Source organism: Methylophaga sp. UBA2496 (assembly GCF_002341635.1).
In the GTDB taxonomy this organism is placed as follows: Bacteria; Pseudomonadota; Gammaproteobacteria; order Nitrosococcales; family Methylophagaceae; genus Methylophaga.
Genome location: NZ_DDOK01000005.1, coordinates 288,358 through 346,028 on the forward strand (window position 1 = coordinate 288,358; position 57,671 = coordinate 346,028).

The window sequence follows — 57,671 nt, forward strand, 5'->3', positions numbered from 1 at the left end:
TTACTTAATACCTCTGTAGCAATGTCCAATACTATCCTGCAGGATGTATCCGATACGTCAGCGAACATTGAACAGTTGAATAAAGAATCTAAAAACATTGAAAATATCGTTTCTACAATTAACGATATTGCCGAACAGACGAATCTGTTGGCATTAAATGCTGCCATAGAAGCGGCACGTGCAGGGGAGCAGGGCAAGGGGTTTGCGGTAGTAGCTGATGAGGTCAGAAAGTTGGCCTCCAGAACCAGCGAGTCCACTGATGAAATAAAAGAAGTGGTCAAGCAAAATCGTATGCTGACACATGATGTGACACAAAGAATGGATAGTGTGAAGCAAAAAGCTATGGACAGTAATGAACAGCTGACTGCCGTTTCATCAGTTATGACGGAAATATTGCAGGGTGCTGAGGATGTTTCGCGGACAGTTTCTTCACTTTTGTAGGGTGAAAATCTTTGTAGGTCTATTTTGCAAATGTGCGTGAAAAGATTAAAGTTAGCCATTAAACGGGCGTAATAAAGACTATAAATGCACCAACGCAATTATGGAAGACAGCATGAGATTGAAAATATTATTAAGCTTACTTGTCTTCTTCCTTGTCGCCTGTCGCTCTGAAGAGCCTGCAGAACCGACATTACAATTGGCTGGAGTGAATTATCTGGGTGATTTGCCGACGTTGGTGGCCAGTAAAAACAATCTGTTTCAAAAACATCATTTAAATCTTGAAGTGTCTCTTTCCGAGTCTGGAAAGCAAAACCTGGATGACTTGCTCGCAGGCAAAGTTGATTTTGCTCTAATGGCACCAACCCCCTTTACGCTGGACAAATTAGCCAATGCGGATACCCCGCGTCAGGGTAATGAGCCGGTCATTTTAGGGAATCTCCTGCACTCCACCCGGATGAACCAGATATTAACGCTGAAGGGAAGGAATATACAGACAGTCAATGCGCTGAAGGGAGGCAAGGTAGGGCTTAGTAAGGGCACCAATGCCGAATATTTATGGTGGTTATATACCGTTTTTTATCAATTAGATGCCGACAGTGTGGAGCTTATTAATTTGCCGGTTACGGAACTGGGTTCGGCATTAGTTGAGGGAAAAGTTGATGCCATTGTGACCTGGCAACCATGGACAAACCGATATATTGATGAATATGCCGATCAAATTGAGCAAGTAGATGGCAGCCATGTATACAGTGCTAAATGGTTATTGGTGACGACCCGGCAGATGGCTGAGGAAAATCCGGAATACTGTCAGCATTTGCTTGAGGCCTATGTTGAAGCAATCAGGTTGATTCAGTCGGACACTGACAACGTGATGCAGATGTATAGCGAGCAAGCCAATACAGATGAAATGCCTCTCATCAAATACCAGCCCGCGTTGCATCAATTGAATCTGAATTGGTCATTAATTGCTGAACTTCATCAAAGTATTCAATGGGCCAAACTTAGAGGGCTTGCTGAAACAGACATACAGACGGATGTAATTTCCTGGTTTGCTCCGGAACCGTTGCGTACTATTCAGCCGTTTTCAGTCAAGATTCCCACCATGCAGATTGATGAGAGTCAGCCATGAAGCTGGTTCAAATCGCCATTATTTTTATATGTACAAGCCTGCTGGGATTATTGTTTTTAATCGTGTTAGGTGCCTGGAGTTATCATCAGGTTGAATTAAAACGGGATGAACTGAGCTACCTGGGCTCAATAAAACACAGAATCGATGCGTTATCTGTTGGCAGCGATAATGTGTTGATATTTCGTCCCGATGACAGACTTTGGCAGATTTTTTTAGGTGATGCCCGAGCGATTCAGGCAGATCTTACCGCTCTGGAAAATGGTGGATTCAATGCTCAGCTTGCAGTGCGGCATATAGATCAACTGATTAAATCAGTTGAAGATGCCTATAAAACACTGCCGGAAAATATCGATCTGATAAGCAATGATTACCGGATTAATCCATTGACCCTGCCATTAAGATCGAGACTGCTTATCAATCAGGTAGCGGATCATGGCATTGCCATAGAGAGCGCGATAGATCAGTTAATGCTGGAGAATCAGCAGAGCATTCAAAGCTATATAAACCGTATTTTATTGCTGTTTATACTGTCTACGCTATTGTTTGGCGTGTTGTGTGTGATCGCCTTCAGTATGATGTATCAGCGTATTGCTGTACCTACCCGAAATCTTATCAGCACCATACAACAAGTGTCTCAAAACGATGACAAAGCACGTGCAAAAGTTATCGGCAAAGATGAAATGGCTGAGTTATCAATTGCCTTTAATGCACTTCTGGATCAAAAAGATCATTCGAATCAACAGATCCTCCAGCAACAAAGCGAGTTAAGCAAACAGGCTCATTTACTGGAGATAGCGGGTCGAGTTACCCGTTTTGGTGGCTGGTCGATAGATATGATGACTAAACAAGTGAAATGGTCCAATATGGTGGCTAACATTCATGGCAAACCGAATGGCTATTCTCCTACTCTTGATGAAGGGTTTTCATTTTATATTCCAGAGCATCAATCGCGGGTTAAAGAACTGTTTCATGCTTGCTCAGAGCACGGAACACCTTTCGATGTGGAATTGCAGATCATCAATTCTGCCGGGGAGCTGATTTGGGTTCGTTCATCTGGTGAGGCTGTACGTAATAGCGAAGGCGAAATCACTGCCTTGCAAGGTGCTTTTCAGGATATTACCGAACGTATTGAACTGGAAAACCGTCTGCGTCAATCTCAACGCCTGGAAGCTGTCGGGCAGCTGACTGGCGGTGTGGCACACGACTTTAATAACCTGTTAACGGTCGTTATTGGTAATTCACAAATTATTACCGAGTCACTGGATGAATCCAGCCGTCTCAAACCGTTAGCGGATATGATTCTGCAAGCGGGGTATCGAGGGGCAGAGTTAACCCGTAGTTTATTAGCCTTTGCCCGAAAACAACCGCTTGAACCAAAACCGGTAAAAATCAAGCAATTAATCCAGCAACTATGGCCATTGCTGGAACGGGCCGTAGGGGCTGAAATTTCAATTCAGTTAATGGCCGATGATCAGCTTCATCAGGTCATGATTGACTCCGGTCAATTTGAAAATGCTCTGCTGAATCTTGCCCTGAACGCCAAAGATGCCATGCCGAAGGGAGGACGCATTGTCATAGAAGCACAAAATACGCATTTACCCGATCGGTATGCACAGGAGCATGAGATTAATACGGGGGATTATGTCGTTATTGCTATTTCAGATTCAGGTTTCGGTATACCTGCAGAGATACTTGATAAAGTATTTGAACCGTTTTACACCACAAAAACAAAAGACAAGGGTACGGGTCTGGGACTCGCCATGGTGTATGGTTTTATCAAACAAAGTAATGGTCACGTTAATATCTACTCGGAACCAGGACAAGGCACTACAGTCAGGCTTTATTTGCCAGTTGCGACCAATAAAAATGTTCCTTCGGATAACGTGTCGTCTGTTACCACCGATTTAAAGAAGGGAAATGAACAGATACTGGTCGTTGAAGATGATCCATTGGTTCGTGAGTATGTCATCTCGCAATTGACAAGCCTGGGATATGAAGTGCTTTCCGCTGCAGACGGCAAGCAGGCAATGCAAATTCTTGAATCCGAACAGACTATTGATTTGCTGTTAACCGACGTTGTTTTGCCTGAAGGTATGAATGGACGGAAAATTGCCGAACAGGCACTTAAGTTACGGCCCGGGCTGCGAGTGTTATATACATCTGGTTATACTGAAAACTCTATTGTGCACCATGGCCGACTGGATCCTGGTGTGTTGTTATTATCTAAACCCTACAGTCGTGAAGAACTGGCGAATAAAGTTAGAATGGCGCTAGATGTGTCACCTGCATAACCTGTGGATTATCGTTTATAGCCTGCTGGTGGCAATCCAACCCGCTGAGCCTGAAAGTTTTCCGGTTATCTTGTAAAAATTACATGATTAATTCACTGTGCTCGCATGAAAATTTCATAATAAACACGCCAGTTTTATAGTGAACAATAACATTATATTTAAGCTTTAAGTTTATGATATTAAATAGTATATTTGGCTGTACTGTTTGTTCCTGAACCGCTCCTGATAAATCTGGCACAAGGTTTGCGATGGAGCTTGTTACAAGGAAAGCTTCATCGGCACTTTCTTTGATAGATTTTTTTAGTCATCAAGTTCACTAAAAAGTATGCCGATAATTAAAATAGGAGAATGAAATGTTTAAACAACTATTTCTTTCAACGGCCTTGGCGACAGCTTTTATCGCGACACCTGTACTCGCTGGCGATCATGATAAACATGATGCTAAAGGTGAGTCACAGACATATGACAATGTCGATAGAGATGATAAAAAAGTGACGCCAGATAAAAAAGCGTATGACAAAAACAAATCGGATGATGAAAATGCTAAACATCCTGCCCATGAAATGGGTGAAGGTGACCCTGCCAGGGAACAAGGCCAATAGTATCCTCTAGATTTATCAGTTTAATGAGAATGTAGTGTATTTAGTGGAAGAAAGATTTTCTGGCCGATTTCTCAGTGTCGGCTGGAAAATTCATTCAAGGATGTGACGCTACGTTTTCATTACCTTTCAATATATTTGATAATCTTAATGACTGATTTGTAATTTCTGCGCTAATCTAACGCTTGTTCCTCAATTATCCCCCCGTGATGCCAATCCTAATAATATGTTGGATGTCAAAACTCATACCTAAGACGTGGAATAGCAATCCCAACGTTTTCTATTAGAAAAACACTGACCTTTTTATAACTGTTTAAGTATCTGGCAAGCATGGCGTCCTTCGCTTAACAGGATGATGTTTTTATGAATACACGCATCATTCCAGCCAAATACATTATCGGGTGCGGCATGTTTGGAGAAAAATTCCAGGTCAACAGCTGTCGTATCGGCAAACTGGTAAACTTCGATACGTTCACTGTACCATTCACCCACCCAGCCAACTTCAGCATTTTGAATTAATGTTTGACGTTGATACTGTTTTTCAAATCCGGCAGCTTCGACATCCTTAATTCTAATCAACTGGTCATTGAAAGTGATTTTGTAGCTCAGCATGATGCCCGCAATAATAATGACGATAAACATGCAGTAAATCAGATAATCGGTCGCCGTTAATCCCGGGTTTCGGGCATGACATTGAACACATGTTCTGGCCTTACGAGCGACTTGGTATTCACAAACCTTGCATTTAACCAGTCTTGCCATAAATATTCCCTTTTTTGATTACCTGGATAATTAGCTGGGGAGTTTCCGATAATTGTTGATAATCCGGTGTACCCTCTCACATGCCTGAATATATTCCAGGATCATGACTGTGGGCGGTGACTGGATGCTTTCAATACTTAAGCGGGTATATTCGAGACGATGTATTAGATTTCCCAGTCGTGGATCCAGAACCGTCAGATTTCCGATTTCAATTTTGCCTAGCAAAACCGACTCGTTCTTATTCTTCCTATCAGCGTTCGGCATTCCATAGATTTCCTTTTCCAACACATGCCAGGCTTTACGCATTGAATAGATCGGAAATACCGATGCTTCCTTTTTCAGGGAGGCCCACTCCATGGATGCTTTTTTTGCGTGGTTGTTAGCCATAAATCACCAATAACGGCTATTGAAATTAGACTTTATGCTCAGAGCTTAGCTGTTGTTTGCGCTGAGCAAGCTTCTCGCCAAGTGATAGCAGATCCACGTCGCTTTTTTTCAATAACGGAAATATTTCTTTTTCTTCTTCCCTGACGTGATGTTCAATGTATTCCGAAAGCACTTTGACTTTGGCATCAAACAGTTCTTCGTCAGCCTGCATTTGTTGAATTTCTCTAATCAGAAGTTTGGCACTGTCATGCTCAACCAGCGCCTCATCGACCAGATCGGTCGAGTCAGCCAGCTTTTTACGAAAAGCCGGATAAATAATTTCTTCTTCCAACTGTGTATGCAGTATAAGTTCAGCACAGATTTCATCCGCCAGATTTTTCTTTCCAATATAAGCGTATGGCCCTAATTCCTCATATTGAGCGAAGGCCTTTTCAACCTTACGGTGATCGTTTTTTAACAAGGTTATGGCATCTGTATGCTGCACTTGCACTTGCGAGTCAGTCATATTTTTGTCCTGTTGGATTCAATAAAAGATAGAACGGTATTGCAATATGTATACCCGTGATAATGAATCCTATGCGAAGGCTTGTCATTGCTGATATTGATCTATGTTGTAAAAGTGATGACGTTATAAAACAAAATGTAATATGGGTAAAAATTACTGAGATACAGAGAAAAAATTATAGGTTTTGGGTTTGCCGAGTTGCATGACTCTGCCGGAGCTCATGAAATATGTTAAAAACCAGGCTGTTTGTCATCTGGCATAGGGCTTGCTGAATACCATGGACTATTCATTTATCGCTGAATGTTTAATCGGGAGATTTGGGATGAACGAAAAACAGATTATGAATTCATCAGTAATGACGGTGCCTGGTTTTGTCAGTTTGAGAGAGGCAGCAGAAATAATGGATCAGGAGCATGTCGGGTATCTTGTCGTCGCCAGTGATGATGAGTTGATTGGAACCATTAGCGCTAAAGATATTATTTTACACGCTGTATCTGATGGCAAAAACATATACAAGACAACGGTTGCAGAAGTGATTACGGCGAATATTCCTGAAAGTTATGAAGACGACCCCGCAAATGATGTCACACAGCCAATGAATGAAAAGCAGGCTCACCAGTGCCTGTGGTAAACCTGTTTAATTTCACTGGTATCAACTTTAGTAAGTCATAACCAAAGGTCGCCGGAGTAAAAAGTTTATATGACCATTATTTATCAATTAATCAGTAAGGAGTGACTATGTTAAAAACCATCATGTTTACCATAACATTTGCTTTCGCTTCGATTATGTTATCTGGCTGCTCAGATGAGCAGGAAGATCGCATAGGCCAGGATAATGAACTCAATGCAGATCCTGAGTGGAGTGAAAACCCTTATGGTGATGAGGAAGGTCAAGATGCCGATAACCCTCAATCAACCGATGAAATGAACCGTAACAAAGATGATGATGATCTGAACGAACCTTACCCTGATGAGGACCCGGCTGGTTTGGAAGAGGCTGCAGAGCAGGGCATAAGCCAGCAATATTGATTGGACTAGCCAACCAGTAGACAAAATAGCCGGTAATGAAGCGGAACATTAAAAGCCCGGTAACCGCATTCGGTTTACCGGGCTTTTGTGGCTGTTAATGAATTTTTTTGTCCGCCTGCCCCCCCTGTGGCTCCTGTCTCCACGGTTTCCCTTCACAAAAAGCGTAATTCTTACAATCCGCCGTGCAGCCTCTGCAAGGCAGTCGTCGACTTTCCGGAATGTTTTTTATTTTATCTTCAGCTTTACTATCGCACATTGCTTTTACTCTTAAGATTACCTGTAGAACAAAGTACTGCCAGTAAAGTGAATACGGTGTGAAATAGCATGGGGTAAATGCCTGTCAGGCCCTGAAATATCGTTTGCTGAAGAAAATATTTCCTTCAGCTTCTAACGTATAAATTATGATTATGTTATTCACATAGCGGAACAGACTCTGGCATTCAGAAAATAGTCACCCCATCAAAAATTCAATCTGCTTTTAAAGGAATCAATTATGCGTTGGAAGGGTAGACCTAAGAGCAGTAATATTGAGGATAGGCGCTCAATGCGTGTTTCTCGTGCAGGTGGTATGGGCGGTGGTGGCTTAAGATTATTGCCACTGATGTTTCGTTTTCTTGGTTTTAAAGGCACCTTGCTGTTAATTGTCGGTGTAGTGGCTTATGGCTTATTTACCGGTAACCTTGGCAATATATTGAATGTTGTTGGTCTTGGTGAAAGTCCAACCAGTACAGCATCCTCAACAACATTAAATGAATCTCCGGAAGAAAAGGAACTGGTTGAGTTCGTCTCCGTAGTTTTAGCGGATACAGAACAAACCTGGAGCAATATTTTTGAAGATAACGGCCAGCGCTATCAGGAACCGCGGTTAGTATTATTTCGTGGGGTGGTGCGTTCAGCCTGCGGTACAGCCCAATCAGCCATCGGGCCTTTTTACTGTCCCGGCGATCAGCAGATTTATCTGGATTTGAATTTTTTTGATGAACTGGCAAACCGTTTTGGTGCCCCGGGAGATTTCGCGCAGGCCTATGTGATTGCCCATGAGGTGGGACATCATATTCAAACATTGATGGGCATATCGTCCAGGGTTCACGCCGCGCGCAGTAAATTAAGTGAAGTAGATGCCAATAAACTTTCAGTGAAACAGGAACTGCAGGCGGATTGTTTTGCTGGCATCTGGGCCAATCATGCCAACGAAAAGAGACAGTTGCTGGAAACCGGAGATATCGCAGAAGGCTTACGTGCAGCCAGCGCAATCGGTGATGACACCCTGCAAAAACAATCCAAAGGCTATGTCAGCCCGGACTCGTTTACCCATGGCAGTGCATCTCAACGGATGCATTGGTTTAAAGCCGGTTTTGAATCGGGTGATATTGCAAGTTGTAATACCTTTGCAAATGGTTAGGATCCTATTGGGTTTGAACTCCCAGTGTTCGCATATTGGCTAACAGGGGGAATTACGCCTTAAGGATTATTGCTTGCGGGCCTGGATAGCATCAACATAGAATGGCGCGTTTTTTCTTAATAATTATTTGGAGTGTAACAATGTCAGAACCCGTATGGTTTAGAACCGGAGAAGCCACCGTCTTTGCCAGTGAAGATCAAGGCACGGATGCAATGCCGGAAATTTTGATTGGCAGTACCAAAGGACCTGCAGGTCAGGCTTTTGCTAATTTGATGGGACAGACTGAAGGGCACACACGTATGTTTGCCATTCGCGCGACCAACCAGCAAGTTAAACCAGCCACCATGATTGTGCCTAAAGTCACAATTAAATCAGGAAGTTATGTCGCCTTGTTTGGTGGTCCGGTACAGTCGGCAATTGCTGATGCCGTATTGGATAGTGTTATCGAAGGTGTGATACCAAAAGAACATGCCGATGACTTATGTATTGTAGCGATGATCTGGATTGCCCCGGATGCGGCAGCAAACCCGGATGTGGATCGTAAGGATCTGTATCGTACTAACTACGAAGCCATGAAGCTGGCAATTAAACGTGCTATGTCGGGGTCACCGACGATTGATGAGCTGATCGCCAACCGTAACAAGATCCACCATGAAATGTATGATCCTGAAACGGGTGAATCTGCCTGGTAAGCTAACGCTTTATGCAATAAAAAACCCTCTTTGTGTTCGCAAAGAGGGTTTTTTTATAACTAGGGTCTGAAAGAACAACAGACCCTAATATCTGAGAGTTGCTCTCCAAGATGAATTTTAATTATCGTTATATAACTTTTCATAGAAACCGCGTTCAAAATCTCTTAATGGCTTGCGGGCAACATTACGGTTATCACTATCCGAATGATAATTGGAAAGCAACTGAACAAAATATAACGACTTACCAGATTTAGTGTTGATTTTACCGGCCAGATTGTACACACCATAGATGGAACCGGTTTTTGCCGTCACTTTTCCGGTCAACGGTGCATTAACCAAACTGCTGCGATACTGCAGGGTGCCTGATTGGCCTGCCACTGGCAGGGTTTCGATTAATCCCAGTTCTTTGTTACTGAAGATAAATTGTACGACCTGCATCAATTGTTTTGCGGTGACGCGGTTATTTCTCGATAAACCCGAACCATCCAGAATGATAGCGCGTGACAAATCAATATTGGCTTTGTCTTTGAGTACTGCCTTGGCAGCGGCTGCACCATTTTCATAACTGCCGGGTTGTTTGTAATAAATACGGCCAACCGTTTTCAACAGGTTGTCAGCAATCAGATTGTCAGACCGTTTCATCATGACATCAATCAGTTTCAGTAATGGTTCCGATTGATGCAGAGCAATGACCGTACCTGTAGCCTTATCGTTGCGAATGATTTTCCCTTTCAGACGGATACCGGCGCGATCGAGTTCTTCCTGCAAAACCTTGCTCAGGTACATGGTGGTGTTTTGTACGGCCAGATGGAAATTGACTGGCAAGCGATGCGATCCTACACAGCCATTGAGTGAATATTGATTCCAGTTATCTGCGGTAAGTTTGAGGTCACAATCTATGTTCTGGTTCTCCAAACCTTCCCGGATGATGATATCGTCAGCACTGATATTGATATAGGGAGAGCCACTGGCTCTTAATGCTTTTACCGGAGCCGGTGTGGTGCCTTCAATTTTCCCGTAAACACAGTTGCCATTCATGGTAATACTGCTTGAAGGAGCACTGTAACAGACTCCCATAATATCCCACGGCACGCCAATAGCGCGTTCTGACGTGTCAAAAGCACCGCCGTTTAAATACAGATTCCCTTCAATTGTCGTTTGTTTTAGTTTGAGTTTTTCTACCAGAACACGCAGATGCGTCCGAGTGAATGTCGGGTCACCACTGAAATTAATAATGATATCTTTATCTGATGTTTCTACCGTTGTTTCAAAACGGAAATCTTTATCAAGTGTTAACCGAGCAGCAAGGCCGGTAATGATTTTTTGCAGACTGGCTGGTTGCTGGAATTGCTCGGCGCGTTCCGAGTAAAGCGCTTTACCATTGGCAGAATCTACGACATATACGGCGATATCGGCCCCTTCGGGTGTCGGTTTACCATTCAGGCCAGGGTCAGTGAAAACTTGTGTCGCTTGACTAGGAGTAGCAGTAAAAAGCAGCAATGCGAGAGTGAGATATTTGGTCATACAATCCAGTTATACGAGAGGTTAGCGTTGAAAGACTGCAAAGCCTAACATGAAAAATGGCATTTGATTTAAATTCAAAATGCCATTGTCAAAGTGACTCCCTCACTTTAACGGCATTTTCATATCAGCTTTCAGAGTACATCGGTTTGTTGTCGGCTACATTTATCCAGCCTTTGGCGATACGGTAAATTACCCAGACGGCATTTGCCAGCAGAATAAAAACACCAATAACGACAGCACTCAATAAAGCACCGATCAGACCCCATAGCAAACAAAACCAGAATGTACGGATCTGCCAGCGGAAATGTGACTCGAGCCAGGTGCCTCTTACATCATCGCGTTTGATGTAATTGATGATAACTGCAACTAAAAACGTCAAACCGACAATAAATGATGCGGCCTGCAGAGCATAAATCACGATTGTCAGTGTTTTGGCTTGATTGGGAACAGGATTAATTGGTTTTTCGGAATTTGGAATAACGCTTGGTTCAGACATGTTGAGTTCCTTGATAATCTGCCCGCAAAGGATAAATCTTTTTGCGGGCAGATATCAAAAGTTTAAATTTAACAGCAATGGAAAAAAACTAAAGTGGGGAAGGGGGGATCCTAGAACCAGGTCAATTAAGTATGGATTAATGAGGAATAGCGTTTGAGCATTGCTCACAGGCATTAATATACTGGGCCCGGTTATAGTACTTTCTTCTTGCTACGTAAATTGCCGTTTTACAATCGGGTAGGTCTCCCAGTGCAATACAGTCTGCAGAACGGGGGAGGTTTGGACAGGTTTCAGGACAAACACGATGAATTTCACATGTGTTGCTGGTCAGGTTGGGATTTGAATCCAGATAATAACTCGCCATAATGCTATCTCCCTGAATATAACGATATTAAATTTACTTTTAGAGTGTGTCTAAGCAGTAATTTATGTGCTTATTATTACCAAGTTTTTGTACGTCACAGTAAATGAATAATTCCCTTTATGTTGGGAAACTTTGCCTGTATAAACTAAGGAAAATGGAAATCATTCGTGTTTACAGCATATTAGCCGCTCAATTCATTAAAACTTTTTTTTGTTGGAAATAATATACAGAGATCCCATCACTGAATGGTAGCTTGAGAAAATTCACATGTCCCGGATCGGACCTTTATGACTTGTCTGAAATGGTTCTGCTGTGCTAACAAGGTAACAGGCATTGAAAGGAGCTGAGCTCTATGAGCAAAGAGATCGAACAAAGCATGATCATTCTGGCCCGACATCGGTTGAAATGGTTGAGGGTGGCGTTAGCAGGACGCGATGCTGACCTTAATCTGGTACAAAATACCTTTCATCAGCTGACCGGCTTAACCAGTTTACGGTTTGTACAGGATAATGGGCTGAGTCCTGCAACAGCAAAAGAGCTTGCTATCATTGATAATCTGGCGATTTTGAATGTTCAGCAGCAACATCCGGAAGTGTTGGAGAAGTTTTCCAATGAATCCCAAAAGCTGTCTAAATATCTTGATATGCCAGCAAGGGATTTACTCGACCTGCTATTTAAAGATGGCGAGCGATTTCAGAATCAGGAAGCCATTTCTGTCGCCATGCATCGTGGATTGATCAGCGATATCCATCATGAAAAAGAAGCGTATGCCCGACTGGATGCACGAGAACAGAAAAGAGATGGCTGAAGCGTACATATCACCATTTAATCGACTTGCCTTGCCAGTCAACAAAGGACAATTCACCGTCAGCAGGCAGGTTTTTTAATATCTCAAACAGTCTGTCGGCTACAAAGTCAGGGCTGAATAATTTGTCTTCGGGCACGTTGGCACTGTACGGGCGGGAAAGCGGGGTGTCAGTGGTAACTGGATGAAAGGCAATTAATTTTACCTGTTTGGCCCGACGTGCATATTCAATAGCCGTCGTTTTTAACAGCATATTCAACGCTGCTTTGCTGGCCCGGTAGCTGTACCAGCCACCTGCATGATTATCTTTGATGCTACCGACCCTTGCACTGAAGATGATTAATTGACAGTTCATTGACTGTTTAAGTACCGGTAAAAGATGTTTCAGCCAGAGCACTGGCGTTATGGTGTTGATATTCAGGATGTGGCTGATCGAATCTGCAGAGAGTTCTTCCAGCCGTTTTTCAGGTTTTATGTCACCATCATGCAATACACCGTGACAGATAAAGACTTTTTCAAAATTACGCTGTTCATCATAAAACTGCATGGCCAGTTTGTTCATACTGGCCTCGTCATATTTCGATTGATGCCAGATAACTTCGGAAAACTTATCAGGTGGAAGTCCACGGCTGATAACAACAATGTTTTCTGCCCTTAAGTAAGTTAAAAGTTTATCAATAATGGCCTGAGCAATTTGCCCACTGCCACCAATCACCAAAGCGGATGTTTTCATTTATCAAGTATCCGCTAAATAGTGTGAAATTTGTGTGTGAAAAGTGAATTTTATTTTCTGCAGGATTCAATAAAACAGTTCTCTAGCTTATTGTTCAGCCACACTGCAGAGTACTGACATTATTTTTTCCGACTTTGGCATTGGAGATGACTGATTGAAAACATCGACACCACAACAGCATTGTCGTCTTGTTGGGTAAAAATTAGCCTCGAGCAATGATGGCTATGAAAGATAACAGCTGGAACTAGCGAATCTAACGCAGTTTCTCATTCAGAAAACTTAACAGGCGGTGCCAGGATTTTTCATCTGCATGTACATCGTAATGCGGGTTTCCTGCTTTGGTAAATGAATGCTGAGCCCCACCATAAACAATCATTTCATTAGGGGCACCATCTTTTTCCATGGCCATACTCAACATGCTGAATTCTTCCATAGAAATATTGGCATCCGCTGCACCATGCTGCACCAGAATTTCAGCCTGAACATGCTTATAATCCTGATCTTCTGGCGTCCCCAGACCACCATGAATGGCAACAAAACCCTTCATTGGTGAACCAGAGCGAGCCATTTCCAGAACTGCGGTACCGCCCAGGCAATAACCGATCATCACCGCATTATCGGTGGCTGCGCCGAGCTGTTTTGCCTGGTTGATGCCCCCATTGATTAAATCCCGCATACGTTGCCGATCCCGATACAATTCTCCGGTATGATGGCGCCTGTCTGCTATTTCAGCTGGCCGAATACCGGCTCCGTAGATATCAACTGCAATAACGGCATAACCAGCCTGATACAGCATATTGGCACGTTTAATTTCATAATCGGTAATGCCATCCCAGTCATGAATCAGAATGACTAATGGTGCAGCATCAGCGGGACTGACATAGTAGCTTTCAAATTGTTCTCCATTGACTTCGTATTGAACCGGTTGTGCCAATACCTGATAACTGAAAAGCCAAATAACGACAAACACTGCCCATTTCATTTTTGAACACCCTGCCATAAAAATGATGCTACTTTAGCAGACAGAATAGCGGGTTACGTTGGGAGCAATTCCTGAGATCAATATGCAAGGTTTTATAAACGGATTCACTGGCCAGCCTATTCAGTCGGCATTCATATATAGTGCTTTATTGTTATTATGAAAAAAGCCAGGGACAGCTTAGAAATACCATGATAAGTCGCCTCAAAATGTAGGCTGTAAAAAGCAGTGAAAACTTATCCCTGTCATCTGCTGACAAATGCATATAAAAGCCATATTGACTCTGCTGTTCTATTTTTTCTAAAACACTATTAACGGACTCGTGCCTGTTCCTATGAAAAAACTTTCAAAGTGTTATCTGGATTTTTTGAGTTTATTCGCATGGAATAAACTGTTGAGCTTGCTCCTGTCACTATTGGTGCCCGGATTTATCACGGTTCATGCGGAAGAGGTGGCAACTCCAGCTGTTGATTGTGGTGAAGCGGATATTCGTTACATTGATAGTCCGGAGCTTACCAGGGCAGAACGGATAGCATTAATGGAAAAAGCTTTTTTTGATTCACTTAACCGCTTCGAATTATGCAAATTAACCGACCCCAATAATACATCTGCTGACAGTAGCAATGGTGCCGATCAGGGAGGCGGTGGACTTGAAGGCAGCAATGGCAATAATAACTCAGTTGCCAGTCAGGATATGCAGGGAACCGAGCCGGAAACTCAGGAATCAATGCCACCTGAAATGAGTGGAACAGATTATGAAGAAGACACTGTTAATGGCCAATCTGGTGTTCCGGTAACTGCCGCGAATAATGGTGCTATTCCAGAAGATATTCCATCAGCCAATAATGATGATGCCATCGCTTCACAAATCAGAGTGGCGGCAGAAGCAGAACAGGATCCGGAAATCAAAAAGAAACTCTGGAATGAGTATCGCAAATATAAGGGGATGAGCGTTGTTGAAGATTGAAAATTTCAGATCACCGTCTAAATTTCTGATTTACATGATCATTATGATGCATGTACTTACGGGCTGCGCGACGACCTCCGGTAGTGCCGGTGATGTGAAAACCGGACCACAGCTTGCCTCAGCTCAGGATGAACCCAAAGAGATCCCCTATCAGGGAATTAAACTGGATGTCATCATTCCGGTCTTTTCACCGGGGCTTTCAGATAAAGCCGCCGATTATGAAGAAGAAGGTATCTGGCCGGAATTAAGACGAGCTGAAGCCAATCGTTTTGCCTATAAGTTAAAAACTGCCCTGGATGAAACCGGTAAGTTTGGTGCCGTACGTGTTGCACCGAATAGCACGGCTTCAGGTGATTTATATACGGTGGGCGAAATTATCGAATCTACTGGGCAGGAAGTTGAGTTTCGACTTAATGTAGTGGATGCCAGTGGTAAACAGTGGCTCAACAAAACGATAGATCACGAGGTAAATGAAGGTTTCTACAAAAATCCTCGTAATGATGGCAAAGATCCTTATGATCCGGCTTTTGCCGAAGCCGCTCAAGCGATTGTAGACGCCTTACTCAAGCAACAGCAACGCGAGCTTGCTCAACTGCAGAATATTGCCGATTTACGTTTTGCTGCCAGTTTTAACGAACAGGCGTTTATGGAGCATCTGGATACCAGCGGTCGGCAAATCAAACTGGTGAGTATGCCGAGTGATGCTGATCCGATGTTTGAACGGGTGAAATCGGTCCAGGTCAGAGAACAGCTGTTTATCGATAATCTGCAACAGAACTACAGCGCGTTTTCACAGCAAATGGATGACAGTTATCTGGCGTGGCAGGAAGCCAGTGCGGCTGAAATGCAGCTGCGTAAAGAAGCCAAAACAAAAAGCATCTGGAAAATGATAGGCGGGGCAGTTTTAATCGGTGCCGCGGTGGCTGCCGCTACATCAGGCAATTCCAATGACCCTCGCTTTGCCCGAGATATTGCTACTGTTGCAGGGGGGATTGGTGGTGCCGTGCTGCTGACCAGTGGCTTTAAATCACGTGAAGAAGCCAAGTTTCATCAGGATGCATTAAATGAATTGGGAGAGTCTATTAATCTGGAAATGGCTCCCCAGGTGATGACTTATGAAGAAGAATCAGTTGAGTTAACCGGTGATATCGATGAGCAGTTCCGTCAATGGCGTGCATTTTTGAATCGTATGTATCAGTTGGAAGCCACGCCAGATGTTCAACTGTAAGAGATAAGCATGATCACGCAGAAAATCGCTGAAGCTAAACTTGCCAAACGAAAGCTATTTTTCCAAACACTGATTATCATTTTGCTGCTCAGTGTGTTGTGTGTGCTGTTAATTGTCTGGGCTTCGATGCCAAAAACCATACATGACAGCAGCGAAGCCGAATCGTCGCAGACATTGGATATTGTGGATATCCCAGTGGTAACGGAGAGTGCGCAGGATAATGAAACGCTGCGGCAGGCTTATCTTGAGTCCTATGCTCATTATGAAAACACACTGAAGCCCGAGCTGAACAAGATTGAACTGCAACAATGGGATAAAGCCTTGGCTGAGCGTTTGAACACCACAGAAAGGTCGGCAATCAAACAGTTTGGTGAAGCGAAATATGCTCAGGCGAAAGCCACCCTGGATACACTTATCAAGCATGCAGAAACGGCGATTACTGACAGCCAGGATCAATTTAAAACTGCCATCCAGGATGCCCGGCAGGCTTTTGATAACAACCAATACCAACCGGCAAAACTGGCTATTTCCAAAGCGTTAATGCTGGATAATTCTTCACAGCAAGCAATTGATCTGGCGGAAAGAATCGAGCAGTTACCTGAAATTGCTTCACTGGTTGATCAAATCAATGTGGCGAAAGTGGAAAATGATCTGCAAACTGAACTGACATTAATCAATCAATTATTAACGTTAACACCGGAAAGGGAAGCCCTGAAACAGCGCGCTCAAACGTTACAGTCCACCCTTGATAATCAAAAATTTCAGTCTTTTATCGCTCAATCCTATACTGCAATTGAAAATGGTCGTATTGATGCGGCTAAAACAGCACTCAATCAGGCAAGAAATATTCATCCTAATCGCGCCGAGATCAGTGATGTCAATTCGGCGATACTGCAATACGAAAAAAATCAGCGGGTTCAGAACGCGTTGAGCAACGCCAGACAGGCCGAGACAAAAGACGACTGGCAGACTGTCAAAACCAACCTTGAACAGGTTATCAAAGAAACCCCCAACAACCAGACAGCAACCGACAAGCTGGCGATGGCAAATGCTATTTTGTCACTTAATAATAAGATTGATGACTACCTTAAAACACCTTATCGCCTGTCAAATGGTCAACTCAGTGAACAGGCGCGTTCGACAATTAACCAGGCCACCAACTATCGTAATCAAAGCCCGTCGCTCACCACTAAACGTCGCGAACTTGAGAATGTGTTAACGGCTGTGAACAGAACCATCCCGGTAGAAGTGCGTTCGGATAATAAAACCCATATTCAGGTGCGCGGGGTGGGTAATGTTGGCGTCATTGATGCAAAAGAGATTCAGCTCAAGCCCGGTCAATATACCTTTGAAGGCAAACGTCCGGGGTTTAAGTCCAAGCTGGTTGAAGTCACCATTCCTTATGATGTCAGTCGTTATAGTCTGACGCTGGTGTGTGATGAGCCCATTTAACCAGCAGCTGGAGCTTGCCAGAAAACGTCAGCACAGAATGTATCTTTGGTTGCTGACAACCTTTGTTGTGGTTTTCCTGATTATATTGACGATTATCTTTGCCTCCCGTGGTACACGTATAGAAATTAAGCCGGATGATGCAACTGACGTATCGATTAATGCCGATTCCTGGCTGGCAATGGTGCTGTTCGGTTCGGTTTACTCACTTGCCGACACGACTGAAATTGAAGTCACTGCAGATGGTTTTTATCCCTATCAGCAAATTATTGAGCAGACTGATTCCGGTAAAGTCCTGCGCATCACGCTCACGCCCTTACCCGCAAAGATTGTGCTCGCAACCTTGCTTAAAGACAATCAAACCGCCTGGTTAATGGAGGAGCAGGTTCTTGCGGTGGCTGATATTCTCGAATACGAACTGCCTGCCGGAGAGCATCAGCTCATTGTTCAGCATCCTCACTATCAAACCATGACTATCGACTTATCACTCAATCGCGGTGAAACAGTGGCTCAGGATGTTGAATTGCAACCATTGCAGGGCGAATTGACGGTGAATTCCGATCCCAGTGGTGCCTTAGTGACTATTTATGATGTGGAAGCGGGTAAAACACCTTTGACCTTGCCACTGCAAGGTGGCTGGCATCACGTCAAAGTATCACTGGCAAAATATGAAACCACCGAAGAAACCATTGAAATTAAAAACAGTAAACCGACGTTAGAACGAAATTATCGTTTATCACCGGAAACGGCTGGTGTGCGTTTAAACCTGAAACCTTCTGGAGGGCAACTGACATTAAATGGGTTACGCATAGAAAACGCGCAACTTATCTCGGTTGAAGCCGGTAAATCACATCAACTCACCTATTCCAAGCCGGGCTATTTTAGTCAAAGCGAAACCTTCACCTTGTCGACTAATGAAAAGCGCAGCTTCGATATGTCGCTGCAACCTGAGAAGGGCAAGGTAGAAGTGCTTTCTACACCACCGGCGACAGTCACGGTTGATGGTAAACCCATGGGTAATACGCCTATTGAATTGGATTTACAGGCAGTTTCTCACGATATTCAGCTCAGTCTGAAGGGTTACCGAACGGTCGAGAAATCCATCACACCAACTGCTGCAGAAGCCCAGAAACTGTCTTTTACATTGATTCCGGAAGCACAAGCCAAACGGGCTGAAGCCCCCAGACTCTATAAAAACAAAGCCGGTGGTGGAATGGCTTTATTTTCTCCCAATGACATTATCAAAATGGGAGCAGGGCGAGATGAGCCGGGGCAGCGTGCCAACGAGTTTCTAAAACAGGTCAGGCTCAATCGACCATTTTATGCCGGCACAAATGAAGTCACCCATGCCGAATATCAGCAGTTTGATAGCACTAAATCCGGCGATGCTCAATTACCCGTCACCAATGTGACCTGGCTGGAAGCGGTTAATTTCTGTAACTGGCTAAGTCAGCAGGAAGGTTTAACCCCGGTTTATGATGTGCAGGGAAATCAGTTAAATCGTATTAATATCAATGCCGATGGGTACCGTTTATTGATGGAAGCCGAGTGGGAATGGCTGGCCCGTAAAGCAGGCAAACCAGAACAGACTTTGTTTGTCTGGGGCAATGAACGGGTAATTCCAATCAAAGCCGTAAATATCGCCGATGAAGCTGCCAAAGGCAGTGTCAGCCTGTATGTTCCCAGATATTATGATGGTTTTGCCGGAATCGCTCCGGTGAAAAGTTTTAGCCGCGAAAAGTCCGGGCTTTACGACTTAGGCGGCAATGTCAGTGAATGGACACATGACAGTTATTCACTCACGGCACCCAAACTGGATACTATTTATCCACATATACTGGATAGTACGACAATCAGCATGCGCGTGGTAAAAGGTGCAAACTGGCGCTCAGGTTCGTTAAGTGAATTAAGAGCATCTTACCGAGACGGTGCCGAGCAGGCCCGCGATACGCTTGGTTTCAGAGTCGGACGTTTTCTGAATGGAGGAAATGAATAATGATGAGTTTAAAAAAAGCCGTGTTTATAGGCGTCTCGACCGCGCTGGTTGTGATCCTTTCATTGATGATTCATAACGCCTGGGCGGGTGGTAAATCGGTTATCAGCCTGAATTCTCCCGTTTCCTTCCCGGTGGATATTTAACAATGAGTGACTTGATGAAAAGCTTTGCCGCATTGATCGTATCGATCATTGTGGTGCATATGATGTATATCGGTTATATCCGGCCTGAAGCCGCTCAATTAATTGATTTAGCCTTGCAACAGCAACAGTCTTCGCCTCGCAATATTGTGGTTATCATCAAAGATTACGAGCAGGAAATCTGTTTTATATTAATGATGTGGGGCTGTTTTCTCATTGCCAGCGCTTATCGTGAGATTCTGAAAACCAAATATCTGTACAGCGTCGATTTGATTGAAGATCCGCAAAGCAGTGATGAAGAGAAAATTGAAAACACGGGGCATAAAGAACTTGATGTGAACCATATTATCCATCGTTTGGATACCGAGATTCCTCAGGATTGCATGTCTTCACCTCTGGTGCAGACGCTACGTTCATCTTTATGGCGATACAGTTCAACCAACAACGTTCAAAACTTGTCGGATGCGATTGAAAGTAACCTGGAAGCCCTGGCCGTCAGGCAGGATTCCGAAAACACCATGATCCGTTATCTGATCTGGGCCATACCCTCAATCGGCTTTATCGGCACAGTACGTGGTATCGGTCAGGCGCTTTCGCAAGCTGATCAGGCGCTTGCCGGTGATATTTCGGGTATGACCGATAGTCTGGGGCTGGCATTTAATTCGACATTAGTGGCCTTGCTTATCAGTATCTTTCTGATGTTTCTGTTTCATCAGTTGCAGCGTTTGCAGGACAGTCAGATTGTCGATACGCAAAGCTATTGCGACAAATTCCTGCTGAGACGTATTCGCTAACAGCAAATGGCTTACCGACGCAAAAAAGCCGAAGGTTCCAGTCTGGCATTTCTGGATATCATGTCCTGTGGCCTTGGTGCCGTTATTCTGGTGTTTATGCTGGTCAAACAGAAAATTGATGAAACACCGGTTGAAATAGACAATCTTAAACAGGATATCAGTCAGCTGGAACAGGCCAGAGATGATGCTGGATCGACTCTGGAACAGATCCGCCAACAACTCAGCAGCGAAAATGCCCGTTATCAGGCATTAAAAAAACAACTGGATGAAAAGCAATCCACACTCGCCAGCCAGAGCGAAGAGGTGCAACGCTCAGAGAGTGCGTTAGAAGAACTTAAATCAAGCATTACCTCGATTGAAATACCCAAACAGCAGGCTGATCTGGTAGAAGCACCGCGAATAAATGAAGAAAACTATTTGTTAGGCCTCAAGGTTGAGGGGCCTAAAATTGCCATACTGGTGGATACCAGCGCTTCGATGACCAATGAAAAACTGATTGATATTATCCGCACCAAAAGCAGTTCACAGCAGAATAAACAGAACGCTGCAAAATGGTTGAGAACCAAAAATGTAGTGCAATGGTTATTAGCTCGCTTACCGGAAAACAGTGACGTGTTGGTGGTCGCTTTTAGCGAAGACGCCAGGGTTTTAGGTGATCAGCAAGGCTGGCAAAAAGCCAGTTCACCACAAACGGCAACATCTATATTACGTGACTTGAATACTGTTATTCCTGAAGGCGCGACCAATCTTCAAAAAGGCTTGAATAGCGTTAATCAGTTTTCCCCCTCCAACTTATATGTCATTACCGATGGATTGCCGACCAAAGGCGAATCGCAATATCGCAGCCTGAATCCGTTTTCCAGTTGCAGCTCGCTGACCGGAAATGCCCAGACGATTTCAGGTGAATGTCGGGTAAAGCTGTTTCAGCAAACCATTAATGAAAGTGGCAAACGGGGAATGCAGGTAGATGTGATTATGCTGCCATTGGAAGGTGATCCTGATGCGGTCAATCAATACTGGGTCTGGGCTGCCACTACCGGCGGATTACTGATCAGCCCGGCGAGTAACTGGCCATGAAATATCGGAAAAAAGGTCTGGATATTTTCAGTCTGTCTTTTCTGGACGTGATTTCATGTGGGTTTGGTGCGGTGGTGATGCTGATCCTGATCGCCAAAACCGATGTGGATGTATCCATTGCCGGTGCCGATGATGTGAGCAGTTTACTGGCATCATTGATTGGCCTTGAAAACTCGGTAGCCGAAATCAGCGAGCAAATTCAGCAGGAACTTTCCACGCTGGATACCTTATCCAGCGAACAGCAATCTATTGCTCAGGCCGAATCCTCGCTGGAAAGCCGACTTAAAGCTCTACAGCAACAGAATGCAGCGCTGGAAGAAAGTATTAGTGGAATGAGTCTGGTGGAATCGCGGTTAAAACAAGCTGCCTTGCCGACACCACGAAAGCCGACCGATCAGCGTTCTGAAGAAGTCGGTGGCATACCGGTTGATAGTGATTATGTCGTGTTTATTATCGACACTTCCGGCAGTATGAAACAGATCTGGTCACGGGTTTCCCAGGAAGTGGTAAATGTATTGAATATACATCCAGAAGTAAAAGGTTTTCAGATACTTAATGATATGGGGACGTCCATGATCTCGGGTTATGATGGTCGCTGGATGCCTGATACTCCTTCCACCAGAAACAGTGCTATCCGAATGTTTCAAAACTGGTCAGTGGTATCCAATAGCAGTCCCGTCGAAGGTGTCGAAACGGCACTGCGTAAATATGCCAAACCCAATATCACCACGTCCATTTATGTATTTGGTGATGATTACACTGGTTCATCCTATGATCCGGTAATCGATAGAATTACCAGACAGAACAGACAACTCAGTGATGGAAGACGACTGGCCAGAATTCATGGTGTCGGCTTTTTATCAATGAACAGCACCGACAGATACAGCATACTGATGCGGGAATTGACTAAACGTAATGATGGTACCTATATTGCGTTACCGCCGTAGACTTTGGTAATGCATGACCTCATGGTGGATTTTGAGCGCCAGTATAAGTCAGAAAGTCAGCAAATTCGTCCCATGCTCCTGCGTGGGAACGCAAATGGCCTAATCAATAAACTCATACTTCCAGCGAATCTCATCCGGCTTCATCATCTGCCCGACACTAAAGCGAATCATGTTTGTCGGATCTGACGGTTTACCAAGCATCACATAACGACTGCCATCTTTATCGAAGCCAACCCCGGTTTTATCATTAAACTCAGTGATGGAACTGCTGTTTTGCAAAATAAACGGCAGTAAATCATCTGCTGCATCAGGTGGTGCAAATGGCGGTACTGTCTCCGGCCGACTGCATAATCCAACAAAGATTTCTTCATCGGTTGGCAGGATCAGAATGTTCCAGTTGAACAGGGTATATACCGATTTAGTGGTGTTTTGCATTAGATAAACAGTTCGGTTGGGTGATATATGAGAGACCGTGAGAATTACTTAAAGAGGCTCCCACGCAGAGCATGGCAGCCAGCTGTATCCATTTAATTTTGTTAACCTCGTTCCCATGCTCTGCGTGGGAACGCTGCGTCTAGCGCAACGTTCTGCTAAACAAATTCAACGCCAGTTGATAACCGATTTGTGCTGTTTGAGCATCATAACGCCCGCCATCACCTTCATCACGCATAAAGGCGTGTTCCGCATTAAATTCGTGCCAGGTAAACGGAATGTCGGTTTCATTCAATTTGCTGTAAATCAACGTTCGACCTTCTGATGGCACATGATTATCCTGCTTACCCCAAATCATCAGTAATTCACCTTTGATATCAGCAAGACGTTCCATACTGTGTTGACCCGGTTTATTCGGGATTTTCTGAATATGTAAATCGGTAGCATAAAAACAGGCGGTACCCTTGATTTCAGGTTGCAAAGCTGCACGGAAGGCCAGATGGCCGCCGATGCAATAACCCATCGCTCCAAACTGGCCATTGCACCAGGATTGTTGCTTGGCATACTTGATTAACGCTTCATTGTCAGTGTCATAGCTCTGCACATCTTTGTATTCTTTATCGGCATTGCCTTTATCACGACCGGCATCGTCATAACCCAATACCGTACCGATAGGATTCAGTTCATGGAACACTTCAGGGACTAATACGGCATAGCCATGACTGGCCATTAATCTGGCAGCGCGCTCAATCGGACCAGTCTGCTGGAAAATTTCAGAATAAAACAAAATGACAGGGTAGCTGCCTTCGCCGATAGGACGATGAATATAGGTACGCATCACACCGGTGGGTGTATCAAGATCGGCAAAATGGCTTTGGATTTTCATGAAAGCTCCCTTGAAAAGTTATTTGGAAAATAAAACCGCTATTGTACAACGACTCAATGACTAAATGATTTCCTGGCTAACGGGAAGCATCAGGCGACATTTTGGAAATTCAGAACAGCCCCAAAACTGCTTGCCGGCATTAACCCCTTTTTTTGTTTTTCTTAAGATCATTTCACTGCCACATTTCGGGCAAAGATGCTGGTGTTTTTTTTCAGCAATAATGCTTTGAACATGACGCACATGTTCACGATTTATTTTAAAGGATCGTTCTAAACGACCTGCTTCGATGGCCTGAGTAATATCCAGCACTTGCCTTGGATTTAGTACTTTATCGGTTTTGGACAAAATATAGCGGATATACCCCATACCGTATGTGATGTTTTCAGGCATATCGGTTTTAAACGTACTGTCACCGATAAAGACCACAAGCGAATGTATCTGGTTTTCTTCAAGGTTTAAAAGCGATTGTAAGGTTTTAGTATGCTTATAATTCTGGTGTAAAGGATTTTGAAATTTGTTTTTATGTTTAAAGATTTGCTGTGTCCACATTTTCTGATTGGCAGAACCAAATATCCAACCTCGAAGGTTTTTGGTTTCTACCACAAATACGCCATACACCGACACTATGATATGGTCGATTTGAGTTGTGCCATCTTGTGTCGGCAGCGTCACATTTTTAATTAAATGATATGTGTCTTTATCCAGTTTCCATTGAGCAAAAACATTGACAATAAATTCGCCGAATAGGCCTTTGAACCAGGCTGATTTTAAAACAGCAAGCAGGATAAAAAGCGGAATGAAATACCAGAAGTTGAAGAGTGATTGAAAAACTGGTGAAAAATCCATTTTGTGTCACTCCCAGATAACGGTGTCAGCCAATCATACCTTATAGTTAAGCTCAAATTGCTTGGCAGCGATATCAAACTGCATTTTGAAGTAATTGATACAATCCGCTTCGGCTATTGGTGGGCTATGGTAATACCCCTGAAAAAGGTCACAGCCCATTTCAGCCAACGCCTCGCGCTGCTCTTCGGTTTCAACATATTCGGCAACCACATGAACTTTCTGGGCCTGCCCCAGCGAGCATATCGTCCTGACAATATCGGCATTGGTATCGTTGATCAGCACATCGCGTGTGATGGAACCATCAATCTTGATCGCATTCACCTGAAAACGGCGCATGTAGAGTAACGATGAATAGCCCATACCGAAATCATCCATTGCCAGCTGCACACCGGTATCGACAAGTTGTTGCAAAATGATATCGGTCAGATTGGTATCGGGGATCTCGGATGATTCGGTGATTTCAAGCTCTATTTCCTCAGCGGTGATGCCATATTCCTGAATATATTTCATCAGATAAAACGGTAAATCTTTGTCGGTTAACTGATTGGGTGAAATATTGACGGCGATAGTCAATGCCTGATAACCGGCTTTATTCCAGCGGGCTTTACAGGCACAGGCCTGTTGAATAACCCATCTGCCAAGTTGATTTATCTGATCACCGTCTTCGGCCACCGTGACAATGGCAATCGGTGAGATCATGCCGTATCGGGGATGTGTCCAGCGGAGCAGTGCCTCAACACCGACGACGTTACCCTGACGATCATGTTTGGGTTGATAGGCCAGTGTCAGTGAGTTTTGCTTTATCGCTGTTTGCAGATCCACAATCAGATCGCGGGCGATCATGCCAACCTTATCTTGCCTGGACACAATTCTTTGTCTGTTATGGCCCACCTTAATAATCGTATCTGATGCCAGTTGAAATGCTTCCATGGTTTTTTGGTGGCGGTTTTTTTCTGCTTTTCTGACAAATGGCAAATAGCACACCGTGCTGAGAGCAATTAACATAAATTGCAGAACAGCGCCTCGCCAGGACTCCGTTAACAACCAGCCTGACATCAAAGGCGGAGTGGTCCAGGTTACCGTTGCAGAGTCATAGATATGAATAAAACCAATCTGCACTGACAGTAGCGTAATCACCATAAGCAGGAGCGGTACTAAAATAAACGGGATGAGGTAAAACGGGTTTAAGACAATTGGCAGTCCATAGATCAGAATGTCATTAATATTGAATACAGAAGGGATAACAGACACTTTGGCAATTTTATTCTGAGTGCCATGCCTTGTGACGATAAAAATGGCGATGATTAAACCCAGCGTAGCACCTGATCCCCCTAACAAAATAAAATTACTGAACAGCACTTTTATTAAAGCAAGGTTGGAATTGAGTTCTCCATTAGCCGTGCCATTTAAAGCGCCTTGTGCCAGAGCGGTTCCTTCCAGAAAAACACTGCCATGAACACCAAAAAACCAGAACAACTGATTGACCAACACAGAAAACGTACTGATTATCCAGGTGCCATTGCCACTAGCGTTTGCCCAGTCGATAATCAGCTGTGAAATACTGGGAAAGGCAGGTGTTGCCGCCAGGGCCAAACCCAACATAAAAAAGGTGATGCCAATGAAAATGATGGAAGGGCTCATACGCATAGCGTGATAAAAGGTGGTGTCAGAATCCACAGGCAAGTTGAGCAGGTCGAGATAAGGGCGTTTAACAGCAAAAATAATGAATTCTGCTGAGAGTATTCCAATGACAATACCTAAAACCATGATATCCGCACTGAACTCAATTGGAGAGGTATTGGGCAGTAAAACGGTTATGATCAGATAGTTAATGACCGCACTAATTGCGACCATCAGGGGAGGGGCAATTTCTCTTTGCCGGGTCGAGCTGGGAAGACGATAAACCAGTTGTACCGAGACAATAACGGCTAACAACAATCCAAATAATGCAAAAGAACTGTCGATCATTTGTCTTAACAGAACACGCCATTCTGTGCCGAACCAGATATCCATTGATTGTTGATAGTCTGGCCAGGGTAAATTCAGGATTAATTCACCGATAACACGCAGGAAAGTCAAAGGTAAAAGTGCTACAAAGCTGTTTCTTGTCGCTATCATCCATAAAAACAATCTTTCCTTCAACCCTGGCTCCTTTGTTCAGCTTATCAGGTTTTCCAGGCTGATAATCTGAAAGATAATATCCATTATTTCGCCTTGTACCTGTTTTCCCAAGTATATTTACACAGAATTTAAATCACAGGCAATTTAGTTTCCTAACTATCTGGATGGTTAGGATAATTCATATTCAAAGATGTGACTCAATCGACATCTGCAAGGCGATAATATCGTTGGTCATGCTGAATATATCGACTCAAAAGCAGGGATTTTAAGTGTTGTTTTATTTGTTGCCTTTGCTTTATTTTTCAACAGGAAATGAAACTGCTCAGAGCTGATCATCTATCGCCTGATAACCATCGCGAATCGTGATTTCAGTGCCTTTAGGCTGTTTTTCAAGCACCATACTGTTTTCACCGATTGATATTTTGAAACTATCCTGTGTCACGTCTGAAACGGTGTATTGAGTTTGATCAAGAAACAGTTTATTGCCATCGAGGCGGGTAATACTGTCATCAGTCTGTGACAAATACATCATATTTTCATCATAATAAGACACTAGCTCAGAAACGGTTTCCAAGCCCTGTTCAGTCATGGTGAAGGTTAACGCAAATGTGTATTGGCCCTGGCTGCCTATCCAGGTAGTGTCAGTCAACATCGCATAATCAACACCGCGAGTCAGGATGAGATCACCACTTTGCAGATGATTTTCATCTTCAACAGCGAGTGTATCAGTAGGTAACTCCTGAGCACCGAGCAATTTAATGGTTTGCTCACGGCTTTTATATTGATAATCAGCCGTCGTGATATCTTCTCCCTGAATGATTTCCAGCGTCCCATCCGGCTGGAACTCATAACTCACATTACCATCCGCACTGATAAATCTGCCCTCAAATTCATCATAGCCACAGCCGGTGAGCAGAAGAGGCAGGCTCATAGTGAGCAATAACAAAAGTTTTTCCATCGATTCAGATTTCCTTAACGGTATTAATATTAAATGTTAGGTGGGCTGAAATTATGAAGCCCAACATGTGAAACATCAGAATTGTTGGGCTTCGTACCTCAGCCCAACCTACAATCATCCAACGGCTTGTTAATATTATGTCATTTATAAATCGTTGGGTTTCATTCTTCAATTCAACATAGAACGCTACGGATTCCCACTAATCGGCGGGTTTATAACCAAATAACTGCTGCGTTTTGATTTTTTCTGCCACCACGTCAGGCACTAATTTCTCCCAGCCCATCTGATTGCTGGTGATCATTTTCAGTACATCCGGTGAAAAAATGTGCAGATAATCTTCATTAAACGCTTCAATCTGCTTGATGTTATCACCTTGTTTCAGATAGTCGTATAGATAGGTTTGTTTTTCATCCACGTTGAGATTGTCGACTTTGAACAGGGTATTGGTTGCCGCATCTTTGTAAGGATAGATATAGAGTTTGACGTTATTCTTAAACAGCCGGCCAAAGCCTTCCAAAATACCGCCGTGTAATGTTGCGTAATACCGATCGTCAAACAGGTCAATCAAGCTATGCGCGCCCATTGCCATACCAATTCGACGGTTGGTGTAACGGGATAAATAGGTGGCCAGACGGTAGTATTCAGGATAGTCCGAAATCATCACGGTATGACCGGTGGCCTCTAACACTTCGGCACGACTGATAAAATCTTCGAGATCGACACTATCATTATCATCCCGCAGGTGATGCATAGTGATTTCCATGATAGAAATAGTATCTTCCGGGCCGGAATCATCCTCGGCTTCAAATTGTTTTCTGGCCGCATTCAACATGTCAATGTTGACGTGAGTAACAGGCCGGAAACGGCCCCGTTCGACTAGTACATTCTTCTTACGCAAATGTTCTGAAGGTTGCAGCACTTTGCCATCTGCCGAAAACATCGCTGCACCGCTCAAGCCAAGCTGAACAAGTCGTAGACTGATGACGCGGTTATCAACATGCAGGAAAGCATCACCATGAAAGTCGACCATATCAACTTCAATACGATCAGTAGTCAAATTATCCAGCAGTGATTTCACCAGCATGTCCGGGTTTTGGCTGAGATGAAATGCGCCATGAACCAGATTGACACCTAAAATACCCAGGGCTTCCTGTTGTAGCGCGTTTTCATGATCGAGCATTCTGACATGAATAATGATTTCACTTGGCGCGGCATGAGGTTCAGTTTGAAAACGAATCCCCAACCAGCCATGACATTCGTTGGTGCCATGATAGTTACGAGCGGATACTGTGTTAGCAAATGCAAAAAAGGCCGTGTTATCACCACGTTGCTCGCTTAAACAATCCACAATCAAGTTATATTCATGCTCAAGCATGTCTTCCAGACGCTCACGCGAGACATAACGGGAGGCTTTGCCATAAATATCATCACTGACCTTCATGTCGTAAGCCGAGATGCTTTTAGCAATCGTCCCTGCTGCACCGCCAACCCGAAAGAACCAGCGAACTACCTCCTGACCCGCACCTATTTCAGCAAATGAACCATAGCGGATAGCATCAAGGTTTACTGCAAGCGCCTTAGCGCCAGTCGATAAGATTTTATTTTCCATAACCACTCTTAGAGATTGTTGTATTGCGTTTGAAGTGATGCCGCAGTGTTTGTGAGTTAGCAACAAAGTTGATGTGTTTCGATTGTAACGCCTTTGGGCATGAACACAAATTAGGCTTTGGCGAGCAATCGATGAATTTAATTAGCAGGTTGTGCTGAGACACCAAGCCCAACAACTCAATGTTCCCCTATATTGGTAAAAATTATCGTTTCACCAACACTCCAATCACTTGTAATGATGCCTTTATCAATAAACCAGTGAATGCTGGAATAAGGCCATTCAACTACTTTATCCACATAACCATGTTTCACCGGATTGTAATGAATGTAATCAACATGTCTTTGATAGTCCAAATCATCACGGATTAAATGCTCCCAATAACGGCGTTGCCAGATGCCGCGTTCTCGTTTCAATTTTCGACTTTGATTGATGATTTCGTGTTTGGGTAATGATCGAGAAAAAGCTGTTTTGACTAACATCCAGCGTTTGGCAAAATCAGCATCACCGGGTGGTAAAGTCCAGATCGCATGTAAATGATCGGGCAAGATGACCATGGCATCTATGTGAAAAGGATGACGTTTTTTCACCGTTTTGATGCAGGCGCGAAGCGTATCAATATGATCCGTCAGCAGGGTTTGTCTTCGGTTCAGCAAATTAACCGTAAAGAAATAAGTGGCGCCAGCCACCTCAGTACGACGATAACGCATTCATCACAATCCTTGTGAAAAATTATTGTTGGTTGGGCTGAGGCACGAAGCCCAACAATCGATTTGTCATTTTAGTTTATGATGCGATTTTATGTCATGTCTAAAATGTTGGGATTTTGAGGTTGCGGTGCGAAACAAGATGGCTTTGGTAGGTTGGGCTGAATTTATGAAGCCCAACAGATAGGATAATTTTTTGATCGTACGTTGAAATGTAAAAGCATTTGTATGGTTTCATTGTTGGGCTTCGTGCCTCAGCCCAACCTACATTGATTTTAGGGAAAGGTATTTTGAAATCACCACTTAAGGATAATCCTTTACGTAATCCGGGCGAGTCGCTTGATAGGCAGATAGATGAATTAATTAATAGCAAAGCTATGCCATATATATTAATTATAGTCATGGGCTTTATATTTGCTGGCTTTGAGTGGTATAGGTGGTATTTTGAGGTTAAGCCTAACCCTATTGTTTATACGATTCTCGCGATAACCGTCACACCATATTGTTTCTTAAAACTATTTGCTATCAGAAAAGAAGTAAGACATCTCATACAAGGGCGCGATGGCGAAAAAGCTGTAGGTCAGTACCTTGAGAGCCTCAGAGAAACTTCAGCAAAGGTGTTTCATGATATTCCTGCCAAAGGTTTCAATATCGATCATGTCGTTATAGCTAAAAGTGGCATTTATGTGATCGAAACCAAAACCTACAGCAAACCTGATACAGGACAGCCCAAAGTGATATTCGATGGTACATCGTTAAAATTCAGCTCAGGATTTTCCACCAATAAACCCCTTATCCAAGTCGAAGCTTCAAGTAATTGGCTGAGAACGTTAATCAAAGAAACTACGGGAAAATCATTTGCCATTAAGCCAGTCATTGTTTTTCCCGGCTGGTTTGCTGAGCCAACAAGTGATGCAAAGTCGAGCGATATTTGGGTGTTAAACCCAAAGGGATTGCCGACATTTATCGCCAACAGTAAAGAAAAAATGGCAGCAGAAGATATGAGTTTAGTGGCGTTTCACCTTTCCAGATATGTCAGATCTTACAAAGAGGATTGATTTTGGTAGGTTGGGCTGAATATATGAAGCCCAACAAGTAGGGTAGTTTTATGGAGGGTATTTTAAAATTGAAAGCTTGTTGGTGGTTTTAATTGTTGGGCTTCGTACCTCAGCCCAACCTACCTAGTTAAGAGCTTACATAGCCAATCCATATTCTCAAAATTATGCCGCAAGTTTAAAGTTTCTGTTCTGAAACTCTTTACTAATAGCTTTATCAAAATCTGACAGAATTGTATGAGCATTTGAAGCATTTTTCTTAATTAAGTGATGCTCAATTATTTTTAATCTTTCATCTCTATTTTTTGTCAATAAAGTTGTCATTAAAATATTTTTTTGATCAGTAAAGTTTATGTACTCAGATTTGGCTCTTTCGAGTGATTTTTCAATTTCATTTGTATAGGATAATATTTTTGACCATTTCTTAAGTTGCTTTAGGTTTTGTTTATTATCAGCCTTAATAATGGGCAAAGTATGGGTAAGCTCTTTCATTAAACTAAATATATGCCCAATATTATCTTGGTAATTCCATATAAATGTCCCTTTGATATTACCAATATTTTCATTTGTCCAATGGTGTTCTGTCCTACCCATATTGTCAGTTTCACTATAATCGACACTAATTGTAACGGTAGTACTTTTACTTTTAGCCATATTTTGTAGTGATTTTTTTGCGCATTTTGGATAAGTATTTATCAGGAAACGAATTTTTTCTCCTATGTTTTTGATTTGATTTTCTAATTCCTTAAGACTTTCCTTATTAATAGAATCTAATTGTTTTGTAATACTTGATACCAATACATCAACATCAACATCATTTTTTAACTTATTTCTTTGAACTAAAAATGTTTCATTGAGATTGAAATATATGTCACCACATTCACCTCCAATTATTGCTTCTTTACCACTTTTGGTTTGGACAAGATAACCATTCATAAAGTGGTGATTACAGGTGTTTTGTTTTTTTTGAATTTGGCATTTAGTTAACTTTTCTTCATTTTTCGGAAGACGTATTAAACATATTAGTGATCTGAAGTCTTCATGTGTAACTTTGTGACTTAACTCAAATCTTTCTCTTTCTAATATTTCTTGATAATTAGTAACTACTAAATTATTCATAGAGATATTCCTTAATATAAAAAAGCCGACATAAAGTCGGCTTTTAACTGTCCTTAACATTAAATATGAAAAACTAACCAGATTATAATCAAGGCGTTGTAGTTATAAATAACATATAAAATAAGAAATATTTAACATTTAAAAGGGGGTTTTTGCGAGAAAGTAACACTAAAGAGGAGAAAATATTAAAAAATATTTATTTGAGGTTTTAGAGGCACATTAGGTTGCAATTCATGACTTAATGTAACGATGCTACATTAAATAGGAAATGTCAAGTAAGTGTTATATGTATATGATTTAATATTTATTGTTGTAAATTATGTAATCTTTACAAGACATTATTGTTCGAAATTTTATACATGCGTTTTGTTAAAATTTATAGTTTTTAACGTCGTTCCAATAAAGAAGTATCATTTCGGTATCGCACAAGTAATCTTTTTTACTCACAATAGGGAATCTGTTGCTTTTGACTAAATTGTGAAAATGCTTATCTGGTGCACTACGGAATTTATCAGCCTCTGAGCAGGTACAGAAAATTGATACGTGATCGTTAATTTTCTTCTGATCATCAAGGGACAAAAGTTGATTATCAATACTTAGCGTTAGTGGTTGTACATACTTGGTAGTAATGAAGAGTCTAGTAAGATGCCATTTATTTATCCCTAGTTCTGTGGCCAGATCCCCAAGCTCCTTGGCTTTGCTAAACCATTGCAGCGTTTTGTCGTATGAATCTTGGCTATAAACTCTGCGCTTGTCATTTATGTCATCTAAGGGAATCTGATTCAGTAGCCCATATTTTTCGATTTTAATGATTTTATTCACAGCAATACCTAACAATTTAGCAATCGCTTTCGCAGTCAAATGTTGTGGTGTATTGCTTCTACTGTACTTTGTATTATGTGAGTATCGTTCACGGTAGTCTGAGTATCTGATACTGAATAGATCATTTCTTTCAACTTCATCTCTGACGTATAGAGGTGTTAGTGTTCCATCTATTTTTGGACCTGATACTTCATTAATCTTTTTAGCCCTAAGCCTGTTAACAATGTCTCGAGGATCAATCTGATACTTACGGGCTAAACTGGCTGCGAAAACATATTTCTTATCAAATATTTCTATATCTTGTGTATGAAAAAAGGGCTGAGTTGCAACCGTAAGATAAGGCTCCAAAAATTCAGTTTTGGAAATACTTCTAATAGCATCAGGGTAAACATTAAGGTACATAGCGGCCTGTGATGACGTCATTAAATCAGGTCGGTCCATCTTTAAATTGCTGATAGATGGTATTTCTATCAAAAAAATGCCTGTAAGCCCTTTGGCTTGATTTACTTTAACAGTTGAAATTTTGCCAGATTGCACATCTTTTAATTTTTCGATCAGTGAATTTCCTGGGGCCGTGTATGAAATAGGCTGAAGCTTATCAGTCTCTTTTATGGCTTCTGATGTAGGAATAAACTTCCTGAAGAATTGACACATATTTTCATATGGAAAAACTTTCGATTTGCGAGTATCAGTACTAGATGCATGGATGAGTTGATTCTGGCATAGCTTGTTAAGTGTGCCACTTGAGATTTCCAAGCAAATCATTGCTTCTGTTGTGGTTAGATATTTTGACTTACATTCACAATTTTTACACTTAGACGGATAATCCTCTGAAAACTGCAGGAGGGAGTCGCTAACCTTTTTTTCTATATCTTCGTATCCAAGAGCAATTAATGGAGAAATCAGAACGCGTACTGGGATCCCGGGATATTTTTTTTGTTCGTCCAGAAGATAATTAGTAAAGACATCACTCTCTCCATCCAGCATTCTGACAGCCTGGTTAAGCAAATTATTTCTTTCGATTTTATCGGCAGATCTATGATGTCTTAATGCCTTTAATACACCCAGTAATTTACCCAGATAATGAGTCTCTGATTTATTGATAGCAAGAGCCACTCGCTCTGCACCGTCACAATTTAAGACGAGTGGTGCATCATTCTCTGTTACGGGGCAATTACATGACTTATGGCCAGTATTACGCCAATTGAAGGGTCTACTGCATGTTGTGCACGAATATTGAAGGTATGTTTTATGTTTAATGCACACATCGACAACACTAATATCGAAAGCTGCAGATATATGGTTGTTGTCTTTAAGACATTGCCAACAAATATGATGACACTTTGAACGTAAAAGTTTAAAGGGCACTCTATTTTCATGGATAATAATATCTGATGTTTTTGTTACCCCTTTGATTTGCTTATAAAAAGCATCCATGATGTTGTCAGAAGTTTTATCATGAATGGCAACAAGTTTCTCTACAATATCTGACTTACCTAGTAAAGTATTTTGATAAGCTGGATTTGTATTAGCACCAAGTCTCACTGCTAACTCGCCGATAGTGGTATATCCATTATAAAATGCTGTTCTTAAAAGGTATCCCCTTGGGCTTTCTCCCTTTATGAACAAGCCAAGATATGGCAAATCTTTCATGAGACTCTGATGAGTATTTTTTCTTGTTCTGCAGCAGAAAGATTAAATGGGTTTTCGTCAGTGAGCCGAAAGTTAAGTCTCATTCCTTGCACTGCTTCTATGAAATCTTCGAGGATAACGTCATCTCTGTCATTTTTAAGAGCCCTATACAATGCACTAGTAAACATTTGACGTATAGATCGCATATTGCCACCTGTAGCTAAGTAAATGGCAGTTAGGTTAGGAGGTTGACTGAGTTGAGGCATGGAATTAACTTTTGCATGTTCTACACAAGCATTACTCAGTGCATCAATAACTTTTGATAAATATCGATATTTATTTTTCGCATAAGAGATATTAGTTAACTTTGCCCGAACCGGATAGCGACCAGACAGCTGAGGATGTGCATCAATCAACTCTTCGCATTCAGACATTCCCGATATAATGACGGGGGTTTTAGTTGTTTCTGTCAGGATTTTAACCCAATCTGTGACACTGTCTTTGCTATTTTTCGCACCTTTAGAAAGCAGGTGTTGAAATTCATCTAAAAAAATCACTTTTGTTTCACATGTTGATATAAGTCTGCTTACTCTCTTAGTAAGTTCAGTCGCCGAACCGCCAGTATCACCACAATCTAGATGTTTAAGCATTTCGATTGCGAGTGATTTTATGGTGGCATCAGCGGGAACGACACAGTGATATGCTGGAACTTGTTTAACTATTGCATCTTCACGTTCTATAGATACTGAATCAACCGTATATGAATGCATCAATGTCTTGATGATAGTCGTTTTACCTGTACCAGTTGAACCCGTAAGGACAGCTGACAGGCATTCACCCGTACTATTGGTTTGAGAAATTGAATCTTTAACTTTTTCCATGGCTTCCCTATAAATAGGATGTACATATACAAAGCGAGAAAAATTTCTAAGCCTGTCATCATTACTTAAATTGGTCATTGTCACTTCCTAGAGCAAGAATCCATCATCAGGAAAATCTGTTACATCAAATTCATCTTCTTCTGAATTAGTCCTATATGAAGGACTAGCTTTAAAAGAATCTAAAAATTCACTGTTATCGTCAGTGAGTAACTGTTGTGCTTTTTCCATTTTAGATACTTTTTTTCGTGCACTCTTATGTTTGGTGGATTGCTCTCTGATTTCTTCATGTAGGGCGATACGATTTAAAACAAGCTCTTTTTCCAAGTCAGTATCTTTGAATTTCCCGCGTTGCTTTAAAAGATTGAACTCGAATAGAGATAACGATTCTTGAAAAAAGGGGCGAGTAGCAAAAGCCTCATAGAATATGGATTTATCATGAGGATCTTTAATCCAAATTGTGGATAAATCACTACTGTCGTATAAAACCTCCACTGGTTTAGGTTTACCTCTGCTCTTCGATTTTTCTGAGATTATTGGTACCGATGGACCTGTCCAAGTTAATCCAAACATTTTTACTCGAGAATCGGTTATTACTCTTTGGGTAGTACTTCTGGAAATCGTATTCAGTGTTTCATGATCGTATCTGATGGTCGGGAGTTTTTTATGCTCTTCTCGCCAAAGAGATATGGGGGCTCTATCTTCTATACCGCTATGACCTTCAAGGTGGTAAACACCATCCACCCATTTAGCAAATAACTTACGAAGTTGGTTCAGTGTTAGAGACGCTTTTTTTTCAGAATCATAATTACCGCGTAAAGCTGGACTGGAGAATGTCTTACCTTTGATCTTGTCTAAAAATTTGTTGTTCACAGTTTTAAAAAAACTTTCAACGAACGCTTTTTGGTTGGGTGTCCCAGGTGGATTAATTAATATGGTAGTACCAGTGTATTTTGCGAAACTACTCAATGATTCATTAATAAACTCAGAGCCATTATCTATAACGAGTTCGATAGGAAGCCCACCTACTTCACGGGCAGTTGCGTCTGATCCAGCATGTTTCAATGTCCTAAGTGTCTTTTCAGCGCATCCAGGAATAAAAGATAAATCCCACCCAAGTACACATCTTGAGTACACATCGATTATGGGTAGAAGGTAAGGGTGACCAACCACTGCTGAATTTTCATCAAGCACCATGATGTCCAGAGGAGTTGTATCTATTTCAGTACGCAGACACAATTGGCTTTTATAATGAAGCGATCTTCCGTAATCAAATCGTTTTCTGGCGGTTTTTGCTCCATATCTTGCCGTAGCCACTGTCATCGGATGTATCTTTTTAATTTCTCTAAGAAAACTCATCAATGAAGGAATTGAAATCTGTTTGTCTGGGGGAAGTGATAAGTTTTTATAGTGCAGGCTATCTGAGAAAATGACATAGACAGATTGCATTGAAGGCCTTTCTGATACCAAATACTCATTGTTGATAATTTCATGCATTAATTCCAAGACATCATCATCAATACGCCTTTTGCGAGTTACCTTTTTTTTGTCATGAACAGAAAGTTGGCTTGCTGGGTTAAAGTTTGAATCGCGATATGCCACCACCCACCTATTAAGTGTTGAAAATGAAGGTGGATTCTTATCATAGAGTTCTTTTGCGGTGAGCTCAATGAACTGTTTGAAGTATCTTTTGGGGATAATTGATCCAAAAGTCATCCTTACTTTTTCGACGTAACTTAGCCTACGCTGGAAAGTTTCTTTTTTTTGTGGTGTTAATGAAGTGAAATAGACCGCATCCGTAATATCTGAGAGAGCTTTTTTAACAAGCTTTAACTTTCCTTCAGAAAATAGCTTTTCAAAATTTTCAGACTTGAGAGACCGTTGTCTTTTGTACTCTAGACTCCTTAGGAGGTAGTAGTTGTCATCAATGCCCGATAATTCGTATGTGGTAGCACCAAGTTTATAATGTGCCCCAACAATATGATTAAAAGTATTCACTGGGCAGCTCCACTATGGTGTGTTCATTAATTATCTCTTGAGATATATGTTTTGGATTACCTAAGAAGAGTGCTTTTCTGATCGCTAATTCTGATGGACCATCTGCAATTGCCCGAAGATCTTTAACAGTACAATTATTACCTAATTGCAAAATGGTATTTTTCAGTACTGTGAAGGCTTCGTCACTGCATAAGTGCATGCCTTGATAAAGCATTTGGATATTAGTCAATAACGGCTCTTGACGTATCTTTGATTCAGGAACAACGATGAGTTTTTTACCAATGTTATTTAAATTAATCTTGATTTCATGCAGTCTGTCTACCATTTCTTCATCATCAGTCCATACATCAGGCTTGGTATCAACGTATCTTGATGAATTGTCTGCATAGTGCACGAGAAAGTCTGGGGTATAGGTTGTTTTTTTTCCTAGGATGATGAAATTAAAAGTTTCAGGTTGGCACATATATCCAGTTACGTTTCGGTCATACTCCAGACGTAATGCATAGTCTTTCTCTATTGAGCTCTCACAGCTGAATGTCCTTTGATTCTTGTATGACGAAAAGTGGTAAATCGAAAAACCCAATCGACCTTTCTTGTGATGTCTGGCCTGATCAGCATCCCTGATTTCATCCTGAAGATTTTCCATTTTTATTGTTATTTTGCTATCCATTCGCATAATTTCACACATTTTAAATGGTTAAGCAATTTAATAGTGATTATTGTGACCAAATTTACTTTTTAGTTATTAACAAGTCATGCTTGTATCTTCATGGGGAAATTACAGCTCGCCCAAGCCTGTTTTCCCAAGATAATTAAAAGGACATGGTATGAATCAAGTATTTACACAATGGGCACTGTCAGATTTTAGCGGCTGCGATAATGGGGGTATTGAAGCTGGAAACGCTACTAATCCCTCAATTTGGCTAATGGGAATTGAGCACGGAACTTACATTCGTAATAGTCAAACGCGGACCAAACTTCTAATAAGAATTACTCTATCGCCTTACAACGACGCTGGCCATATAATCAAAAAGTATTCAAGCTCTTAGCAGCACTAGGAATGATGCAGTGCCTGCCTTTATTCCATGCATCACGAAAGCTCGGTTTGCTATCGGCTGTTTCAGAATGGGCATTGAAGGTATTGCGTGCAATTTTGGTATCTTTAGCCCAATGAGGAATTAGACCAAAGTTACCCACCAATAACTCGTTATGTGGGACAGCTTCATCACCTACGTCAGCAAACGCATGTTTGCGTATGAAGGGACCGACATAAGTCGGCCAGAGGCTGTTTTTTAAATCTAATGGTAGTTCGGGCTCGACCCCAAAAAAGGTTTCGAGCTTGTTTTTATCAAGTAATGGGACGAAATGGGAACACATGTTTTGATAGTACCAGTAAATTTAGTGCTGCTTAGAACATTCAATGCATAATGCTTTTTTTAATGGAAATAATACTAACCAATGTTTTTTGTTCTAATTTTTATATTTAGCGTTGAAGTATTTGCACAACCTCCGGTAACTTTCTAACAGGCAAAAACTCTTGCTAAAAAGCAAATCTATTTTGATCGCAATGATATAGGAACTACTTATTGTTCCTGCCAATGGAAATGGGTTGGGCAGACTGGTGGTCGAGTAGATTTTAAATCTCGTGGGTATAGCGTGTGAGCCGAAGGGCAGCGAAATCGTGCGAAGCGGATTGAATGGGAGCACATCATAAGTGGACTTAGCAACATGTTATCTATTCATAATTAGCTGCTTTAGTTGAAAATATGAATACATAACACTTTCTGAATTTCTATAGCTCAAGATCCTTCAGCCAATACATTTCTCTCGCTTTAGTATTAGCGAATTATTAAGTGTCTTAGTTTTGTTTATTGATCCGGAAACCCCGAGCATAAGATCTCATACATTATTAAAAATCATTACAAACTTTATGTTTGTTAGATAAAAATAGTGACAGCCTTTCACCAGGCTAAGCAGACAACTTTTAATTTTGCCAATCTTTTGGGAACTAAGTTATTATCATGTAAACTAATAAGTCTGAGTACAGCAATAAAATTTAACGAAATGTCAGTAAAATTCATTATCAACATGCTCATCCTCATGATTGTGATGCAATCAGGCATAGTTGCGGCTGACGTTCATATTTCTGATTCAGCGACACCACATGAACATCAGTTTGTTCTTGATGATTCCAATGCAATTCAACAAGCGAACAATGCGTCTTCGCATGATGCACAAAGTACCGGCGATTGTGACTTTTGTATGCATTGTAAGTGTTCACATTTTATCGCCATCTTCAATATTGATGGAATTGATGTTGCTGCTAATCCAGACAATTATTTCAACCTCCACCCTAGATCGCCAAAACCTGACTTTACAGTCAGTATGTATCGCCCTCCGAGATCTTGAACTGCTGATGTTTTTGCGGACTTAACGTAAGTCCGTTGTTTGCAGTTAAACAGGATCTAATTTCATGAAAATACACTTTGATCGCACTACAAATGTGCGTGCGCCTGCTATCCGTGCATTGCTTTGTTCGATGCTGGTTGCCTTTTCTGTCTCACCGGTTATTGCCGATAACATTCAACAAACGAAAACGTTGAGTTTAAACAAGGCCATGCAACAAACACTGGCGCAACATCCGGCATTACAGGTTTTTCCAATTCGTCAGCAACAACTTGAAGCCCAGAAAAAAACGGCCAATCTCAAACCGGCATATGTTGTTGGTGCTGAGATTGAAAATTTCGCTGGCACCAGCGAACTAAGCGGTATCAAGTCACTGGAAACCACGGTCACTCTCTCCTCTGTCGTTGAACTGGGTGATAAAAGATTGTCCCGTGTTGAACTGGTGGAACAACAAAGCGATGTTGTCCGTGTTGATCGCAAAATAAAAGCGCTGGACTTGCTAGGTCAGGTAACACGACAATTTATTGAAGTGCTCAATAGCCAGGAGCGTGTAAAGCTAGCCGAGACGGGGCTGGAACTGGCGCAAACAACATTAACGGAAGTGAATAAACGTGTAGGTGCTGCCGTCGCGGCTGAAGCAGATTTGGGCCGCGCCGAAGCTTCTGTTAATCAGGCTGAACTGATACTGGCTGCCGAAAAACGTCAGCTGGAAGCCAACAAAGTGGTACTCGCTAATTTGTGGGGGAGTTATCAGCCTAATTTTGAGACCGCCACAGGCTCATTGTTTGCCTTTAGCGAGGCAATGTCATTTGAAGCCCTATTTAATCAGGCCCAGCAAAATCCGCAACTGGAACGTTTCGCTGCAGAAACGCGGGTTCGTGATGCACAAGTACGTCTTGCCAGAACTCAGCAAGTTGCAGATATGACCTGGTCAGTTGGGATCAGGCGCGATGAAGGACTGAATGATTCGGCGTTAGTTGCTGGTGTGTCAATGCCTTTGTTCAGTCGCCAGCGAGCGCAAGGTGATATTGAATCAGCATTGGCCGCGCGTAATGAAGTCAGCTATCGCCGTCAGGATATGCTATTGCAACTTCATGCTCAGCTTTATCGGGCTTATTCCGGGCGTGAACAAGCAATTGCAAGTATTTCCAAGTTGCAACAACAGATTATCCCCAAACTCACTAAAAGTCTGGAGCAAACGCAAACCGGTTATCAACGGGGACTCTACAGTTATCTGGAATTTCTTACCGTCAGGCAAGACCTGCTAGGTGCCAGACGTAGTGTCATTGAGGCTGCAACTGCTGCATTGCTATACCAGACCGAAATCGAACAACTCACCGCCGAACCGCTGACAGCTGCAGAGTAAGCAATATGAATCAGGACAAATCTATGTTTAATAAACCACATTTCGTTTTTTTACCCATACGCAGCCTGCTATCAGTAGCAGCACTAATATTGCTCATCATGTCACCTGCCATAGCTGAAGATGGTCATGCGATTGAGGCTCAGCAATCAGATCAACAAGCGCAAGCCCAGCTAGCAGAATCAAATGAGCAGCATGGTCATGAGTCAACGCAAGATAAAGATAACCATGATGAATTGATGCCAAAAGAGGATGAACATGATCATAGCGCTGAATCAAAACCCGAAGAAGAAGGGCATGCTCACGCTGAGGATGAAGGTAGTGAGCATGTAGAAATGGATGCCGATATGGCTCAAAAACACGGTGTGGTAACTGCAGAAGTTACTGCCGGGCAAATATCTGTCACCTCCAAATTATACGGGAGAGTGGTTTTATCACCTGATGAGATAAGTCAAGTCAGCGCACGTTTTCCGGGTCTAATCACCCGCGTTAATGTGAATTTCGGTGATACGGTCAAAAAAGGTCAGCTATTAGCCAGTGTTGAGTCAAACAACAGCTTACAGAGTTATAACGTCACCGCGCCCATCTCAGGTGTCATTACAGCAAAAGATGCCAATACCGGCGAAGTCGCGGCAGATCAAAATCTTTTTACCATTACCAATACCCAATCACTTTGGGCTGAACTCAAAGTCTTTCCGGGACAGGCCATGAAGATAAAACCTGGTCAGAAAGTGCGTCTGTTACATAACAACACATTTTATGAATCGACGATAAAGCAACTGCTGCCAAGCAAAGATAATGCCCCTTATCGGATTGCCCGCGTCGCACTTGATAATCAGCAGCAAGTCTGGTTTCCGGGGTTGCTCGTTGAGGCTGATGCCATTACCGAGCAAACACAAGTCAATCTCAGAATTCCTAACAGTGCCATACAACAGTTTGAAGGCGCGTCTGTCGCTTTTGTCAAAGTAGGCAAGCAATATCAAGTCAGGCCATTACAACTGGGTCTTAACGATGGTCAATTCAGTGAGGTTATATCCGGACTCCGGCAGGGCGATGACATCGTCGTTGAAAATAGCTATCTGATTAAAGCTGATCTGGAAAAAGCCGGCGCAGCTCACGCTCACTGATTTAGGGAACTGACATGATTAATACTATTTTAAGTCTCTCAATCGAGAGACGGGGCCTAATGTTGTCAATGATATTTCTTATCATTGGTCTTGGAATTTGGAGCTATCAGAAACTGCCGATTGATGCCGTTCCGGACATCACTAATGTTCAAGTTCAGATCAATACCAAGGCGCCCGGATATTCTCCGCTGGAATCTGAACAACGCATCACTTATCCAATCGAGAGAGCGATAGCCGGATTACCGGATCTTGATTACACCCGCTCAATCTCTCGTTATGGATTATCACAAGTCACCGTGGTGTTTGAAGAAGGCACCGATCTGTATTTTGCGCGTAACCTTATTAATAACCGTCTGGCCGTTATAAAAGGCTCACTGCCGCAAGGTATCGAACCGGAAATGGGACCTATCGCGACCGGGCTGGGCGAAATTGTCATGTACACAATTACCGCAAAACCCGATGCAAAACAAACTGATGGCAGCCCCTATGATGCGACTGAACTTCGGGTGCTTCAGGACTGGGTGATTCAACCTCGGCTGGAGCGGGTAAAAGGTGTCACAGAAGTCAATGTTAACGGCGGTTATGAAAAGCAATTTCATGTTCAGCCGGATCCGGCGAAATTACTGAATTTTGGCGTGTCTCTCAGTGATCTGAAACAGGCGTTGATGCAAAACAATGATAATCGGGGCGCCGGTTATATTGAACGATATGGTCAGCAGATCCTAGTTCGATCGCCGGGACAACTTAAATCCATCGATGATATTCGTCAGGTAGTAGTGAAAAATATTGATGACCGACCAGTGTTAGTCAAAGATGTGGCCGACGTTGTGATCGGTAAGCCGCTACGCAGTGGTGCGGGTACCCGTGATGGTAAAGAGACGGTTGTCGGCACCGTCATGATGTTGTTTGGTGAAAACTCACGCGAAGTTGCCTCTTCGGTTACACGTGAAATGGCGGAGATTCAATCTTCATTACCGGAAGGCGTCATATTGGAAGCGGTATATGACCGTACCACCCTAGTCGATAAAGCCGTCGCCACGGTTCAAAAAAATCTGGTTGAAGGGGCTTTGTTGGTTATCGTGGTATTGTTTTTGTTGTTGGGCAATATTCGCGCGGCTTTAATAACTGCTGCAGTTATACCCCTATCAATGCTGGCAACGATTACCGGCATGGTACAGGCCGGTATTTCTGCCAATCTGATGAGTATGGGTGCACTTGATTTTGGCCTGATTGTCGATGGTGCGGTGATTATCGTTGAGAACTCTATCAGACGATTATCAATGGCACAAAAGCAATATGGTGGTGTGCTGCCGGTTAAAGAACGCTTAAACGTAGTCTATGAGGCTACGAATGAAGTGATACGTCCCAGCCTGTTTGGCGTCATGATTATTACCATTGTGTATATCCCGTTATTCACATTGACAGGTGTTGAAGGCAAGATGTTTGACCCCATGGCTGCCACCGTGGTGATCGCTTTACTATCTGCCATGGTCTTTACGCTTACGATAGTACCGGCTGCCGTCGCCATGTTTATGAGTGGACGGGTCACTGAAAAAGAGAGTTTTATCATCAGTGGTGCCAAGTGGATTTACCGGCCAGTTTTGCTGCTCAGTCTAAAGCTGCGCTGGCTGTTGATTCTGTTTGCAGCCTTGCTGGTTGCGCTGTCAATTAACATGGCCAGCAAAATGGGGTCAGAATTTATCCCCCAACTAAATGAAGGCGATATTGCCTTACATGCACTGCGAACCATCGGTACCAGTCTAGAGCAATCCGTCAAAATGCAGGAACAGCTGGAACAACGGCTAAAAACTTTTCCGCAGGTGGATAAGGTTATTGCCAAAATCGGGACGCCGGAGGTAGCAACCGATCCAATGCCACCTAATGTAGCCGATACATTCCTTATACTTAAGCCAAGAAATGAATGGCCGGATCCGGAATTACCCAAGAGCGAACTCCTTGCTGAAATTGAAGCAGCAGTCACGCAATTACCCGGTAACAACTATGAGTTTACTCAACCCATTGAAATGCGCTTTAACGAGTTAATTTCAGGCGTTCGTGCGGACTTGGGTATTAAAGTTTTCGGCGATGATTTGGACTTGATTAAGCAGAACGCTGAGGCAGTTCTGGCTGTGATTCAGGAGATCCCCGGCGCTGCAGATGCCCGGCTGGAGCAAGTCGATGATATGCCCATGCTGACCATTGAACCCAAACGCATGGCCATGTCACGTTATGGACTTAATGTCGATGATTTACAAAACATGTTATCCACCGCCGTTGGCGGTGGCGAAGTTGGCCTGATCTATGATGGCGATCGGCGCTTTGATCTGGTGGTGCGGTTGCCTGAAGAAATTCGACAAGACATACCCGCCTTATCGAATCTGCCCGTGAGTTTGCCTAATGGCGATTACGTCCCTTTATCCGAAGTCGCAACCATCGAATTAACACAAGCGCCGAGTCAGATTTCCAGAGAAAACGCCAAACGGCGCGTGGTGGTCACCAGCAATGTCAGAGGACGTGATCTGGGTTCTTTTGTAGAAGAAGCTCAACAGCGTATTGCTGAGCAAGTGCAATTACCACCCGGTTATTGGATTGAATATGGTGGTACTTACGAGCAACTACAATCAGCCAGTCACCGACTGTCGATTGTGGTGCCGGTTACGTTGTTCATTATCTTGGGCCTGCTGATTACTTTGTTTGGCTCATTTCGAGATGCAGCAATTATCTTCACTGGGGTGCCCCTTGCATTAACTGGTGGTGTTTTGGCGCTCTGGTTGCGAGATATGCCGCTATCTATTTCCGCAGGGGTTGGTTTTATTGCGCTCTCGGGCGTGGCGGTATTAAACGGTCTCGTAATGTTGTCATTTATCAGGGATTACTGGCATCGGCACGGCGATCTGCACAAAGCAATCGTTGATGGTGCAATGACCCGGTTACGGCCTGTATTGATGACGGCTCTGGTAGCAAGTCTCGGTTTTGTGCCGATGGCACTCAATACCGGCACAGGGGCGGAGGTGCAAAGACCGCTGGCAACGGTCGTCATTGGTGGCATTATTTCGTCAACTTTACTCACCCTAGTGGTACTGCCCGCACTTTACCGCATAGTTCATGGCCGTGAAAAATCAAGATAAAACATGGCGGCCTTTTTGGCCGCCAATTTTTCTTGAGTTTATCTATACAACGAATTCAGAAAAGGAATATCTATATGCATACACATCATCAAGAAGGGGGGACTTCTGGTAATCGGATCGCAACGGCTTTTTTTCTAAATGTCAGTTTTACCATAATTGAATTTATCGGTGGCTGGCTGACAAATAGCACGGCAATTATGGCTGATGCTGTTCACGATCTTGGAGATAGTCTGTCTATTGGCAGTGCCTGGTTTTTAAACCGTGCTGGCAATAAGTCTGCTGATTCTGTATTTACCTATGGTTATCGGCGCCTGTCTCTTTTTGGCGCTTTGATTAATGGCTTGGTGTTAATCGCTGGCTCAATATGGGTGTTAACTCAAGCGGTACCACGTTTGGCCGATCCGGTGATGCCGGTTACCGAAGGCATGCTGGCATTGGCTTTATTGGGCGTTACTGTTAATGGTTTTGCGGCTTATCGGCTGAGCAAAGGGACTTCTCTTAATGAAAAAATACTCAACTGGCATTTATTAGAAGATGTATTAGGTTGGCTGGCTGTTTTGATCATTTCTATCATTCTGCAGTTTGCCGACTGGCCGATTTTAGATCCGCTTTTATCCATTGGTTTTACACTATTCATCTTATTTAATGTTGTTCGCAATTTGTGGGTGACCGGTAAATTGTTTTTTCAGGCAGTGCCCGATAAAGCGCTGCATGATGAGATCAAAAAATCTCTTGTCAGCATTGAGGGTGTCAATGAGGTACATCATTTACATCTCTGGTCACTTGATGGTGAACACCATGTCCTTACTGCACATCTGACACTTGATAACGATATTGTCTCTTCTGAAAATTACATGGCTATGAAACAAACGGTTGCCGAGATTTTATCTCAATATGATCTTGAGCACACTACGATAGAGCTTGAACTGAATCAGGAGCGTTGCAGAGATTTTAGTGACCCTGAAACAACATCTCAATAACATTTTACGCAAATAAAAAAATGACAATTATTAATATCCAACCAAAAAAGTTCACTGGTTTCAAACGTGTGCTCTGGGCGACTTTTTATTCATATAAAGGGTTTCATTCTGCGCTGCGTCATGAAGTTGCTTTTCGTCAGGAATTTATTGCATTCGTCTTATTATTGCCGGTTGTGTTCTGGGTAGACTTTACTGCTATAGAGCGGTTTATGTTGATAGTCAGCATGGTTGCTGTGATGGTCGTCGAGTTGATCAATTCAGCAATTGAATCGACGCTGGATAGAATCAGCTTAGAACATCACTTATTAACTGGGCGGGCCAAAGATTATGGATCACTGGCTGTTTTACTTACCCTTATTATGTCAATCGCAGCATGGACATTATTACTATGGCCCAGATTATTTTGAATTCAAACGAAAAAAATATGATCACAAAATCAACCTCAATGCTAGGACCTTACCGCATTTTATTTCAGGTTCTGTTTATTGGGCTTCTTATTCTCTCGCTATCAAGATTAGGGCTTGTTCTATGGCAGTGGGATCGGGTATCGGCAGCAATTGGTCTGACATCTATATTTATTCAGGGCTTCAGAGCCGACCTCATTATTATGGGCATGCTTATTGCACCACTGATGTTATTGATGCCGCTACTGGTTAATAAACTTACTTGGCAATTATGGCAAAAGCTAGTGTGGCTCTGGAGTTTAATGATCATTATGTTGATCGTTTTTATGGAGTCTGCCACACCGGCATTTATTGTTCAGTATGATTTGCGTCCGAACAGACTATTTGTCGAATACCTGCAATATCCAAAAGAAGTTTTCTCAACCTTGTGGGAAGGTTTTCGTCTTCCACTCATTCTCGGCGTTGTTTTCACTATATTAGCTGGTTGGTTCACAAATCGATTGTTACAGTATTGGTTAAAACAATATCAATTGGATTGGCCAATTTGGCGTATATGGCTAACTTGGCCGCTGATGGTTCTCATCTTCGTAGTCATGATCCGATCTACTTTATCCCATCGACCAGCTAATCCGGCCATGTTTGCAATCAGCTCGGATGCTATGGTCAATAGCCTAATCATTAACTCAACTTGGTCAGTGTATTTTGCTATCTACAATATGAAGCATGAAGCAGAAGCCGGAGAAGTCTATGGTTCGCTGACTGATGCACAAATCATGCAGGAAATGAGCGAGAACTATCCCTGGCTTGATAATGATCCAGATGCACCATTTCCTACTCTCAATAAACGGCCAGCGACAGTTGAAAGAGATAAACCACTTAATCTGGTTATCATTCTTGAAGAAAGCTTGGGTGCCACTTTTGTCAAGTCTTTGGGTGGGGAGTATTCCGTAACACCAGAACTGGAAAAACTGAAAAATGCGGGTTGGTGGTTTGAACAACTTTACGCAACCGGTACGCGTTCAGTAAGAGGAATTGAAGCCACGATAACGGGTTTTTTGCCCTCGCCCGCAAGAAGCGTAGTAAAGCTTTCTTTATCACAACAGAATTTTTTCACTGTTGCAGATTTATTGGGTCAACGTGGCTACAAAACGGAATTTATTTATGGCGGGCAATCTCACTTCGATAACATGGCTAACTTCTTTATTGGCAATGGCTTTCAATCTATCATTGACCAAAATGATTACGTTGATCCACTCTTCGTTGGCAGTTGGGGGGTCTCAGATGAAGATCTATTCAATATGGCGCATCAACGGATCGTTCAAGCGAACCTGAGTAATCAACCGTACTTTAGTTTAGTTTTCACCTCCAGCAACCATTCGCCATACGAATTCCCCGATGGCAAGATCGATCTGCATTCGGCCGAGAAACAAACTGATTTGAATGCTGTTAAATATGCAGATTATGCTTTGGGGCAGTTCTTTAACACAGCTATGAAAAGCGATTATTGGGACAATACACTCTTTTTGGTGATTGCCGATCATGATTTAAATGTTTATGGAAATGCACTTGTGCCGATAGAACGTTTTCAAATCCCAGGCCTCATTTTAGGGGCTGATATAAAACCAAAACGTATTAAGACGGTGGCGAGCCAGATTGATATGGCGCCTACTTTACTGTCACTGATGGGTATTAGCGCTGAGACACCAATGATAGGCAGAGACTTAAGCCGCCCAGAGGAGCAGCAATCACCCGGCAGGGCATTGATGCAATTTGCCGATTATTTTGCCCTGCTGCAAGGGCAGAAGGTGACCGTGTTACGCCCTCAAAAAGACGCTCTAGCTGGGCAGTATATTCTCAACAAGCGTCAATTAGAGCTTACAGGGCCAGCAGATAAAGAGGATGCTCATGAAGCATTGGCACATGTATTACTACCTTCTTGGCTATACCGTCAGCAACGTTACGATATGCCTGTCGGGCATCCGTCAAACAAAAATTAGCATTTCTCATCCTATTATGCAGTTTTTGATTGGTCGCATTAAAGATAAGAAATGTTATGTTGGTCAAAAATTCTATGTTAAATAATTTATTCACAACTATTTATAAAGTTTGGAAAATCAAAAACCATGGGTAGATTAATTTATTTCATAGAATCAAATCTCGTTTGGTTTGTCATTATTGTGGCTGGGATTGGCCTAGTATTACCTGAGACAGGTAATTATCTCCAACCACTAATTGGGCTATTACTCGCTGCATTAATGTTTATTATTAGTCTGACTTTTGATGCCCATGACGTGAGATTAGTACTTAGAAAACCTTCAAGGCAATTTTTAGCGCTGGTTCTAGTTTATGGCCCCATGTCACTTGCCGGGCTGCTGACCGGCCGCTTATTCTTTGGCAGTGGTCCGTTGGCTATGGGCCAAACTTTGCTTGGCACTTTACCCACAGATGTATCATCTCCGTTGTTAGTGTTGATGGCGCGAGGCAATGTTGCATTGGCTGCCGTTTTTAATGCGGTAAATACTGCTTTATCCCCATTCATTGTTCCTCTGCTTTTTTTATGGCTGACGGGCATTCAACTGGAAGTACCGCTTGACAAAATTATTTTCGAATTAGTGTTGATTGTTCTCGTTCCCACCATTTTGGGCGTGAGTTTACGAACAAAGTTTTCAACATTTTTTTCACGGCATGATTCAGCTTATGCAGGAATTGGCTCGTTTCTTTACCTTCTGATATTGCTCGCTGTGATAGGGCCTAATGCAGAAACGATTATTGGCTATGGTTGGTACGCTTTTGTTATTGCTGCTGCAGCTTTATCTCTGAATTTGATTGGTTATCTGGTAGGAATGACCTCACGTCTGATAACCAACGACCGAAAAGAGGTCATCACATATCTTTTCACGGTAAGTAAGAAGGAATTCAGTATAGCTGCTGCTTTTGTAGCGGCATCCGGGCTACCTTCAGAAATTGCTATTCCTGCCGCATTTTTCGCCGTAATTCAAATGATCACTTCTCCGATTGTAGCCAAAATTCTCTCTCGAACTGTATAGCATCAGAGAGATGACTAAAAATCATGTCAGTTGGGGTAAACCTTCAGCTGACAAGTAACAATGGTTAAATATCTATTTGAATGCAGAATTATCAGGGTTAAAAAACGGTGATAACTCATGCTAAATAAATACTAACTCAGTCAAGGATAACAATATGCCAACTTCGTCTGTAATTAAAGGTAAATGGATAAGTGTTTTTAACATACAAAAGATGGATTGTCCGTCAGAAGAGCGGATGATCCGTATGGCATTGAACAGTTTAGGTGGGATTAAAGCACTATCGTTTGACTTGCCGAATCGTCGGTTAGAAGTGCTACATGACGGAGCGGTTGAGCCAATTACCACGAAACTTGCAAGCTTGGGGCTAGGTGCGTCGCTTGAGAAGACACAAGCCGCCGCCACCGATAGCGTCTCGGCTATTGAAAAATTTGCTGGCTCTGCCGATCAGGAGTCACACATCCTACTTGTGCTACTTGGCATCAATGCTCTGATGTTCATAGTGGAATTGACTGCTGGCTTGCTTGCCCAATCTGCAGGGCTGATAGGTGAGTCGTTAGACAATTTCGCCGATGCCGCTGTTTATGGTATTGCTCTCTATGCAGTGGGCCATAGTATCAAAATGCAGGTCCGCGCCGCTCAATTTGCAGGTGTACTTCAATTGATTCTTGCCTTAGGTGTTCTAGCGGAGGTATTACGTCGTTTCGTATTCGGAAGCGAACCTGAATCTGTAACGATGATGGCCGTTGCCTTCGTTGCTATGATTGCCAATATCATCTGTATGTTGTTGATTTCGAGGCATCGTGATAATGGTGCACACATGAAGGCAAGCTGGATATTCTCAGCCAATGACGTCGTGATCAATGTGGGCGTTATCTGCTCTGGTGCCTTAGTACTCTGGACAGGATCCAACTATCCGGATTTGATTATTGGCACCGTAGCAGGCCTGATTGTCCTCAATGGAGCGCGCCGAATTCTGGCTCTTCGAGCTTGATAGTTTTAAAGGTTTAAGTTAGGGGTTTTATTAGAAATCTTTATTTAGCCTTAGTTATTTATGATAATTAAATATATGTAAATTTAAATGCATTATTTAAAAATTTTTAAAAACCCAACAAGCAAATAAATTAAGGGACTGATCCAGATAACTAGCCCATACCCGCCTTAACCCATTGAGCTAATTGCTTTAATTGGCTCTTTGGGTCACTGTTATTAAATCGCCACTCACACTCTTTCAAAAACAAGTGAAAATGCGCTTTTGGAATACCGTTAAATCGGCGTAAATGACGCTTGGTTTGATTCCAAAAATTCTCAATACCATTGATATGTAGTGGTTTACTGATCCCGGACACCAATTAAGGAGGTAATATGACCTCCGAAGAGGTGTTCAATGACAAAACAAAGAAGAAGTTTTACTCCTGAGTTCAAGCTGGAAGCAGCGAGTCTGGTGGTGGACCAGAACTACAGTGCTCCAGAAGCCTGCCAAGCCCTCGGTGTGTGTGAGTCAGCCCTGCGTCGCTGGGTTAAACAGTTACAAGCTGAACGAGGTGGGCATACGCCTGCTTCCAAAGCGTTGACGCCAGAACAGCAGCGTATTCAGGAGTTGGAAGCGCGGGTGAAGCGCCTGGAGCAGGAAAAAACCATATTAAAAAAGGCTACTGTAGATTCAAACGATCATTGCAACACCGTTATCAATCATGTGTGATGGTGTTTTAAATTTCAATGTTTTCCTCGGACGTTCGTTTAATTGAGTTGCAACAGCATTCAGCCGTTCTTGTGAGTGTGGTGATAGATCTGTTTTTTTAGGGAAGTATTGACGAATTAGGCTGTTGGTATTTTCGTTTGTGCCCCTTTGCCAAGGGCACTGCGGATCACAGAAGTACACAGGAATGCCAATTTCCTTTGTTAAGTCAGCATGTTTAGCCAACTCCATGCCTCTATCCCAAGTCAAAGATTTACGATATTCAGCTGGCATCTTTGTAAATGTTGCTAACAAGGCTTTATGTACAGATTCAGCATCCTTCCCTGCCAGTTTGAGGATGATGGTAAAGCGTGACTTCCTGTCGACTAGCGTAGCAATGTGTGTGTTTTTCGAACCTGATACCAGAGCACCTTCCCAATGACCAAGAGACTTACGGTTATCAATGTTTTTAGAACGTTCATGGATCGACAAACCACTAACAATTTTAGTGAAGCTCCTATCGCCACTTCGACGATGATATTGGCTATGGCGCATCGGTCTGTTTCGCCGCAGATGTTGCGTGAAAGAGTGATGGATCACACCTTTGGCACGCACGTACATTGATTTATAAATGGTCTCATGTGAAACCTGCATTTGTTTGTTTCGTGAGAATTCAACACTTAGCCAGCCAGATATTTGCTCAGGGGACCACTTCAGCTCAAGCTTTGACATGACGAGTTGCCGTAAATCTGAATTAAGCTCTAGTATTCCAAGTTTTGGCCGCTTGGCCATGCGCCTTGCACGATTGTCTGCATCAACCGCTTTGTAGAAGCGTCTTCCTCGGTTACGGGCAATTTTCCGAGAAATGGTTGAAGGTGAGCGATTCAGCATCCTGGCGATAGCTCTGAGTGACATCTTCGCCGATAATGCGACTCTTATTTCCTCACGCTCAGCAATTGTCAGATGTTTGGCATTTCTGGTTCTGGTTCTGGGTTTGATGCCACCGGTTTCACGTAATGCTGTGAAAACTGTACCGGGTGCTGCGTCCAATACTCTTCCAATATCACTGAAACCGGTGCCTTGTTTCCATAAATTAAATACCAGTTCTTTCTCATCTTGAGTAAATGTTCGTTTTGCTCGTTTCATCAAATGTGCCCATGCAAATCAGTATTTTAGTAAAACTGTTGCTTTGACCATTTGAATCTACAAGCGCTTTTTTTATAATGTCACGCTCTGTTTTTAATTTGGCATTTTCCCGACGAAGCCTGACAAGCTCTTTATTCAGCTCAGCGTCAGCCATATTTTTTTGAGTGCTTGGCACGCCATTGGCCGTCTTTATCCAGCGTCGCAGCATGCCAGAGTTGATTCCCAGATCGTCCGCTATTCCCTGAATCGAGCTGTCCTGTTGACTCGCAAGCCTGATGGCCTCTGCTTTAAATTCATCGGTGTATTTTCTGCGTGTTCCCATTTGATTCATCTTCTACTTTTCCTTTCATGTTAAAACATGCTTATGAAAAGTGTCCGTTAAATTGTGGGAAACCCAATAGGATAACACTTCGTTATTGGTATAAGTGGGAAACTATGACAAGAAACGGTTTTTAAATAAACGAGAAGTATGGGTAGTAAACCTAGCACGAATCGATTAAAAGAATTATTTTTGAACGTTTAAATATAAAGCGATAGGTCCGAATTTTAAGCAAATTAATCATATGTTTATTAAATATCTCAGTAAAAATCTCTTCATCGTTATCAGTGTGTTGCTTAGTTCCGCATCAGCCACACCTACCACTTTCGAACAATCAAAAATAATTGCGAAAGAACAAATCTATTTTGATCGAAATGATGATGGCTCTACATATTGTTCCTGCCAATGGAAATGGGTTGGAAAATCCGGTGGTCGAGTCGACTTTAAATCTTGTGGTTATAAAATCAGAGCAGAAGGACAGCGTAATCGGGCGCAACGTATTGAATGGGAACACATCGTTCCTGCCTCAAACTTTGGCCGTGCACGGCAATGTTGGCAAAAAGGTGGTCGTTCGAACTGTAAACAAACCGATCCAGTATTCAATTTGATGGAAGCTGATTTACATAATCTCACACCAACAGTGGGTGAGCTTAATTCAGATAGACAGAACTTCAACTATGGCGTCTTACCATCGGCTACTAAACGACATGGTGCTTGTGAATACAGAGTTGACTTTAAAACAAGAGTGGTTGAGCCACGAAATGAAATTAAAGGGTTTTTAGCAAGAGTGTATTTTTACATGCATGACCGATACGGTATGAATATGTCTGAGCAACAACAACGCTTATTGATGTCCTGGCATAACATTTATCCTGTTTCAGCTTGGGAATTGGAAAGGGACCGCCGTATATCAACTATAACAGGCCATTCAAATCCATTTGTGACTGGTGAAAAGAATTGGAAGATTGGACAGAAAAGTTCAGCAAAAGTAGCAATCACTGCCAATAAAGCACCAGTTGTCCAAAAGATAATTAGGGGCAACCGTAACAGTAATGTTTTTCATTTACCCAATGGGTGCCCGTCATATGACAAAGTCAGCCCCAAAAATATTGTCGAATTTGTCTCCGAAACTGAAGCACATGATGCAGGATATAAAAAAGCAGGGAATTGTAATTAGGATAATACTTGAAATCTTTTCGCTTAAACTATCTGTTTGAAATAGTAAAAAATTAGGACTGGAAACCACATGATGTTAGTTGTCGATCTGGAAGCAACTTGTTGGGAAGATAAGGTGGATGGAACCGATCTTCGGCAGACGGTAGATGATATGGAAGTGATTGAATTTGGTTGTGTCGTCTGTGAAACAAATGGAACGGTTATCGATTCAAAATCTTTTTTTGCACGTCCCAAGTTACATCCTGTTTTAACTGAATTCTGTACGAAGCTAACGTCGATCAAGCAATCAGATGTTGATAATGCCCCATATTATGCTGATGCCACGAAAACATTGAACGAATGGCTTGGACAATACGAATTATCACAATGGGTGTCATGGGGAAACTATGATAAGCATCAACTTTTAAAAGAGTATGAGAGACACGGCGTATGTCCAAGCTTTCTTGATTTACCTCATGAAAATTTAAAAAAGCGTTGGAGTAAAGGTAAAAAAGCTTTTCGTAACGCAGGTCCTAAAGTTGCCTTGGAGTATCACGGCCTAGAATTTGAAGGCAAATATCATCGTGCAATTGATGATGCATTAAATATCGCACGACTATTACCATTTATTTATAACGAGACCGTGGAAAAATAATTTGTTGCTACAGAAATGGTTTTTTTTATTACTTACATTAGTTCACGAAAGTATTGTAAAAATTCAAATAGATTGTTAATTTACGACTGTGTTTCGTTATAACGAGCGCGTTTTGCCAGTTGGATGATCCACTGGTTCCTTAGTTTCTGCTGAGCAGGGCGAGGTAACCAATAATTGTGGAGAACTTCATGGCAAAAAACCGACCTTCCCTCCGTGCACCTCGCACTAAAGCTTTCAAAAAACAAAATGGCCGTTGCTACTATTGTGATCTACCGATGTGGAACTCAGATGCAAAGATCTTTTCTCAGCGTTATAAATTAACTCTAAAACAAGCTGAACAGTTCAAATGTACAGGTGAGCATCTCACTGCGTTTCACGCCGGAGGTGCTTCTAATCAATCAAATATTGTCGCGGCTTGTCATTACTGCAATGCTAAAAGGCACACTCGTAAAGAGGAGCTATCACCCGAGACATACAAAAATAAAGTGCAGAAGCGCGTGCGAGCAGGGAAATGGAATGCAGGGCTTCTGTTAAGCGCTCACTGATTCCCTGAGAGTTTTTCCTGAATTCTTAAATAGATTTCTTCCCGATTCACTGCCACCTCTCTGGGGGCAGTGATTCCTATTCGAACCTGGCTTTTTTTCCCATAACCAGATACGCCTAACACTTCAATCATGACTCCTTGTCCAATATAAAGTTTTTGGCCAACCTGTCTCTTTAAAATCAACATCCTTGTCTCCTTATTTTTCCGCTATTGCGAGCTTACAAAAATTATTGGCTGATCTCACATGGCTTCAGAGAGTCTTTTACAAAATTCTTATTGATCCAATATCAATGATTCCCTATATTTTCTCTTCTCTGTATTTTCTCATTTGGCCATACATTTAATTGAAGGTGATTATGCCTGCTGTAAGTAATGAATTCTGGGACAGGGTTATTATATTGGTCGATATGAACTGCTTCTTCGCTCAGGTAGAGCAACAAGATAATCCGTTTTGGCGCAATAGGCCTGTGGCCATTACGAATGGAAAATTAGGTAGCACGATTATCACATCTTCTTATGAAGCCCGGGCGTATGGAGTAAAGACGGGCATGCGTCTGAAAGAGGCGAGAGGACTGTGTCCCGAGCTTATCCAGGCTCCGAGCCGACCGCATCGATATGTGGAAAAATCCACTCAAATTATGCAAGCGCTGGAAAAAATAACCCCCGACCTTGAAATATATTCTGTCGATGAAGCTTTTCTGGATGTTACCCATTGTCAGAGCCTTTTAGGAAATCCGGAAACCATCGCGAAACTAGTAAAAAAAGCGGTGAGCGATGCTTCTGGCCTGACGTGTAGTGTTGGTGTGAGTGGTGACAAAACTACTGCCAAGTTTGCAGCCAAATTGAATAAGCCAGATGGTTTAACTGTTATCAAGCCTTGGGAAGCTGAAGCTAGACTGGCCGATGAACCTGTCACTGAGCTGAGTGGTATTGCTAAAGGCATTGGCACGTTTCTGAATAAGTACGGCGTATATAAATGTGGCGATATGAAGAAGTTACCGATCGGCATCTTAGCCAAACGCTTTGGTAATCCCGGCAGACGAATCTGGTTAATGGCTCAAGGCAAAGATCCCGAGCCCGTAACAACAATCGTAAAACCGCCTAAAACCATTGGGCATGGCAAAGTCATGCCGCCTGGTACCCGTGATTTACGAACCGTTTTACTTTACTTGCAGCATATGGCTGAAAAGGTCGGAACAAGACTGCGTCGTCATAACTTTCAATCGAATCATTTTTTCATCGGTATCAAAACCGAAGCGGGCTGGCTTGGTATGAAAACAAAGATTGATTTCACCACGGACGATGGTCAGGTTATTTATGAACTGGGTCGGCAGTTTATGCAAAAGTATTGGGTTGGCCAAGATGCTCGACAGGTACAAATCACAGCATTAAATCCCACAGAGTCTCGGCAGCAGGATTTATTTTTGGATAACACCCATCAAATCAAACGTGAAAAGATTAATCAGGCGGTAGATAAGATTAACCAACGCTACGGCGAATTTACCGTGGCACCAATGCCTGTGATCGGACGTAGTGAGATGCCAAATGTAATAGCCCCCGCATGGAAGCCCACAGGCCATAGGAAGACGATCTGATGTGCGGTGGAGCCTATTTTCAATATGGTGATGAATTCATGCGGATGTATTTCCCCAACCCCAAAGCCATGCTGCCAGTGTTAAAAAAAGATGGCTCGATTGAGTTGTTACCCTGGGGACGTCGACAAAAGCAACCTGGATTTTTACCTATAACTGGATGGGCAAAGATTGAATCCATTTATGGCGGCGTATGGGAGCGTTATTTTCCCAAGCCGGTAAAGATCCCAGTGTTAGCGTTTATGGAAAAAGATTTTGAAGGTCAGAGTCACTGGTATGACTTGCAGAAGGGGCAATACATTCAAGGTTTAGTGGCGAAAGAGGGTAATGAGCG

Annotated in this window: 54 protein-coding genes and 3 pseudogenes (2 of these 57 only partly in view); 33 read left to right on the forward strand and 24 right to left on the reverse strand. The window is 42.5% G+C overall.

Translation table 11 applies throughout. The annotated features are described in order from the left end of the window. The 4 genes from B2W60_RS08525 to B2W60_RS08540 all read left to right on the forward strand — a co-directional run. Positions 1-441, forward strand: partial view of a methyl-accepting chemotaxis protein gene (locus B2W60_RS08525; RefSeq protein WP_292359723.1) — the 3' portion only. It extends 855 nt beyond the left edge of the window; only the last 441 of its 1,296 coding nucleotides appear in the window; its start codon lies beyond the left edge, outside the window; its stop codon occupies positions 439-441. Between the two features lie 112 nt (positions 442-553). Then, positions 554-1,570, forward strand: coding sequence for an ABC transporter substrate-binding protein (locus B2W60_RS08530; protein ID WP_292359720.1), 1,017 nt, complete (start codon positions 554-556; stop codon positions 1,568-1,570). Further along, positions 1,567-3,861 carry an ATP-binding protein gene (locus tag B2W60_RS08535; RefSeq protein ID WP_292359718.1) on the forward strand — a complete coding sequence of 765 codons (2,295 nt, stop codon included), beginning with the start codon at positions 1,567-1,569 and terminating at the stop codon, positions 3,859-3,861. The genes B2W60_RS08530 and B2W60_RS08535 overlap by 4 nt, the downstream gene beginning before the upstream one ends. A 353-nt stretch (positions 3,862-4,214) precedes the next feature. After that, on the forward strand, positions 4,215-4,463 hold the full coding sequence (locus tag B2W60_RS08540; protein ID WP_292359717.1) for a hypothetical protein: 249 nt from the start codon (positions 4,215-4,217) through the stop codon (positions 4,461-4,463). Between the two features lie 300 nt (positions 4,464-4,763). On the opposite strand, the gene B2W60_RS08545 is transcribed toward B2W60_RS08540, so the two are convergent. Genes B2W60_RS08545 through B2W60_RS08555 form a run of 3 tightly spaced genes read right to left on the reverse strand, consistent with a single transcriptional unit; the run spans position 4,764 to position 6,114 of the window. Then, complete coding sequence (locus tag B2W60_RS08545; RefSeq protein ID WP_292359715.1) at positions 4,764-5,222, reverse strand: hypothetical protein; 459 nt, start codon at positions 5,220-5,222, stop codon at positions 4,764-4,766. 30 nt (positions 5,223-5,252) lie between these two features. After that, on the reverse strand, positions 5,253-5,609 hold the full coding sequence (locus B2W60_RS08550) for a hypothetical protein (protein WP_292359713.1): 357 nt from the start codon (positions 5,607-5,609) through the stop codon (positions 5,253-5,255). A 25-nt stretch (positions 5,610-5,634) separates the two neighbouring features. Then, on the reverse strand, positions 5,635-6,114 hold the full coding sequence (locus B2W60_RS08555) for a hemerythrin domain-containing protein (protein WP_292359711.1): 480 nt from the start codon (positions 6,112-6,114) through the stop codon (positions 5,635-5,637). Between the two features lie 322 nt (positions 6,115-6,436). Between B2W60_RS08555 and B2W60_RS08560 the strand changes: the two genes are divergently transcribed. The 4 genes from B2W60_RS08560 to fae all read left to right on the forward strand — a co-directional run bounded on the left by B2W60_RS08560 (position 6,437) and on the right by fae (position 9,237). Continuing rightward, a complete protein-coding gene (locus B2W60_RS08560) occupies positions 6,437-6,745 on the forward strand; it encodes a CBS domain-containing protein (protein WP_292359709.1) in 309 nt (102 codons plus the stop codon). A 107-nt stretch (positions 6,746-6,852) separates the two neighbouring features. Next, complete coding sequence (locus tag B2W60_RS08565) at positions 6,853-7,143, forward strand: hypothetical protein (RefSeq protein ID WP_292359707.1); 291 nt, start codon at positions 6,853-6,855, stop codon at positions 7,141-7,143. A 493-nt stretch (positions 7,144-7,636) separates the two neighbouring features. Continuing rightward, positions 7,637-8,545, forward strand: coding sequence for a KPN_02809 family neutral zinc metallopeptidase (locus B2W60_RS08570; RefSeq protein WP_292359705.1), 909 nt, complete (start codon positions 7,637-7,639; stop codon positions 8,543-8,545). 140 nt (positions 8,546-8,685) lie between these two features. Beyond that, positions 8,686-9,237: a formaldehyde-activating enzyme gene (gene fae, locus B2W60_RS08575; RefSeq protein ID WP_292359704.1), complete on the forward strand. Its 552-nt coding sequence runs from the start codon at positions 8,686-8,688 to the stop codon at positions 9,235-9,237. A gap of 117 nt (positions 9,238-9,354) precedes the next feature. On the opposite strand, the gene dacB is transcribed toward fae, so the two are convergent. Together dacB and B2W60_RS08585 are read right to left on the reverse strand one after the other, a co-directional pair. Continuing rightward, positions 9,355-10,761 carry a D-alanyl-D-alanine carboxypeptidase/D-alanyl-D-alanine endopeptidase gene (gene dacB / locus B2W60_RS08580; RefSeq protein WP_292359703.1) on the reverse strand — a complete coding sequence of 469 codons (1,407 nt, stop codon included), beginning with the start codon at positions 10,759-10,761 and terminating at the stop codon, positions 9,355-9,357. A gap of 124 nt (positions 10,762-10,885) precedes the next feature. Next, the gene (locus B2W60_RS08585; protein ID WP_292359701.1) at positions 10,886-11,257 is read right to left on the reverse strand and encodes a DUF4870 family protein; all 372 of its coding nucleotides are present in this window, start codon (positions 11,255-11,257) and stop codon (positions 10,886-10,888) included. 716 nt (positions 11,258-11,973) lie between these two features. Here B2W60_RS08585 and B2W60_RS08590 point away from each other — a divergent pair. Continuing rightward, the gene (locus B2W60_RS08590) at positions 11,974-12,429 is read left to right on the forward strand and encodes a hypothetical protein (protein WP_292359699.1); all 456 of its coding nucleotides are present in this window, start codon (positions 11,974-11,976) and stop codon (positions 12,427-12,429) included. A 10-nt stretch (positions 12,430-12,439) separates the two neighbouring features. Here B2W60_RS08590 and B2W60_RS08595 read toward each other — a convergent pair whose 3' ends face one another. Both B2W60_RS08595 and B2W60_RS08600 read right to left on the reverse strand, forming a co-directional pair. After that, entirely contained in the window at positions 12,440-13,159 is a 720-nt protein-coding gene (locus B2W60_RS08595) for an SDR family NAD(P)-dependent oxidoreductase (protein WP_292359698.1), read from the reverse strand. A gap of 253 nt (positions 13,160-13,412) precedes the next feature. Then, entirely contained in the window at positions 13,413-14,141 is a 729-nt protein-coding gene (locus B2W60_RS08600; protein ID WP_292359696.1) for a dienelactone hydrolase family protein, read from the reverse strand. A 391-nt stretch (positions 14,142-14,532) separates the two neighbouring features. Here B2W60_RS08600 and B2W60_RS08605 point away from each other — a divergent pair, with 391 nt between their 5' ends. From B2W60_RS08605 to B2W60_RS08640, 8 genes are read left to right on the forward strand one after another with little or no spacing between them, the layout of a single operon-like run. Beyond that, positions 14,533-15,105 (forward strand): hypothetical protein, encoded by a 573-nt coding sequence (locus B2W60_RS08605; RefSeq protein ID WP_292359694.1) that lies wholly within the window; start codon positions 14,533-14,535, stop codon positions 15,103-15,105. A 43-nt stretch (positions 15,106-15,148) separates the two neighbouring features. Then, positions 15,149-16,333 (forward strand): hypothetical protein, encoded by a 1,185-nt coding sequence (locus B2W60_RS08610; protein WP_292363970.1) that lies wholly within the window; start codon positions 15,149-15,151, stop codon positions 16,331-16,333. A gap of 9 nt (positions 16,334-16,342) precedes the next feature. Then, positions 16,343-17,785, forward strand: coding sequence for a hypothetical protein (locus B2W60_RS08615; protein WP_292359690.1), 1,443 nt, complete (start codon positions 16,343-16,345; stop codon positions 17,783-17,785). Continuing rightward, entirely contained in the window at positions 17,772-19,778 is a 2,007-nt protein-coding gene (locus B2W60_RS08620; protein ID WP_292359688.1) for a PEGA domain-containing protein, read from the forward strand. The genes B2W60_RS08615 and B2W60_RS08620 overlap by 14 nt, the downstream gene beginning before the upstream one ends. Then, positions 19,778-19,921 carry a hypothetical protein gene (locus tag B2W60_RS08625; protein ID WP_292359686.1) on the forward strand — a complete coding sequence of 48 codons (144 nt, stop codon included), beginning with the start codon at positions 19,778-19,780 and terminating at the stop codon, positions 19,919-19,921. The genes B2W60_RS08620 and B2W60_RS08625 overlap by 1 nt, the downstream gene beginning before the upstream one ends. A gap of 2 nt (positions 19,922-19,923) precedes the next feature. Continuing rightward, positions 19,924-20,712 (forward strand): MotA/TolQ/ExbB proton channel family protein, encoded by a 789-nt coding sequence (locus tag B2W60_RS08630; RefSeq protein WP_292359684.1) that lies wholly within the window; start codon positions 19,924-19,926, stop codon positions 20,710-20,712. A 6-nt stretch (positions 20,713-20,718) separates the two neighbouring features. After that, positions 20,719-21,789 carry a VWA domain-containing protein gene (locus B2W60_RS08635; RefSeq protein WP_292359682.1) on the forward strand — a complete coding sequence of 357 codons (1,071 nt, stop codon included), beginning with the start codon at positions 20,719-20,721 and terminating at the stop codon, positions 21,787-21,789. Further along, positions 21,786-22,736, forward strand: coding sequence for a hypothetical protein (locus tag B2W60_RS08640; RefSeq protein WP_292359681.1), 951 nt, complete (start codon positions 21,786-21,788; stop codon positions 22,734-22,736). Before B2W60_RS08635 ends, B2W60_RS08640 begins: the two co-directional genes overlap by 4 nt. Before the next feature lie 99 nt (positions 22,737-22,835). Here B2W60_RS08640 and B2W60_RS08645 read toward each other — a convergent pair whose 3' ends face one another. The 7 genes from B2W60_RS08645 to B2W60_RS08675 all read right to left on the reverse strand — a co-directional run bounded on the left by B2W60_RS08645 (position 22,836) and on the right by B2W60_RS08675 (position 30,295). After that, complete coding sequence (locus B2W60_RS08645; RefSeq protein WP_292359679.1) at positions 22,836-23,171, reverse strand: hypothetical protein; 336 nt, start codon at positions 23,169-23,171, stop codon at positions 22,836-22,838. Positions 23,172-23,310: 139 nt separating this feature from the next. After that, positions 23,311-24,054: a dienelactone hydrolase family protein gene (locus tag B2W60_RS08650; RefSeq protein WP_292359677.1), complete on the reverse strand. Its 744-nt coding sequence runs from the start codon at positions 24,052-24,054 to the stop codon at positions 23,311-23,313. Positions 24,055-24,114: 60 nt separating this feature from the next. After that, the gene (locus B2W60_RS08655) at positions 24,115-24,900 is read right to left on the reverse strand and encodes a nuclease-related domain-containing protein (protein WP_292359675.1); all 786 of its coding nucleotides are present in this window, start codon (positions 24,898-24,900) and stop codon (positions 24,115-24,117) included. A gap of 33 nt (positions 24,901-24,933) precedes the next feature. Continuing rightward, positions 24,934-27,042 (reverse strand): EAL domain-containing protein, encoded by a 2,109-nt coding sequence (locus B2W60_RS08660; protein ID WP_292359673.1) that lies wholly within the window; start codon positions 27,040-27,042, stop codon positions 24,934-24,936. Between the two features lie 301 nt (positions 27,043-27,343). Beyond that, a complete protein-coding gene (locus B2W60_RS08665; protein WP_292359671.1) occupies positions 27,344-27,979 on the reverse strand; it encodes a hypothetical protein in 636 nt (211 codons plus the stop codon). Positions 27,980-28,178: 199 nt separating this feature from the next. Continuing rightward, complete coding sequence (locus B2W60_RS08670; protein ID WP_292359669.1) at positions 28,179-29,588, reverse strand: TonB-dependent receptor; 1,410 nt, start codon at positions 29,586-29,588, stop codon at positions 28,179-28,181. A gap of 176 nt (positions 29,589-29,764) precedes the next feature. After that, positions 29,765-30,295, reverse strand: coding sequence for an REP-associated tyrosine transposase (locus tag B2W60_RS08675; protein ID WP_292359667.1), 531 nt, complete (start codon positions 30,293-30,295; stop codon positions 29,765-29,767). 287 nt (positions 30,296-30,582) lie between these two features. Between B2W60_RS08675 and B2W60_RS08680 the strand changes: the two genes are divergently transcribed. Next, positions 30,583-31,350 carry a nuclease-related domain-containing protein gene (locus B2W60_RS08680; protein ID WP_292359665.1) on the forward strand — a complete coding sequence of 256 codons (768 nt, stop codon included), beginning with the start codon at positions 30,583-30,585 and terminating at the stop codon, positions 31,348-31,350. Between the two features lie 162 nt (positions 31,351-31,512). Here the strand turns inward: B2W60_RS08680 and B2W60_RS08685 are convergent, their stop codons facing one another. The 6 genes from B2W60_RS08685 to B2W60_RS08710 form a co-directional block, all read right to left on the reverse strand. Continuing rightward, a complete protein-coding gene (locus B2W60_RS08685; RefSeq protein ID WP_292359663.1) occupies positions 31,513-32,466 on the reverse strand; it encodes a hypothetical protein in 954 nt (317 codons plus the stop codon). Positions 32,467-32,835: 369 nt separating this feature from the next. Further along, positions 32,836-34,941, reverse strand: coding sequence for a TniQ family protein (locus B2W60_RS08690; protein ID WP_292359661.1), 2,106 nt, complete (start codon positions 34,939-34,941; stop codon positions 32,836-32,838). Next, positions 34,938-35,879: a TniB family NTP-binding protein gene (locus B2W60_RS08695; RefSeq protein WP_136553336.1), complete on the reverse strand. Its 942-nt coding sequence runs from the start codon at positions 35,877-35,879 to the stop codon at positions 34,938-34,940. The genes B2W60_RS08690 and B2W60_RS08695 overlap by 4 nt, the downstream gene beginning before the upstream one ends. 9 nt (positions 35,880-35,888) lie before the next feature. After that, positions 35,889-37,796 carry a DDE-type integrase/transposase/recombinase gene (locus tag B2W60_RS08700; RefSeq protein ID WP_292359659.1) on the reverse strand — a complete coding sequence of 636 codons (1,908 nt, stop codon included), beginning with the start codon at positions 37,794-37,796 and terminating at the stop codon, positions 35,889-35,891. Continuing rightward, the gene (locus tag B2W60_RS08705) at positions 37,783-38,466 is read right to left on the reverse strand and encodes a TnsA endonuclease N-terminal domain-containing protein (protein WP_168800157.1); all 684 of its coding nucleotides are present in this window, start codon (positions 38,464-38,466) and stop codon (positions 37,783-37,785) included. Before B2W60_RS08705 ends, B2W60_RS08700 begins: the two co-directional genes overlap by 14 nt. Positions 38,467-38,822: 356 nt before the next feature. Then, positions 38,823-39,173 carry an SOS response-associated peptidase family protein gene (locus B2W60_RS08710; protein ID WP_136553342.1) on the reverse strand — a complete coding sequence of 117 codons (351 nt, stop codon included), beginning with the start codon at positions 39,171-39,173 and terminating at the stop codon, positions 38,823-38,825. 573 nt (positions 39,174-39,746) lie between these two features. Between B2W60_RS08710 and B2W60_RS08715 the strand changes: the two genes are divergently transcribed. From B2W60_RS08715 to B2W60_RS08755, 9 genes are all read left to right on the forward strand, one after another. Beyond that, positions 39,747-40,205: a hypothetical protein gene (locus B2W60_RS08715; protein ID WP_136553344.1), complete on the forward strand. Its 459-nt coding sequence runs from the start codon at positions 39,747-39,749 to the stop codon at positions 40,203-40,205. A gap of 64 nt (positions 40,206-40,269) precedes the next feature. After that, entirely contained in the window at positions 40,270-41,568 is a 1,299-nt protein-coding gene (locus tag B2W60_RS08720; protein ID WP_136553345.1) for a TolC family protein, read from the forward strand. 23 nt (positions 41,569-41,591) lie between these two features. After that, positions 41,592-42,692: an efflux RND transporter periplasmic adaptor subunit gene (locus B2W60_RS08725; protein WP_292359655.1), complete on the forward strand. Its 1,101-nt coding sequence runs from the start codon at positions 41,592-41,594 to the stop codon at positions 42,690-42,692. A gap of 14 nt (positions 42,693-42,706) precedes the next feature. Then, the gene (locus B2W60_RS08730; protein ID WP_226069814.1) at positions 42,707-45,820 is read left to right on the forward strand and encodes an efflux RND transporter permease subunit; all 3,114 of its coding nucleotides are present in this window, start codon (positions 42,707-42,709) and stop codon (positions 45,818-45,820) included. Positions 45,821-45,894: 74 nt separating this feature from the next. After that, positions 45,895-46,800 (forward strand): cation diffusion facilitator family transporter, encoded by a 906-nt coding sequence (locus tag B2W60_RS08735; RefSeq protein WP_226069813.1) that lies wholly within the window; start codon positions 45,895-45,897, stop codon positions 46,798-46,800. A gap of 20 nt (positions 46,801-46,820) precedes the next feature. After that, a complete protein-coding gene (locus tag B2W60_RS08740) occupies positions 46,821-47,207 on the forward strand; it encodes a diacylglycerol kinase (protein ID WP_226069812.1) in 387 nt (128 codons plus the stop codon). After that, entirely contained in the window at positions 47,189-49,201 is a 2,013-nt protein-coding gene (locus B2W60_RS08745; RefSeq protein WP_292359650.1) for an LTA synthase family protein, read from the forward strand. The genes B2W60_RS08740 and B2W60_RS08745 overlap by 19 nt, the downstream gene beginning before the upstream one ends. A gap of 126 nt (positions 49,202-49,327) precedes the next feature. Continuing rightward, positions 49,328-50,251, forward strand: coding sequence for a bile acid:sodium symporter family protein (locus tag B2W60_RS08750; RefSeq protein ID WP_292359648.1), 924 nt, complete (start codon positions 49,328-49,330; stop codon positions 50,249-50,251). A gap of 154 nt (positions 50,252-50,405) precedes the next feature. Next, positions 50,406-51,242 carry a cation transporter gene (locus B2W60_RS08755; protein WP_339612362.1) on the forward strand — a complete coding sequence of 279 codons (837 nt, stop codon included), beginning with the start codon at positions 50,406-50,408 and terminating at the stop codon, positions 51,240-51,242. A gap of 151 nt (positions 51,243-51,393) precedes the next feature. Here the strand turns inward: B2W60_RS08755 and B2W60_RS08760 are convergent. After that, positions 51,394-51,573, reverse strand: a pseudogene (locus B2W60_RS08760) (IS1595 family transposase); the annotation flags it as partial. Positions 51,574-51,635: 62 nt separating this feature from the next. On the opposite strand from B2W60_RS08760, the pseudogene B2W60_RS08765 reads away from it, so the two are divergent. After that, positions 51,636-51,899: pseudogene (locus tag B2W60_RS08765) on the forward strand (transposase); the annotation flags it as partial. A 12-nt stretch (positions 51,900-51,911) separates the two neighbouring features. On the opposite strand, the gene B2W60_RS08770 reads toward B2W60_RS08765, so the two are convergent. Continuing rightward, positions 51,912-53,072 carry an IS30 family transposase gene (locus B2W60_RS08770; RefSeq protein WP_136553355.1) on the reverse strand — a complete coding sequence of 387 codons (1,161 nt, stop codon included), beginning with the start codon at positions 53,070-53,072 and terminating at the stop codon, positions 51,912-51,914. A gap of 64 nt (positions 53,073-53,136) precedes the next feature. After that, positions 53,137-53,394, reverse strand: a pseudogene (locus B2W60_RS08775) (transposase); the annotation flags it as partial. 241 nt (positions 53,395-53,635) lie between these two features. Here B2W60_RS08775 and B2W60_RS08780 point away from each other — a divergent pair. From B2W60_RS08780 to B2W60_RS08790, 3 genes are all read left to right on the forward strand, one after another. Further along, positions 53,636-54,568 (forward strand): endonuclease, encoded by a 933-nt coding sequence (locus B2W60_RS08780; protein ID WP_292359644.1) that lies wholly within the window; start codon positions 53,636-53,638, stop codon positions 54,566-54,568. Positions 54,569-54,637: 69 nt separating this feature from the next. Next, complete coding sequence (locus B2W60_RS08785; RefSeq protein WP_136553359.1) at positions 54,638-55,201, forward strand: 3'-5' exonuclease; 564 nt, start codon at positions 54,638-54,640, stop codon at positions 55,199-55,201. Positions 55,202-55,389: 188 nt separating this feature from the next. After that, entirely contained in the window at positions 55,390-55,746 is a 357-nt protein-coding gene (locus tag B2W60_RS08790) for an HNH endonuclease (protein WP_136553361.1), read from the forward strand. Here B2W60_RS08790 and B2W60_RS08795 read toward each other — a convergent pair. Next, positions 55,740-55,931, reverse strand: a complete 192-nt coding sequence (locus B2W60_RS08795; protein ID WP_136553363.1) for a carbon storage regulator — start codon at positions 55,929-55,931, stop codon at positions 55,740-55,742. The genes B2W60_RS08790 and B2W60_RS08795 overlap by 7 nt on opposite strands. 170 nt (positions 55,932-56,101) lie before the next feature. On the opposite strand from B2W60_RS08795, the gene B2W60_RS08800 reads away from it, so the two are divergent. Together B2W60_RS08800 and B2W60_RS08805 are read left to right on the forward strand one after the other, a co-directional pair. After that, complete coding sequence (locus B2W60_RS08800; RefSeq protein ID WP_292359640.1) at positions 56,102-57,340, forward strand: DNA polymerase Y family protein; 1,239 nt, start codon at positions 56,102-56,104, stop codon at positions 57,338-57,340. Continuing rightward, a protein-coding gene (locus B2W60_RS08805; protein ID WP_292359638.1) for a hypothetical protein crosses the window boundary here: on the forward strand, positions 57,340-57,671 show its 5' portion. Its footprint extends 106 nt past the window's final position; the window shows 332 of its 438 coding nt (coding positions 1-332); it begins with the start codon at positions 57,340-57,342; its stop codon lies beyond the right edge, outside the window. The genes B2W60_RS08800 and B2W60_RS08805 overlap by 1 nt, the downstream gene beginning before the upstream one ends.

Bases quoted from the DNA above. Each gene is read 5' to 3' on its own strand.
- B2W60_RS08600 (WP_292359696.1), bottom strand. From the start codon at position 14,141: ATGAAATGGGCAGTGTTTGTCGTTATTTGGCTTTTCAGTTATCAGGTA.
- B2W60_RS08565 (WP_292359707.1), top strand. From the start codon at position 6,853: ATGTTAAAAACCATCATGTTTACCATAACATTTGCTTTCGCTTCGATT.
- B2W60_RS08620 (WP_292359688.1), top strand. From the start codon at position 17,772: ATGAGCCCATTTAACCAGCAGCTGGAGCTTGCCAGAAAACGTCAGCAC.
- B2W60_RS08585 (WP_292359701.1), bottom strand. From the start codon at position 11,257: ATGTCTGAACCAAGCGTTATTCCAAATTCCGAAAAACCAATTAATCCT.
- B2W60_RS08790 (WP_136553361.1), top strand. From the start codon at position 55,390: ATGGCAAAAAACCGACCTTCCCTCCGTGCACCTCGCACTAAAGCTTTC.
- B2W60_RS08645 (WP_292359679.1), bottom strand. From the start codon at position 23,171: ATGCAAAACACCACTAAATCGGTATATACCCTGTTCAACTGGAACATT.
- B2W60_RS08670 (WP_292359669.1), bottom strand. From the start codon at position 29,588: ATGGAAAATAAAATCTTATCGACTGGCGCTAAGGCGCTTGCAGTAAAC.
- B2W60_RS08780 (WP_292359644.1), top strand. From the start codon at position 53,636: ATGTTTATTAAATATCTCAGTAAAAATCTCTTCATCGTTATCAGTGTG.
- B2W60_RS08695 (WP_136553336.1), bottom strand. From the start codon at position 35,879: ATGACCAATTTAAGTAATGATGACAGGCTTAGAAATTTTTCTCGCTTT.
- B2W60_RS08740 (WP_226069812.1), top strand. From the start codon at position 46,821: ATGACAATTATTAATATCCAACCAAAAAAGTTCACTGGTTTCAAACGT.
- B2W60_RS08635 (WP_292359682.1), top strand. From the start codon at position 20,719: ATGGCTTACCGACGCAAAAAAGCCGAAGGTTCCAGTCTGGCATTTCTG.
- B2W60_RS08560 (WP_292359709.1), top strand. From the start codon at position 6,437: ATGAACGAAAAACAGATTATGAATTCATCAGTAATGACGGTGCCTGGT.
- B2W60_RS08730 (WP_226069814.1), top strand. From the start codon at position 42,707: ATGATTAATACTATTTTAAGTCTCTCAATCGAGAGACGGGGCCTAATG.
- B2W60_RS08530 (WP_292359720.1), top strand. From the start codon at position 554: ATGAGATTGAAAATATTATTAAGCTTACTTGTCTTCTTCCTTGTCGCC.
- B2W60_RS08655 (WP_292359675.1), bottom strand. From the start codon at position 24,900: ATGGATTTTTCACCAGTTTTTCAATCACTCTTCAACTTCTGGTATTTC.
- B2W60_RS08640 (WP_292359681.1), top strand. From the start codon at position 21,786: ATGAAATATCGGAAAAAAGGTCTGGATATTTTCAGTCTGTCTTTTCTG.
- B2W60_RS08745 (WP_292359650.1), top strand. From the start codon at position 47,189: ATGGCCCAGATTATTTTGAATTCAAACGAAAAAAATATGATCACAAAA.
- B2W60_RS08665 (WP_292359671.1), bottom strand. From the start codon at position 27,979: ATGGAAAAACTTTTGTTATTGCTCACTATGAGCCTGCCTCTTCTGCTC.
- B2W60_RS08720 (WP_136553345.1), top strand. From the start codon at position 40,270: ATGAAAATACACTTTGATCGCACTACAAATGTGCGTGCGCCTGCTATC.
- B2W60_RS08570 (WP_292359705.1), top strand. From the start codon at position 7,637: ATGCGTTGGAAGGGTAGACCTAAGAGCAGTAATATTGAGGATAGGCGC.
- B2W60_RS08650 (WP_292359677.1), bottom strand. From the start codon at position 24,054: ATGAAAATCCAAAGCCATTTTGCCGATCTTGATACACCCACCGGTGTG.
- B2W60_RS08630 (WP_292359684.1), top strand. From the start codon at position 19,924: ATGAGTGACTTGATGAAAAGCTTTGCCGCATTGATCGTATCGATCATT.
- fae (WP_292359704.1), top strand. From the start codon at position 8,686: ATGTCAGAACCCGTATGGTTTAGAACCGGAGAAGCCACCGTCTTTGCC.
- B2W60_RS08710 (WP_136553342.1), bottom strand. From the start codon at position 39,173: ATGTGTTCCCATTTCGTCCCATTACTTGATAAAAACAAGCTCGAAACC.
- B2W60_RS08675 (WP_292359667.1), bottom strand. From the start codon at position 30,295: ATGCGTTATCGTCGTACTGAGGTGGCTGGCGCCACTTATTTCTTTACG.
- B2W60_RS08625 (WP_292359686.1), top strand. From the start codon at position 19,778: ATGATGAGTTTAAAAAAAGCCGTGTTTATAGGCGTCTCGACCGCGCTG.
- B2W60_RS08800 (WP_292359640.1), top strand. From the start codon at position 56,102: ATGCCTGCTGTAAGTAATGAATTCTGGGACAGGGTTATTATATTGGTC.
- B2W60_RS08550 (WP_292359713.1), bottom strand. From the start codon at position 5,609: ATGGCTAACAACCACGCAAAAAAAGCATCCATGGAGTGGGCCTCCCTG.
- B2W60_RS08610 (WP_292363970.1), top strand. From the start codon at position 15,149: ATGATGCATGTACTTACGGGCTGCGCGACGACCTCCGGTAGTGCCGGT.
- B2W60_RS08770 (WP_136553355.1), bottom strand. From the start codon at position 53,072: ATGAAACGAGCAAAACGAACATTTACTCAAGATGAGAAAGAACTGGTA.
- B2W60_RS08750 (WP_292359648.1), top strand. From the start codon at position 49,328: ATGGGTAGATTAATTTATTTCATAGAATCAAATCTCGTTTGGTTTGTC.
- B2W60_RS08615 (WP_292359690.1), top strand. From the start codon at position 16,343: ATGATCACGCAGAAAATCGCTGAAGCTAAACTTGCCAAACGAAAGCTA.
- B2W60_RS08555 (WP_292359711.1), bottom strand. From the start codon at position 6,114: ATGACTGACTCGCAAGTGCAAGTGCAGCATACAGATGCCATAACCTTG.
- B2W60_RS08725 (WP_292359655.1), top strand. From the start codon at position 41,592: ATGTTTAATAAACCACATTTCGTTTTTTTACCCATACGCAGCCTGCTA.
- B2W60_RS08690 (WP_292359661.1), bottom strand. From the start codon at position 34,941: ATGAAAGATTTGCCATATCTTGGCTTGTTCATAAAGGGAGAAAGCCCA.
- B2W60_RS08540 (WP_292359717.1), top strand. From the start codon at position 4,215: ATGTTTAAACAACTATTTCTTTCAACGGCCTTGGCGACAGCTTTTATC.
- B2W60_RS08545 (WP_292359715.1), bottom strand. From the start codon at position 5,222: ATGGCAAGACTGGTTAAATGCAAGGTTTGTGAATACCAAGTCGCTCGT.
- B2W60_RS08705 (WP_168800157.1), bottom strand. From the start codon at position 38,466: ATGGATAGCAAAATAACAATAAAAATGGAAAATCTTCAGGATGAAATC.
- B2W60_RS08535 (WP_292359718.1), top strand. From the start codon at position 1,567: ATGAAGCTGGTTCAAATCGCCATTATTTTTATATGTACAAGCCTGCTG.
- B2W60_RS08755 (WP_339612362.1), top strand. From the start codon at position 50,406: ATGCCAACTTCGTCTGTAATTAAAGGTAAATGGATAAGTGTTTTTAAC.
- B2W60_RS08785 (WP_136553359.1), top strand. From the start codon at position 54,638: ATGATGTTAGTTGTCGATCTGGAAGCAACTTGTTGGGAAGATAAGGTG.
- B2W60_RS08735 (WP_226069813.1), top strand. From the start codon at position 45,895: ATGCATACACATCATCAAGAAGGGGGGACTTCTGGTAATCGGATCGCA.
- dacB (WP_292359703.1), bottom strand. From the start codon at position 10,761: ATGACCAAATATCTCACTCTCGCATTGCTGCTTTTTACTGCTACTCCT.
- B2W60_RS08590 (WP_292359699.1), top strand. From the start codon at position 11,974: ATGAGCAAAGAGATCGAACAAAGCATGATCATTCTGGCCCGACATCGG.
- B2W60_RS08795 (WP_136553363.1), bottom strand. From the start codon at position 55,931: ATGTTGATTTTAAAGAGACAGGTTGGCCAAAAACTTTATATTGGACAA.
- B2W60_RS08685 (WP_292359663.1), bottom strand. From the start codon at position 32,466: ATGAATAATTTAGTAGTTACTAATTATCAAGAAATATTAGAAAGAGAA.
- B2W60_RS08595 (WP_292359698.1), bottom strand. From the start codon at position 13,159: ATGAAAACATCCGCTTTGGTGATTGGTGGCAGTGGGCAAATTGCTCAG.